General features: G+C 40.6%; 53 protein-coding genes (2 of these 53 cut by a window edge). 50 read left to right on the top strand and 3 right to left on the bottom strand.

Features of this window, described 5'->3' with window-relative positions:
• The 3 genes from pnp to AMR95_RS04155 form a co-directional block, all read left to right on the top strand.
• Positions 1-268, top strand: partial view of a polyribonucleotide nucleotidyltransferase gene (gene pnp / locus AMR95_RS04165; RefSeq protein WP_024424134.1) — the 3' portion only. 1,850 nt of this gene lie to the left of the window's left edge; 268 of the gene's 2,118 nt are visible here — the last part of the coding sequence; the start codon falls outside the window, past its left edge; its stop codon occupies positions 266-268.
• 124 nt (positions 269-392) lie between these two features.
• Complete coding sequence (locus AMR95_RS04160; RefSeq protein WP_039178663.1) at positions 393-1,346, top strand: polysaccharide deacetylase family protein; 954 nt, start codon at positions 393-395, stop codon at positions 1,344-1,346.
• A 33-nt stretch (positions 1,347-1,379) separates the two neighbouring features.
• Entirely contained in the window at positions 1,380-2,612 is a 1,233-nt protein-coding gene (locus tag AMR95_RS04155) for a M16 family metallopeptidase (protein WP_041084832.1), read from the top strand.
• 51 nt (positions 2,613-2,663) lie between these two features.
• Here AMR95_RS04155 and AMR95_RS04150 read toward each other — a convergent pair whose 3' ends face one another.
• Positions 2,664-2,927 (bottom strand): acyl carrier protein, encoded by a 264-nt coding sequence (locus AMR95_RS04150; protein WP_058837688.1) that lies wholly within the window; start codon positions 2,925-2,927, stop codon positions 2,664-2,666.
• A gap of 169 nt (positions 2,928-3,096) precedes the next feature.
• Here AMR95_RS04150 and AMR95_RS04145 point away from each other — a divergent pair, with 169 nt between their 5' ends.
• From AMR95_RS04145 to AMR95_RS04135, 3 genes are all read left to right on the top strand, one after another.
• A complete protein-coding gene (locus AMR95_RS04145; protein WP_231746864.1) occupies positions 3,097-4,017 on the top strand; it encodes an aminoglycoside phosphotransferase family protein in 921 nt (306 codons plus the stop codon).
• 173 nt (positions 4,018-4,190) lie between these two features.
• Positions 4,191-5,960, top strand: coding sequence for an ABC transporter ATP-binding protein (locus AMR95_RS04140; RefSeq protein ID WP_197412118.1), 1,770 nt, complete (start codon positions 4,191-4,193; stop codon positions 5,958-5,960).
• Positions 5,957-7,675, top strand: coding sequence for an ABC transporter ATP-binding protein (locus tag AMR95_RS04135; RefSeq protein WP_058837685.1), 1,719 nt, complete (start codon positions 5,957-5,959; stop codon positions 7,673-7,675). The genes AMR95_RS04140 and AMR95_RS04135 overlap by 4 nt, the downstream gene beginning before the upstream one ends.
• Here AMR95_RS04135 and AMR95_RS04130 read toward each other — a convergent pair.
• Positions 7,662-7,922 (bottom strand): acyl carrier protein, encoded by a 261-nt coding sequence (locus AMR95_RS04130; protein ID WP_041084830.1) that lies wholly within the window; start codon positions 7,920-7,922, stop codon positions 7,662-7,664. The two genes, AMR95_RS04135 and AMR95_RS04130, sit on opposite strands and share 14 nt — an antisense overlap.
• Positions 7,923-8,023: 101 nt before the next feature.
• On the opposite strand from AMR95_RS04130, the gene AMR95_RS04125 reads away from it, so the two are divergent.
• The 4 genes from AMR95_RS04125 to AMR95_RS04110 are packed head-to-tail and all read left to right on the top strand — an operon-like array spanning position 8,024 to position 11,980.
• Complete coding sequence (locus tag AMR95_RS04125; protein ID WP_058837684.1) at positions 8,024-9,037, top strand: hypothetical protein; 1,014 nt, start codon at positions 8,024-8,026, stop codon at positions 9,035-9,037.
• 19 nt (positions 9,038-9,056) lie between these two features.
• The gene (locus tag AMR95_RS04120; RefSeq protein WP_058837683.1) at positions 9,057-9,635 is read left to right on the top strand and encodes a CYTH domain-containing protein; all 579 of its coding nucleotides are present in this window, start codon (positions 9,057-9,059) and stop codon (positions 9,633-9,635) included.
• A gap of 6 nt (positions 9,636-9,641) precedes the next feature.
• On the top strand, positions 9,642-10,787 hold the full coding sequence (locus AMR95_RS04115; RefSeq protein ID WP_058837682.1) for a nucleotidyltransferase family protein: 1,146 nt from the start codon (positions 9,642-9,644) through the stop codon (positions 10,785-10,787).
• Between the two features lie 23 nt (positions 10,788-10,810).
• The gene (locus AMR95_RS04110; protein WP_058837681.1) at positions 10,811-11,980 is read left to right on the top strand and encodes a hypothetical protein; all 1,170 of its coding nucleotides are present in this window, start codon (positions 10,811-10,813) and stop codon (positions 11,978-11,980) included.
• Here the strand turns inward: AMR95_RS04110 and AMR95_RS04105 are convergent.
• Positions 11,977-13,059: a serine hydrolase domain-containing protein gene (locus AMR95_RS04105; RefSeq protein WP_058837680.1), complete on the bottom strand. Its 1,083-nt coding sequence runs from the start codon at positions 13,057-13,059 to the stop codon at positions 11,977-11,979. The genes AMR95_RS04110 and AMR95_RS04105 overlap by 4 nt on opposite strands.
• 109 nt (positions 13,060-13,168) lie before the next feature.
• Here AMR95_RS04105 and AMR95_RS04100 point away from each other — a divergent pair, with 109 nt between their 5' ends.
• The 40 genes from AMR95_RS04100 to AMR95_RS03905 form a co-directional block, all read left to right on the top strand.
• Positions 13,169-14,398 carry a methionine adenosyltransferase gene (locus tag AMR95_RS04100; RefSeq protein ID WP_052468186.1) on the top strand — a complete coding sequence of 410 codons (1,230 nt, stop codon included), beginning with the start codon at positions 13,169-13,171 and terminating at the stop codon, positions 14,396-14,398.
• 5 nt (positions 14,399-14,403) lie between these two features.
• Entirely contained in the window at positions 14,404-15,438 is a 1,035-nt protein-coding gene (locus AMR95_RS04095; RefSeq protein WP_058837679.1) for a hypothetical protein, read from the top strand.
• A gap of 13 nt (positions 15,439-15,451) precedes the next feature.
• Entirely contained in the window at positions 15,452-16,003 is a 552-nt protein-coding gene (locus tag AMR95_RS04090; RefSeq protein WP_058837678.1) for an AAA family ATPase, read from the top strand.
• 4 nt (positions 16,004-16,007) lie between these two features.
• Positions 16,008-16,997: a phosphotransferase enzyme family protein gene (locus tag AMR95_RS04085; RefSeq protein WP_058837677.1), complete on the top strand. Its 990-nt coding sequence runs from the start codon at positions 16,008-16,010 to the stop codon at positions 16,995-16,997.
• On the top strand, positions 16,994-17,722 hold the full coding sequence (locus AMR95_RS04080; protein WP_041084822.1) for an SDR family NAD(P)-dependent oxidoreductase: 729 nt from the start codon (positions 16,994-16,996) through the stop codon (positions 17,720-17,722). The genes AMR95_RS04085 and AMR95_RS04080 overlap by 4 nt, the downstream gene beginning before the upstream one ends.
• A gap of 14 nt (positions 17,723-17,736) precedes the next feature.
• Complete coding sequence (locus tag AMR95_RS04075) at positions 17,737-18,510, top strand: SDR family NAD(P)-dependent oxidoreductase (protein WP_058837676.1); 774 nt, start codon at positions 17,737-17,739, stop codon at positions 18,508-18,510.
• Between the two features lie 15 nt (positions 18,511-18,525).
• Positions 18,526-19,332 (top strand): histidinol-phosphatase, encoded by an 807-nt coding sequence (locus AMR95_RS04070; RefSeq protein WP_058837675.1) that lies wholly within the window; start codon positions 18,526-18,528, stop codon positions 19,330-19,332.
• A gap of 24 nt (positions 19,333-19,356) precedes the next feature.
• Positions 19,357-20,439, top strand: coding sequence for an inositol-3-phosphate synthase (locus AMR95_RS04065; RefSeq protein WP_231746863.1), 1,083 nt, complete (start codon positions 19,357-19,359; stop codon positions 20,437-20,439).
• 3 nt (positions 20,440-20,442) lie between these two features.
• Positions 20,443-21,294: an HAD hydrolase family protein gene (locus AMR95_RS04060; RefSeq protein WP_058837673.1), complete on the top strand. Its 852-nt coding sequence runs from the start codon at positions 20,443-20,445 to the stop codon at positions 21,292-21,294.
• Positions 21,295-22,431 carry an aminoacyl--tRNA ligase-related protein gene (locus AMR95_RS04055; RefSeq protein WP_058837672.1) on the top strand — a complete coding sequence of 379 codons (1,137 nt, stop codon included), beginning with the start codon at positions 21,295-21,297 and terminating at the stop codon, positions 22,429-22,431.
• Positions 22,418-23,548 carry a nucleotidyltransferase family protein gene (locus AMR95_RS04050; protein ID WP_058837671.1) on the top strand — a complete coding sequence of 377 codons (1,131 nt, stop codon included), beginning with the start codon at positions 22,418-22,420 and terminating at the stop codon, positions 23,546-23,548. Before AMR95_RS04055 ends, AMR95_RS04050 begins: the two co-directional genes overlap by 14 nt.
• A gap of 4 nt (positions 23,549-23,552) precedes the next feature.
• Entirely contained in the window at positions 23,553-24,809 is a 1,257-nt protein-coding gene (locus AMR95_RS04045) for an ATP-grasp domain-containing protein (RefSeq protein ID WP_058837670.1), read from the top strand.
• Complete coding sequence (locus AMR95_RS04040) at positions 24,796-26,106, top strand: hypothetical protein (protein ID WP_058837669.1); 1,311 nt, start codon at positions 24,796-24,798, stop codon at positions 26,104-26,106. The genes AMR95_RS04045 and AMR95_RS04040 overlap by 14 nt, the downstream gene beginning before the upstream one ends.
• On the top strand, positions 26,072-27,265 hold the full coding sequence (locus tag AMR95_RS04035; RefSeq protein ID WP_058837668.1) for an acyl-CoA dehydrogenase family protein: 1,194 nt from the start codon (positions 26,072-26,074) through the stop codon (positions 27,263-27,265). The genes AMR95_RS04040 and AMR95_RS04035 overlap by 35 nt, the downstream gene beginning before the upstream one ends.
• A gap of 25 nt (positions 27,266-27,290) precedes the next feature.
• Positions 27,291-28,286, top strand: a complete 996-nt coding sequence (locus AMR95_RS04030; RefSeq protein ID WP_058837667.1) for a hypothetical protein — start codon at positions 27,291-27,293, stop codon at positions 28,284-28,286.
• On the top strand, positions 28,255-28,809 hold the full coding sequence (locus AMR95_RS04025; protein ID WP_058837666.1) for a hypothetical protein: 555 nt from the start codon (positions 28,255-28,257) through the stop codon (positions 28,807-28,809). Before AMR95_RS04030 ends, AMR95_RS04025 begins: the two co-directional genes overlap by 32 nt.
• A 12-nt stretch (positions 28,810-28,821) precedes the next feature.
• Positions 28,822-30,789 carry an asparagine synthase (glutamine-hydrolyzing) gene (asnB, locus tag AMR95_RS04020; RefSeq protein WP_082672202.1) on the top strand — a complete coding sequence of 656 codons (1,968 nt, stop codon included), beginning with the start codon at positions 28,822-28,824 and terminating at the stop codon, positions 30,787-30,789.
• A 62-nt stretch (positions 30,790-30,851) separates the two neighbouring features.
• Positions 30,852-31,124, top strand: coding sequence for a YlmC/YmxH family sporulation protein (locus AMR95_RS04015; protein WP_008344726.1), 273 nt, complete (start codon positions 30,852-30,854; stop codon positions 31,122-31,124).
• 123 nt (positions 31,125-31,247) lie between these two features.
• Positions 31,248-32,150 (top strand): dipicolinic acid synthetase subunit A, encoded by a 903-nt coding sequence (gene dpaA / locus AMR95_RS04010; RefSeq protein WP_047202196.1) that lies wholly within the window; start codon positions 31,248-31,250, stop codon positions 32,148-32,150.
• Complete coding sequence (dpaB, locus tag AMR95_RS04005; RefSeq protein WP_058837664.1) at positions 32,147-32,740, top strand: dipicolinate synthase subunit B; 594 nt, start codon at positions 32,147-32,149, stop codon at positions 32,738-32,740. Before dpaA ends, dpaB begins: the two co-directional genes overlap by 4 nt.
• Positions 32,741-32,879: 139 nt before the next feature.
• Entirely contained in the window at positions 32,880-33,899 is a 1,020-nt protein-coding gene (gene asd / locus AMR95_RS04000; RefSeq protein ID WP_058837663.1) for an aspartate-semialdehyde dehydrogenase, read from the top strand.
• A gap of 92 nt (positions 33,900-33,991) precedes the next feature.
• Positions 33,992-35,206 carry an aspartate kinase gene (dapG, locus tag AMR95_RS03995; RefSeq protein WP_034662253.1) on the top strand — a complete coding sequence of 405 codons (1,215 nt, stop codon included), beginning with the start codon at positions 33,992-33,994 and terminating at the stop codon, positions 35,204-35,206.
• Between the two features lie 30 nt (positions 35,207-35,236).
• Positions 35,237-36,103, top strand: a complete 867-nt coding sequence (gene dapA, locus AMR95_RS03990) for a 4-hydroxy-tetrahydrodipicolinate synthase (protein ID WP_039178685.1) — start codon at positions 35,237-35,239, stop codon at positions 36,101-36,103.
• Positions 36,104-36,274: 171 nt separating this feature from the next.
• The gene (gene rnjB / locus AMR95_RS03985) at positions 36,275-37,942 is read left to right on the top strand and encodes a ribonuclease J2 (RefSeq protein WP_012010007.1); all 1,668 of its coding nucleotides are present in this window, start codon (positions 36,275-36,277) and stop codon (positions 37,940-37,942) included.
• Between the two features lie 324 nt (positions 37,943-38,266).
• Positions 38,267-38,995 carry a ClpP family protease gene (locus AMR95_RS03980; protein ID WP_024424124.1) on the top strand — a complete coding sequence of 243 codons (729 nt, stop codon included), beginning with the start codon at positions 38,267-38,269 and terminating at the stop codon, positions 38,993-38,995.
• Positions 38,992-39,228: a YlzJ-like family protein gene (locus AMR95_RS03975; RefSeq protein ID WP_008344712.1), complete on the top strand. Its 237-nt coding sequence runs from the start codon at positions 38,992-38,994 to the stop codon at positions 39,226-39,228. Before AMR95_RS03980 ends, AMR95_RS03975 begins: the two co-directional genes overlap by 4 nt.
• 110 nt (positions 39,229-39,338) lie before the next feature.
• A complete protein-coding gene (locus AMR95_RS03970) occupies positions 39,339-41,711 on the top strand; it encodes an FtsK/SpoIIIE family DNA translocase (RefSeq protein WP_039178690.1) in 2,373 nt (790 codons plus the stop codon).
• 164 nt (positions 41,712-41,875) lie between these two features.
• Positions 41,876-42,601: a GntR family transcriptional regulator gene (locus AMR95_RS03965; protein WP_039178693.1), complete on the top strand. Its 726-nt coding sequence runs from the start codon at positions 41,876-41,878 to the stop codon at positions 42,599-42,601.
• Between the two features lie 101 nt (positions 42,602-42,702).
• Positions 42,703-43,932, top strand: a complete 1,230-nt coding sequence (locus AMR95_RS03960; protein ID WP_058837662.1) for an MFS transporter — start codon at positions 42,703-42,705, stop codon at positions 43,930-43,932.
• A gap of 311 nt (positions 43,933-44,243) precedes the next feature.
• Complete coding sequence (locus AMR95_RS03955) at positions 44,244-47,360, top strand: MMPL family transporter (protein WP_058837661.1); 3,117 nt, start codon at positions 44,244-44,246, stop codon at positions 47,358-47,360.
• Between the two features lie 145 nt (positions 47,361-47,505).
• Complete coding sequence (gene yfmF / locus AMR95_RS03950; RefSeq protein ID WP_058837660.1) at positions 47,506-48,786, top strand: EF-P 5-aminopentanol modification-associated protein YfmF; 1,281 nt, start codon at positions 47,506-47,508, stop codon at positions 48,784-48,786.
• Positions 48,783-50,075: an EF-P 5-aminopentanol modification-associated protein YfmH gene (gene yfmH, locus AMR95_RS03945; protein ID WP_039178701.1), complete on the top strand. Its 1,293-nt coding sequence runs from the start codon at positions 48,783-48,785 to the stop codon at positions 50,073-50,075. Before yfmF ends, yfmH begins: the two co-directional genes overlap by 4 nt.
• Before the next feature lie 149 nt (positions 50,076-50,224).
• Complete coding sequence (locus AMR95_RS03940) at positions 50,225-50,701, top strand: MarR family winged helix-turn-helix transcriptional regulator (RefSeq protein WP_041084797.1); 477 nt, start codon at positions 50,225-50,227, stop codon at positions 50,699-50,701.
• A complete protein-coding gene (locus tag AMR95_RS03935) occupies positions 50,679-53,798 on the top strand; it encodes an MMPL family transporter (protein WP_058837659.1) in 3,120 nt (1,039 codons plus the stop codon). Before AMR95_RS03940 ends, AMR95_RS03935 begins: the two co-directional genes overlap by 23 nt.
• Positions 53,799-53,829: 31 nt before the next feature.
• Positions 53,830-54,558 (top strand): elongation factor P 5-aminopentanone reductase, encoded by a 729-nt coding sequence (ymfI, locus tag AMR95_RS03930; RefSeq protein WP_039178709.1) that lies wholly within the window; start codon positions 53,830-53,832, stop codon positions 54,556-54,558.
• Positions 54,559-54,631: 73 nt separating this feature from the next.
• A complete protein-coding gene (locus AMR95_RS03925) occupies positions 54,632-54,889 on the top strand; it encodes a DUF3243 domain-containing protein (protein ID WP_024424114.1) in 258 nt (85 codons plus the stop codon).
• Positions 54,890-55,020: 131 nt separating this feature from the next.
• Positions 55,021-55,812, top strand: coding sequence for a DUF3388 domain-containing protein (locus AMR95_RS03920; RefSeq protein WP_003211480.1), 792 nt, complete (start codon positions 55,021-55,023; stop codon positions 55,810-55,812).
• Between the two features lie 23 nt (positions 55,813-55,835).
• Positions 55,836-56,735 (top strand): helix-turn-helix domain-containing protein, encoded by a 900-nt coding sequence (locus tag AMR95_RS03915; protein WP_058837658.1) that lies wholly within the window; start codon positions 55,836-55,838, stop codon positions 56,733-56,735.
• Between the two features lie 75 nt (positions 56,736-56,810).
• Positions 56,811-57,392, top strand: a complete 582-nt coding sequence (pgsA, locus tag AMR95_RS03910) for a CDP-diacylglycerol--glycerol-3-phosphate 3-phosphatidyltransferase (RefSeq protein WP_047202208.1) — start codon at positions 56,811-56,813, stop codon at positions 57,390-57,392.
• Positions 57,393-57,408: 16 nt separating this feature from the next.
• Positions 57,409-57,671, top strand: partial view of a competence/damage-inducible protein A gene (locus AMR95_RS03905; RefSeq protein ID WP_058837657.1) — the 5' portion only. 988 nt of this gene lie beyond the right edge of the window; the window shows 263 of its 1,251 coding nt (coding positions 1-263); its start codon is at positions 57,409-57,411; the stop codon falls past the right edge of the window.

The raw sequence follows: 57,671 nt of genomic DNA, 5'->3' as shown, positions 1-57,671 counted from the left end.
GAGAGAAGTTGAAGTAGGACAGCTTTACCTAGGTAAAGTCAAACGCATTGAAAAATTCGGTGCCTTCCTTGAAATCTTCAGTGGAAAAGATGGACTTGTTCATATTTCTGAGCTTGCGCTTGAGCGTGTGGGCAAAGTAGAAGATGTTGTGAAACTTGGCGATGAATTACTTGTCAAAGTCACTGAAATCGATAAACAAGGCCGTGTGAACCTTTCTCGGAAAGCTGTTTTACGTGAAGAAAAGGAAAAAGAAGAAAAGCAGTCTTAATGAGATCAAATAAAATGTGTTAGAAGCCAGGTATCCGTGCCAGGCTTCTTTCTTTTCTTGCGCTAACAATAGTTCTAGCTTGTTTCTCCCCATCATAATTTGTGGTAAAGGGGAGGGACAACCATTGAAAAAAACGTTACCATTCATTGTGTTTGTATTTTTACTGCTCGTGTCATATCAAACGATGAAGCAGCCGGCTGCTGTTACATATATTGAATCAATGAAAGAGCATGCCGAGGTAGCATCTGTTTCAAAAGATATTTTATATCAGGAGATTGAATCGAAGTCTTCTGACTATGAAGTAAAGGCGCAAAATGCTAAGATTGATAAAGTGTGGAAAAAGATACCTGGCTTAAATGGACAGACAGTTGATATCGATGCTTCTTATGAAAAAATGAAGAAACAGGGGTCATTCGATGAAAAGCTGCTTGTTTTGAATGAAACCAAACCATCTATTCATTTACATGAACTTGGTGCTGAGCCCATTTATAAAGGCCATCCAGATAAAAAAATGAATGCATTCCTCATCAACGTAGCTTGGGGTGACGAGCATTTAATCAACATGTTAAAGACGCTGGAAAAGCATCAAGTCAAGGCGACCTTTTTCTTAGAAGGCAAATGGGTGAAAAAAAGCACAGAACTTGCTAAAAAAATCGTGGCAGATGGTCATGAAATTGGAAATCATTCATACAATCACCCAGATATGCGCACACTGACAAGAGAACGAGCATTAGAGCAGATAACGAAAACAAATCGCCAAATTGAAGAATCCCTTGGGAAGAAACCAAAATGGTTTGCGCCTCCAAGCGGCAGCTTTAAAGAAGAAACAGTTAAGCTTGCCAAACAAGAAGGCATGGAAACCATTATGTGGACAGTAGACACCATCGACTGGCAAAAACCATCACCGGCTATTTTACAAAAGCGGGTGCTTGGGAAAATTCACAATGGGGCGATGATATTAATGCATCCAACAGATGCAACGGCGAAAAGTCTTGACGCACTTATCACTCAAATCAAGGAAAGAGGATATGAATTAGGGACGGTTTCTGACCTCCTAAGTGAAAAAAGACATCCGTGATGCGATCTGTTTGTTGAATAGGAGGAGCAAAACTTGGTCAAAACGTATACTTGCCAAAACGGAGTAAGAATTGTACTCGAAAACAATCCCACTGTAAGGTCTGTCGCAATTGGCGTCTGGATTGGAACAGGCTCTAGACATGAGACACCTGAAATTAATGGGATCTCACACTTTTTAGAGCATATGTTCTTTAAAGGGACAAAGACAAGATCTGCACGTGATATCGCAGAATCCTTTGACCGCATTGGTGGTCAAGTGAATGCCTTTACATCAAAAGAATATACTTGCTACTATGCAAAGGTGCTTGATTCACATGCTGGCTACGCCCTCGATGTATTAAGCGACATGTTCTTTCACTCTGCTTTTGATGAAGAAGAGCTGAAAAAAGAAAAAAATGTGGTGTATGAAGAAATTAAAATGTATGAGGATACACCTGATGACATCGTTCATGATTTATTAAGCAAAGCCATTTATGGTGAACATTCATTAGGATATCCGATTTTAGGAACAGAGGAAACACTTTCTACCTTTAACGGAGACTCACTTAGAAAATATATGGATGAATTCTACACGCCGGACCGCGTTGTGATCTCTGTTGCAGGGAACGTAGATGAGACCTTTATTCGTGAGGTTGAAAAGCTATTCGGCTCTTATGAAGGAAAAGGGAAAAAGCAGCCTGTAGAAGCCCCAGCATTTCATTATGACAAGCTCACACGCAAAAAGGAAACGGAACAAGCGCACCTATGTCTGGGTTTTAATGGCCTTCCAGCGGGAGATAAAGGCATCTATGACTTAATCGTCTTAAATAATGTTCTTGGCGGAAGCATGAGCAGCCGGTTATTCCAAGATGTAAGAGAGGACAAAGGACTTGCTTATTCCGTCTTTAGCTATCACAGTTCATTTGCAGATAATGGAATGCTGACGATTTATGGCGGAACTGGAGCGAAGCAGTTAAACCTGCTCTCTGAGACCATCTTACAAACATTAGACGTCTTAAAGCGTGAGGGAATCACACAGAAAGAATTAGAGAACTCTAAAGAGCAAATGAAAGGCAACCTTATGCTGAGCCTTGAAAGCACAAACAGCAAAATGAGCCGAAACGGTAAAAACGAACTGCTCCTTGGCAAACATCGGACACTCGATGAAATTATTGACGAAATCAACAGCGTCACATTAGACGGCGTGAATAACTTATCTAAACGCATCTTTACAGAAGATTATGCGCTCTCGCTTATTAGTCCGACGGGTGATGTACCTTCTGCTTAAACAAAAAAGGCATGTCTTTTAAAGAGATGCCTTTTTTTCATGCAAAAAAGATTAATCAGCTAACTTATTTTGCAGCTGATGAACAATTTTATTGATTGTCGAAAAGTGCTCTGTCAGTAATTCCTCATCTGCAAATTGAATATCAAAAACCTCTTCTAATTCCAATATGAGTGAAACTGCTTTAATCGAATCGAGACCGTGATTTGTTAATTCTTCATCTGCACCAATAGAAACCTTGCTGCTATCATCCAAAGAACGCAGAACCAAATCTTTTACTTGACTTGAAAGTGAAAGGACATCCTTCGTTTCTTTCATCTGCAACGCTCCCTTTTACAAATTTTCTATCATTTACATAAATTAACTATATTAGAATGGAAAAACATTGTAAAGCAGTTTCGACATAAATAGGAATTGTTAATCATTCTATTCAAATGAAATATTTGGTAGAGTGAGAAGAAAAGAGACTGGAAGGATGAATGAATCCATGAATAAAACAGACCTTTTGCAGCACATTCCTTTATTAAAAGAAGCGGTCAGCATAGACCAGATTGATAAAGGGTATTCACGAGATGAAAAATGGGTCATGACTACCGTATCAGGTGAAAAATATGTCCTTCGATTCACAGAACAAGACCAGTATGACAAAATAAAGACGCAGTTTGAGCTGCTATCCGAATTAAGACGTCATGGTGTTCAGTGTGCTGATCCAGTGGACATCGGTGTTCTAGAAGCAAAACAGCAAGTGTACTATATTTTATCGTTTATAGAAGGCCAGGAAGCAAAAGAAATCATGGGTCAGTTAACTGAAGAAAAGCAGTATGCTCTCGGGGTAAGTGCAGGTCAGGATTTGCGAAATATGCATAAATATCCGGCACCTTCACACATCGAACCTTGGGAAGATCGTGTCATTAAAAAGCATCATCGATATTTAACTGCTTACCGGGAAAGCGGCATCTCCCTTGAAGGGGATGAAAAAGTGGCTCAGTTTATAGCCAAGCACATAGATATTGTGAAAGGCAGACCTAATCAATTTCAGCACGATGATTTTCATTTAGGGAACATTATAGTAAACGATAATAAATATGCAGGTGTCATTGATTTTAACAATTTTGATTGGGGAGATCCCATTCACGATTTTTATAAAGTAGCTCTTTTCAGCAGAGAAACAAGTGAAGCCTTTTCGGCAGGTCAAATTAATGGATATTTTGATGGGAACATCCCAGATAATTTTTGGCTGCTTTACTCTGTTTATGTCGCAATGAGTATCTTCTCATCGATTATGTGGGTCATTAAATTCGATCCGGGTCAAATGGATGAGATGATTGAAAGACTAGAAAATGTGCTAAAAGATCATCATTATTTTGATCAAATAGAGCCTCAGTGGTATGCGCGTATCACTAGATAACAGTGAAATATAGGACGATTAGGCGGTGATGGAAGTCACTGTCTTTTTTGTTATAATGATACAAATTACACATTGTCATGACTAAAAACATTTTATATAATCCAAACAAGGATCGAAAAAGATGTAAAAAAATTCCGTTTTTTGTTGAAAAAGAGCAAAAGGCTGGTGGTGGATTGAAACAAATCGACAAGGGTTCAAAGCAGTTATGGCGTGTATATTTATGGACACTTTCATTCTTAAAGCCTTATACAGGTAAAGTGATTCTAGTTATTATGAGTGGTTTCGTTATTACCTTGAGCGAGCTCATAATACCTAAATTTATTCAATATTTTATTGAGACCATTTTGCCAGCAAAAGACTTTTCAAAAATGAATGGTTTATTGTTAGGACTGACTGGCTTAATTGTACTTGGTATTATACTGACAGCCGCACGAAATTTATGGCAAAGAAAATTAATTGAACAAGCCTCAAGAGATTCACAATTTGCTGCCTTCCAGCAAATCCGTCAACTTGGTTTCTCATACTACGAACAACATTCTGTTAGTGAAACACTCTCCTTTGTTAACACACAGACACGAGCTGTACAAGAAATTTACAGACGATACTTCCCACAATTTATCAATCAGATATTATTTATCGCCATCTCACTTTTCTTTATGATAAACATTTCTATTTTTCTCACACTCATCATCATTCCAAGTTTTATTCTCTACTATGTCTTTGGACCATGGCTTGAAAAAAAGGCAACTATCTACGGTAGACAAAGTGCAGAAGGTTTTCGCACGCTGCAAACAAAATTATACGAAAGTCTTGCTTCGATGGAAGAGCTTAGAATTTTAGGCTATATGAAATGGGATATGGAACGAATTCAACGACTGCATGAAAAAGTGCGCCAAAATCATGAGAAAAATGTGTTTTTCGCCTATTTACGAGGAAGCAACCGCAGGCTGACTTATTATATTGGTGCTCTTGCCACTTTTGGTATTGGTATCCACCTTGTAAAGACTGGACAGCTGACGACAGGTGGTTTTGTGGCATATATCCTATATTATTTTTCAGCGATGCATATGCTTACTTCCATTGTCACACTTTTAACAGAACAACGGATATTAACCTTTCAAATTGAACCTTTATATCATTTTATGAAAAAAACACCTGATATTAGAGAGCCTCAGCAGCCGGTGCACCTTGATCATGTAGAAGGCGATATCGAGTTTCATGACGTCAGTTTTCATTATCCAAATCATCCTCCTTTATTAAAAGGGATGAATCTACATATTCGGAAGGGTGAAAAAGTAGCGCTTGTCGGTACGAGCGGCGGAGGGAAAACATCACTTCTTAAGCTAATTGGACGCTTTTATGATCCCTCAGCCGGGATGATTACACTGAATGGAGTAGATTTGCGCCATTTACCTACTAGTCAAATAAGAGGTGCGATGGGATTTGTTTTTCAAGAAACGTTCTTATTCAATATGAGTGTAAAGGACAATATTCGTTTTGGAGATACAAGTCTTTCAGATCAACAGATCATTGAAGCCGCAAAAAAAGCAGACTGTGATTCATTTATAAGAGAATTAGAAAATGGATACGACACCATACTCGGGGAAAGGGGATTAAAACTTTCCGGCGGGCAAAAACAAAAAATAGCGATTGCCAGGCTATTTGCTAAAAATCCAAGTGTTGTATTACTCGACGAAGCCACAGCATCTCTTGACAATGTCAGTGAGCAAAAAGTCCAGCAGGCATTACACCAAACATTTAAGGATTCTACTGTCATTGCAGTTGCACACCGTTTATCAACAGTCAGACATTTTGACAGAATTATTTTTATAAAAGATGGTCGTGTGTTAGAGACTGGATCTTTTTATGAATTGATGAGGAAAAAAGGGCATTTTTACCAATTAGCGTCTGACCGATCAGAAAAGGAGGCAGGTGTAACATGAGAAAAAATTGGCTGTTTCTTTTAATCACAAGGCAAAAATGGATGCTCCTCCTTGCTCTTTTACTCGTTTTGATTGAAGCAGCAGCTAATTTAGCCATGATAGGACTGCAAAAGTGGCTCATTGATGATGTTCTTTTGCATAGTGGTATCAGTCCACATTTTTCCCAGATCTTGATGCTGTTTGCCATTATATTTCTTGTGTATGTTGTGATGTTTGTGGCAAGCCCGTATGTGATGCATAAAAACTATCTGACCATCCACCATTCATTGCAGAAAATGATGCTAGATCAGCTTCAGCAAGTATCCATGAGATCATATAAAACTCACCCAGTTAGTTTTTATTTACACAAGCTTAATCAAGATGTAAAGACAGTTGCTGTCACGGCTGCTTTACATATACCGAAAATTGTCCAAACGATTTTTATGGCCGTTGTTTTATCTATCGTTTTACTATCTGTGAGTTATGTCTTATTTTTCTTGCTTCTCTTTGCAAGCACTTGTTATTTCATTATCGGTAAAAAAATGGCGAAAACGGCAACAAACATAGCAAAAGATGTGCAGGAGAGAAAATCAGACCTATTCGTGCATGTAGAAGAAGGAATTTCCTCTACAAGGGAAGTTGTCGCATTTGATCGACGTAAGTGGGAAATTGGTTTGTATGAAAAGCTGTTTAACAAAATGATGGATCGTGTCATGAAGGAAGGAAAGTTTCAAAATAAGCTTCTTTTTTTAACAGAACCATTGAAATGGTTTGGGATACTATCAGTGCTAGTGTTTGGCATATATCAAGTAGCAGCAGGAAACATGTCCATCGGTTTATTTGTCGTCATTTACCAATATGCATCTCAATTAATGAAGAGTTATCAAGAGTTATTCCAGTATGTATTTGAATTTTTCCAACAGCGTGCATCTGTTCATCGAATCGCAGAAGTGCTGCAAATGGAAAACGAAGAAAAAGGAACAAAACAAATAGATGCTGTAGAAGACGTGGTGTTTGAAGATGTTTGCTTTTCTTATGAACAAACCTCTAAAGGCGCTTTAGACGGCTTGAAGCTTCATATTCCAAAGGGAAAGAAAGTGGCGATTGTTGGAGCGAGCGGAAGCGGGAAATCGACAATCTCAAAGCTCACACTTGGACTTTACCAGCCAGATAGCGGGGGAATTTTAGTGAATGGGATTGATCTATCAGAGATAAATCCATCTCATTTATTAAGGCGAATAGCCGTTGTTCCGCAAGAACCTTATTTTTTCCCAGACACTATACGCCTGAATTTAATCATGGGATTAAATGATGTGACCGAAGAACAACTTGAACAGGCGTGTGAAGTTGCACAAATTCTTTCCTTCATCAAAGGGCTTGAAAAAGGTTTTGACACAGTCATTGGAGAGAGGGGAATTTCCCTATCAGGAGGACAAAGACAGCGTTTAGCAATCGCCAGAGCGCTTTTAAAACAGGCTGATTTACTTATATTAGATGAGGCGACCTCCGCGCTTGATCGGCAGACTGAAAGGAAAGTTCAAAAAGGGATAGATGATGCCAAAGGGGGCGGCACCTTGCTTGTGATAGCGCACAGATTATCAACCATACAAAATGCAGATATGATCTATGTACTTGAAGGTGGTGCTGTTCAAAGCTGCGGTACTCATGAGGAGCTGATGGAAGCCTCCTCGCATTACCGCTCTTTATTTATGGCCCAGGTGATTACAGCGTCTTAGTCAGTTTGTTTTTAACCAAAGTAAAGAGTCGATCTAAGGTGCGGAAGTGGTCGGGATGTAATTCTTCATCTTCAAAAGCAATATGAAAGGTGTCCTCTAATGAAATAACAAAAGAGACGATTTGGACAGAATTTAATCCTAAAGCTTTTAAACTATCATCCCGGCTTGGCTGCTCATTGAGAGACAACTTATTCATGACAAGCTGGACAATTTTTTCTTCAACTTCAGTTAGTTTCAGTTCATTCATGTCGCGGCTCCTTTCTAAGAGATTGATATATGTTACATTTTGGTTGATGAAGGAAAAAAATGCAATTGTTTTTATAAATCTATCATAAGGGGTGGCATTCATTGTCATATGTAAGCTATCAAAAAAATGATGTTCTTGTCGTATTAGGTGCAGATGAATCAATTCAGAATTTAGTCATAAGTAAAGTACATCCCTATATTGATTGCAGCAAATTAACAGAAAGACATGAAGGAGACGTTTGGACAATTTTAACCAGTGAATATGCACAAGAAATTCAAAAAGAAATACCGCTTGAAGAAGTCTTTTACCAAACGAAGATGGAACCCCGCTGCCGCTACCTGTATCACGGAGAGAAAAAAGTCATTGTGATAGATGAACCAAAAGATGTCAGATGGGCAGCCCAGCATGCTCTACGGTTAATTAGAGTTTTGCTCCGCCTTTTGTGTTATCAGGATGGACTCATCTATTTGCATGGGGGCATGATGGAGATGAACCAAAAGGGAATTGCCCTAGTAGGCGGATCAAGGGCAGGGAAAACGTCCACCATCTTATCCTTATTATCATTAACCGATGCCCGGTATATCACAAACGATGATATAGGTGTTTCATATACGAACACCGAGTACACGGGAACTGGCTGGCCTAGATCTATGAGCATTCGGAAAGATTCGTTTGAAGCCATTGAAAAGCTTGGTACCCCATACAGACTCCAAACATCAAGTCACCCTTTTAACGAGGATGATAAAAGCTATCATTTTGTATATCCAGAGGAGCTAGAAAAATGGTTTGCACGTGAAGTCAAAACAATGGGAAAAATCGATGTGATTGTGTTTCCTGAATTTTTACCTCACGGGCAAACTGGTGCAGAACTATCGAAAATGACATCGCATGAAGCAGCGGAACGTCTGAACGAGCATGCAGTCATTAATCCTGGAAGACATAATGAATTCTTATTACCGTTTTTCACATTGCCGACACCCGAAGAGCTAGAACCATTTCTTAACGCACTAGCGGAAAAGGTGCCTTGTTATTCATTAAAGCAGGCATTTACTTCTTTAGAGAAAGGTACTGTCCTCATTCAAGAGCTTCTTGAACAATCCGACATTGTCGTGTAAGACTTTTTGGAGGTGAGTCATGGTTGAGCAGGAATATAAATATTTGTTGTCACAAACAGATTTTCAGCACATATACGACATGTTCATTCAAAGTTATAGCCCTACTTATATACTTAATTTCAATTACTATTACGACACCCCAGATTTTCTATTAAAACGATTTGGTTATACCGTACGTATCCGTCAAATCAGCGGGAAACTAACACTTGAAATCAAACGCCCCAGTCAAACATCTGGCTATAAAAGAGTAAGAGAAGAAACGTCATTACCTATTGAGGAGTTACCGCGAAAACTAGATATACAAGACATCATGACGTCTTTACCGATTACAGGTACTCAACAGCCAGAAATGTTAGGGCTATTGGTCACTGAGCGAACAACCTTTCACATTGAGGAAGGCATCAAAGTGGATTTGGATCAAAGCAGCTATCTTGGCATCACAGATTATGAACTGGAAATTGAATATGACAGTGAAAAAGCATATGAGGCAGATCAATTGTTTCATACACTAACTGATGATTTGGACATGCCAGTCAATCGAAAAGGAAAGCGCTCTCGATTTATCACTAGATTTCAATCGTTTTACGGGAAGGAGTAGTCAAACATGCGAGCTGTTTTGGATCAATCCACTCTCTCAAATGAGCAGAGACTGTTATTACTTAGCTCACGTATTCAATTAAATGAACAAGAAGAAGAGTCTATTAGAGCTCTATTGAAAGATGGCATTGATATGCCTAAATTAATTGGACTGGCATCAAGACATAAGGTGCTTCAGCTGATGACACCTCATTTAATTCGCCTTGATGATGAAAAGAGCATTACGACAACATACAAATTTTTGCTTCACTATCACTATATAGGGAATCGTCAAAAAAATGTGGAGAGATTCAAAGAATTCAAGCGTCTGTTACAAACATTCCGAAATGCAAAGCTGAAAGCGGTCCCCCTTAAAGGCGCCATTTTAACCCCGCTTGTGTACAAAGATTATGGACTGCGAATGATGTCAGACCTTGATTTCTTAATTCATCCAGATGACCGGAAAAGTGCCTCATCATTGCTCAAGAAAGAAGGGTTTATCATCGGGAAATATGACTGGGCTGCCGATCAGGAAATACCGATTGAAAGAGAAGAAGAAATGATGTGGAGAATGAATGCCGGGAATCTTTATTCACATATTAAACGGAGCGGAGAAGATTTTTTGAAGGTACACCGAGTCGATTTCTCTTATGATGTTGAGCTGAAAAAAAACTACGAAGCAACAAATGCCTTGCTGGATGCTGCTGAAGAAAAGCACTTTTTTCAAACAGATGTCCATTTGCTCCAGCCATTAGATTTTCTTATCCATCTTGCTTTCCATCTATATAAGGAGGCAACAAATGTACAGTATGTCTACTTACATGCAGATCTTAATTTGATCAAGTTTTGTGATGTAAGGGAGTACGTCATGTTTGTTGAAGAGCAAAATCAGCTTGATTGGCATGCTTTGCAAGTAAGAGCGAAGGAATTAGGGGCCGAGAAAGCACTTTTTTACACGTTTACGTTTTTAGATTTATTGTATCAAACGAACTATATCGATCAATTGAAGCAGCTAGACATGAGTGACCACTCCTTCTTAGAAGCTTATGGAGAGAATGATTTCGGTTCTTTGAAAATATGGAAAAAATCTTTTATTGAGCGTTTTTTCAGCTTAGATAATCGCGATGAACTTGAAGAGGAACCAGCCATACAGCTATTTCCTGAAAGGCAATAGCAAATTGAAGAGGAGGATTCTATATGGATATAAAAGCGTTTTTTGAAAAGCCTAAGAACGATTTTCCTTTTGAAAAGTCATTTGTGTTTGCAGGTATTCATTTTCATATTCTATCAATGGAATTGCAGGCGATTGAAGATATTGAACATTATATCCCAAAAGAATTGGATCGCCGCGAGGGGGATATCCCTTCACAGATTGAGATACGGTTTATCATTGATCCGGAGCTTGAACAGTCTGTTCGCAGTGCTTGCTTTCAAAAGGGCGAAACCATTATTGCAAAAAGGAAGTTTACTTACAAACGATTAAAATTAGACGATCAAGTATTATTTGCCTCACATGAAGGTGACGAGCCGCACAGTGTGGCGGTCAATAAGGGGCGTTATGCTGTGATTGGAAAAAACAATAATGAATCTGCAATACGCTGTCCACTGCGAATCGTCCGAGAAATTGCCCTTAGAACACTAGAAAACCAAGGTGGATGCTTTACACATGCAGCAGCTGTTTCTTTTGAAGATGGCCAAAAAGGAGCGCTCATTATCGGCGATAAAGGTGCCGGGAAGTCAACCACTATGTGGCAGTTTTTGCATCACGGAGGAGCAGATTTTATCACAAACGATCGTTCCATTTCAGTGCTTGAAGATCAGGAACTGACTGTGTATGGATGGCCGATGTGCTTGGCGCTTGGAGTCGGAACCGTCCAAGCCACAACAAATATACAGGAACTGAAAAACAAAAAATTCAGCCGGTCTCAAGATGAAAGAATATGGGATGAAGCCATATCAACAGAAGAAGAGGCAAAAGAAAAATGGGCGAGCGGCTGTAAATTTGAAATTACACCGAAAGAAGCTGCTGAAATGACAGGAACAACGATTCGGAGCTCTACGAAAGTAGATATGGTGATTTTCCCTTCACTTAAAATAGGTTCGGGTGAGATTAGGCTTGTGCCGGTAAAAAAAGATGATCAAAGAGCAAAAGAAATCATGACAGCAAATATAAGAGAACCAGAAGATCCCGACTATTTAAAAGGCTGGCTCGGACTTCGACATGTGTCAGATACCTTTCTGAGGCAAAAGGCATCTGAGCTTATCCATCACTTGTTTAACATGCCATGCTTTTATTTAGAGGGTGATCCGCGTTACCTGCAGGATGCAATTCCAGATCTGTTAAACAAAAAAGTCAGTTCGATTTAAAGAGACGATTGTCTAAACATTCGTTTGAGCCGGTCTTCACGTTTTTTCATTTGCTCGTGATCTGCTGGCAGCAAAATTTGAAAGAGCATTTCGGCAATTGGCCGTGCAAGCCTTTCGTCAGAGTTCATGAGAATGCAAACTCCTAATTTTTTCTTTGGAATGAATCCAATATAGGAGGTGAACCCTTTAATTTCTCCGCTATGTTCAGCTAAGGTGAAACCGTTAAAAGGTCTCAAAAACCATGAAAGACCAGCACCTCTGCTGAAATCTTCTTCAACCATAACGGGGCTTTGCATTTCTTTTAGCGAATGCTGATGAAGCAGGCTGTTTTCACCGTATTGAGCTTGAATGAATTGAATCAGATCATCTGCTGTGGAGATTAGTCCGCTTGAACCGTCCTCCCAAGATGGTGTTTCAGCACTTGGATAGGTTACGTCAGACAGCCCTGAGGAAGAAACTGTATATCCTTTGGCTGTGGATGCTGCTTCAATAAATCCAGTTTGCTTCAAATCGAGCGGTTTTAGTATGTGGGTATGCACTAATTCTCTATATGGCATAAGACTCACCTTTTCTAGCACTTTACTTAATATAGAGTAGCCAAGACTGGAATAATTGATGATAGACCAAGGCGGTGTGAGAATAGTGAGTATTTCAATACACTGAGCTAGAGTCATCTCTCGTAAATGAACGGCTTTGTCGAGTGCTTTGGGCAGGCCAGAGATATGAGAGCCAATCATTCGGAAAGTGAGTGGAATTGGTTCAGGCAAGTGACTTTTTATGGAAGAAAGCAATGGTTCGTAAGTATGAATGGTTTCATCGAGTTGAATGAATCCTTCCTCTCGCAATTTCATCATCACCATTGCAGTAAAAGGCTTAGTCACAGAACCAATTCGAAAGGTTGTGTCTTTTGTAACAGGGGTGCTGTTTTCAATATCAGCGAGGCCCTCATACCACGACCAAATGTGCTCATCTTCATGAGAAATACAGATGGAACAGCCGGGAATTTGATGTTGTTCCAATAATTTCTTAATGTCGGTGGTTGTATCTTGCAGACGCTGCAGGATCGATTCATTGATCAAAATAGACACCTCTTTCATACAGAATATATATATATTACCAAATGTTTCATGTTGTTTTAAGATGAACGATCAATATTTTTATATTTTAAAAGAGAGCGGGCGATAGAAAATGAAAACAATTCAAAAAACCATTCTTGATATTTTAAAAGGTGATGGACAAGATATAGAACAAATTCCATATGAGCTTGTGGAACGTAAAGGTGTAGGACATCCAGATACGATGTGTGACGCCATAGCAGAAAGAGCTTCTCAATACTATTCTCAATATTGCATGGAGCATTTCGGCAGGGTGGCACACCACTGGTTTGACAAAGTCATGCTTCTTGGCGGAGATGCGGATGTCACGTATGGGAAAGGGACAATGGTCAAACCGTATCAAGTTGTGTTTGCTGGAAAAGGGGCATACGCATACGGGGATGAGCCCATTCCTCTTAAAAAGATTCTTTTCGATGCGGCAAAGGATGTGTTATCAGAGGTGACAACAGGATTTGACCCTGAAGAACATCTTGTCATCGACTGCCGAATCGTTGATCATCAGGGGGCAGGCCGCAAAAATTCACGATATCGTCCGATGGTTGAAACGGACATGATTGAAATCGGTGATCCAAAGCTTGTGTCAAACGACTGTAACTTACTGCATGCACATGCCCCATTAAGCCGTCTTGAGAAACTGGTTCTTTATACAGAGCGTTATGTGAATGGCCCAGAATTTAAAAAGGTCAATCCAGATACCGGCTGGGATGTAAAAATATTTGGAAGCAGACGTCATGAAGATTTTAAACTTATTGTGAACATGCCATTTCTAGCTAAAGATATTCATAGTCTTGAGGAGTATTTTGCCCGCAAAAAAGAATGCCAAGATCAAATCGCTCGCTATATTCATGAAACGTTAGGCCTCACGCCTGATCTCATGCTGAACGCAACAGATCGCAATGGCCGTCCGTACTTAACAGCGCTAGGTTCTGTAGCAGATACCGGCGATGTAGGAGTTGTTGGAAGAGGAAATAGATTAAATGGACTGATCACCCCAATGCGGTCTATGAGTATTGAAGCGCCAGCTGGGAAAAACCCGCTAGATCATACAGGGAAATTATATGGGGTGCTCGCACAAAGGCTGGCAGATCAAATTTTTGAAACGATTCAAAAGCCAACAGAAGTGCATATCTTTACTTCAAAAGAGGCACCGCTCCACAACCCTGATGAAATTGCCGTCCGTATTCAGCAGTGGGATGGAAATGAAGTTGATAGAAAAAGAATTGAAGACCTTGTCATGAATGCGGTTCATTCCATGGGCGATGTGACAACAGATTTAATTTTTAAAGGCGTGACAATGTGGTAAAAAGGATGAAAAAAAGAGTCATTGAAGCCGTTCAAGCATGTATTCATACAAAAGAACCTATGGCAGTGACCATTCATCCATATGAAATTGAAAAACAACAACAATTGAATCAACATCATCTTCTGTTGATGCTAAAGCCTGAATTAACTAGTATCAATAAAGGTGTACAGCTTGATTTAATACTAGATGAACTTCTCCAACGATTAGATGATCGTGAGATAGAAATAGGGGCCGTGCGCGTTATATCATCCTTATATTTGAAGGAAAAGAAAATTATTGAAAATCAATATGGGATGCTAAATAAAATTTCTAAAAACGGTCTGAGTGAAGTGTCAGATGCAGCAAAAAAGATGCTCGCCATGAAATACCCAGAGTTTAAAAAGAAGGAACATTTCATATATGGAGGCCATCAATTTTTACAAAAGTACAAAGAGCTTACGCCGTATGGTTTAGAGCTGTTAACCCGAAACGTCAAGGTAGACAAGCTGGGTGCGGGCACATACGCCATAGAGGCCGAGGTGGATGGAGAAAAGATGCTTCTGCTCAATTCATTCCACCCTTGTCAAATAGAATGGTTCACTGCACCTGCAAAGTCTATTATCGTCATTGAATGTTTTTCAAAGCAGCCTATGAGGAAGTTAAGAGAAGATTTTATCGGTGCAACGGATCCTAAAGAGGCAAAAGCGGGTTCTTTTAAACACATGCTGCTGTCGGAGCAAAAACGGTTTGGGTTATCTAACGTGTGTACCCGGTTTAATGGCATTCACCTGTCACCGGGTCCTGTAGAAGCAATGGCGGGAATGATTCAATATTTTAGTACACCTGAAACAAGATTGACTCCCGCACATACACTTTTTGGCCAGCTGTTAAAGGAAAATGGCTTTTCGCCGGAAGCATTAGATCAATTATGTAAAGATGTGTCCATTCATTCAAGCGAAACACCTGTATTTGAATTAACAGAAAACCTGAATTGGGATGAAGCACTTGATCTGCTAGTAAAAGTGAGAAACGACATTCAAAAGCATGAACGTGTTCTGTAACGGAGGGAACAACTTGAACAATAAAGGAGCTAGCCAGCGAATTTGGATTGTCGGTCCACCTGGATCTGGAAAAACAACCCTTGCACATCAATTGAAGCAGGAGTTAACGTTACCTCACTATGAACTCGATGCCCTATTCTGGCAAGCGAATTGGAAAAAAACAGATAAGACGGTATTTATCGATAGCGTCCATGAAATTGTCAAAGAAAAGAAATGGGTCGTTGATGGTCAATATTCATCTGTTCACCACATATTGGCTGAATATGCTGATACGATCATTTGGCTTGATGTCAAGAGAAGACAGACATTCCCCCGCCTTATGAAAAGGACATTCAAACGGCTCGTCACAAGAGAGAAACTTTGGAATGGAAATAAGGAGCGAATGGGTAATGCGCTTCAATTTTTCTCATATGCCTTTCAAGTCTATCCAGAGGTGATTCATCAAAACGAAAAGCTTTTTCACAAATTAAAAGAAGAATCTCATGTGAAATGCCTGCGCATAGACAAGCGGGACGAGGCAGACCAGGTGCTTATGAAAATCCAAAACCTTGAGAAAAAGGGGTGAGGACATGACGACATTAGATGATGCTTATAATGTCCTGAAATATTGGTTTTCTGAAAAGCCGATTCGTTTAACACCTTTAAACGGAAGAAGCCCTAATGAAGGGTGGCTTGTAGAAACGATCCAAAACCGCTTTGTCTTGAAAAAATGTGCAAGAAATCATGATGCGGAGTGGCTTCAGTATTTAGAGGATTTAACAGATGCTCTGCTTGATCATCATTTCCCGATCCAGCCTATGATGGAGGCAGAAGACCATCGTAAGACCATTTTATTCAAAGAACATTTTTGGCAGCTGCGGCCCTATTTTGAAGGAAGACCATATGAAATGGGAAATCGTTCAGATGAACAAGAAGCCATTCGGGTATTAAAACAGCTTCATTCATTAAAGAACTTACCGAAAGGGCCTGTGAATCCAAACTGCGAATTGAAGAACTGGATTGCTTCTCCGGACGAAACGCTCGGCAAGACGGCTTACGCACTAAAAAAGGTTGTTTCTTCTAAAAAGGCTGCTGCTTTGCTCAAAGTGTATGAACGGGAATTAATGAATATCATCACGCTGTTAAACCCTAGTATATACGAAGCATTACCTCATGCTGTGACACATGGTGACTTTCATTCTGGCAACCTGTTAATTCGTAACAAAAAGCTTGCCATGGTTCTTGACTTTGATACAGCAGGCTTTAGACCACGAATATATGATGCAGCCATATCTGCATTTTTATTAACGAGAATCAAAAGAGGAACGTTTCAACTAGATATTGTGAAAACGATTCAATTTTTAAAGGCATATGCAGATGACTTATCCGAATATGAATGGCGTTCTATATCTGCGTTTATCAGACTTTTATATATTCCAACAGAGCGGTATTTAATACTGCTGCATACCTATACACCTCACCTATTAAACTGGTATATTGATTGGTCTTTCGAAGCACTAGAATCTGCATCGAACCAGCTGAAGGAAGATTGGTATCTCCAAAAGGAGATGAGAATATGAAGGTCGCTGTTGTCACTGGTGGAAATAGGGGCATAGGTAAAGAAGTGTGCAGACAGCTTGCGCAGTGTGGAATGCTTGTTATTTTAACTGCACGGCAGTTTGAAAGTGCCAAAATAGCTGCGTCTGAAATGGCTGAGCATGTTGTGCCATTTCAGCTCGATGTAACAAATGAAGAATCAGTTGAACGTTTCTCGCAATTTATGAAAGATTCGTTTGGCAGAGTGGATGTGCTCATTAATAATGCCGGTGTCTTTCATGACAACATAAAGGATCACACATTTCCATCTTTTCTAGATCTTCCGGTATCGACTCTTCAAGAAACGATGAATGTGAATGTGTATGGTGCAGTCAGAATGACCAAGGCCGTTTTCCCTTACATGAAACAGGGAGGATATGGACGGATCGTCAATGTATCTAGCGGTATGGGAAGGCTTTCGGCGATCTACGCTTCAGACGATGTCAGGCGTGACGGAAAAAGCGGTCCTTACTACCGGATGTCAAAAGCGGCACTGCATGTTCTCACAAAAGTCACCGCTTTAGAAGGGGCACCCTATTCTATTCTTGCGAATGCAGTGTGTCCTGGCTGGGTACAAACGGACATGGGGACATCAGAGGCTGTTAAAACCACACAGGAAGGTGCATCAGGAATCGTGTGGGCGGCACAGCTGCCCCGAGATGGACCAACAGGAGAATTGTTGAGAGACGGGCAAAGACTTCAGTGGTAAGAGGAGGCAGCTACATGCGAGGTATGAAAGGAAAGACGGTTATTGTGACAGGCGGAGCTCAAGGGATTGGATATGCGGTCGCAGAACGAGCCGCACAAGAAGGCGCACAAGTCGCCATTGCTGATCACCATGTAAATTACGGAATGTCAGCAGAAGAACAGCTCAAAGCAAATGGGTATGATGTTTTGTTTATAGAGGCTGATATTGCTGATGAAGCATCAATTGTTTCAATGATCGAAAAAACGGCCATTCATTTCGGAAAAATAGACATGCTGGTGAATTGTGCAGCCGTTTTTATCATGCGGGGTCTTGAAGCAACCGTTGAAGAATGGCGGCGCATCATGGATTTGAATATTATGGGACAAGCACTTTGTGTGAAACACACTGCGCCATACATGGAGAAAATAGGAAAAGGATCGGTTGTAAATATTGCCTCCATTTCTGGCCACATTGCCCAGCCGAAATATTTAACATATAACGCGACAAAAGCAGCAGTTGTCAACATGACGCGGTGCATGGCAATGGATTTGGCGGATGTAGGTATTCGTGTAAATGCAGTGAATCCAGGTACGGTATGGAACAAAAATAACGAGCGGTTCCATTTGGAAGAGCTTGGATTAACAAGAGAGCAAGCAAATCAGCATCCTGATATTGGCGGGATGCACATGTTGAAACGAACCGCTGATCCAGAAGAGATCGCATCTGCTGTCATCTTCCTTCTTTCAGATGAAGCGAGTTTTATTACAGGAGAAAATTTGATGGTTGACGGCGGCTATACTGCCATGTAGAGGAGTAAAAATTGCATGAAATTTGATCTGCACACACATCATCAACGCTGTGGTCATGCGGAGGGGAACATCAGAGAATATGTCGATGAAGCTGTGAAATTAGGTCTGGACTTTATCGGGATTTCGGATCACTCTCCCTTCTTTGGTGAAGAGGCTGACCACTTTAAACCATGGGTAGCGATGGCTAAAAGTGAATTTCAATCATATATAGAGGAAGTCCTGCAGTTGAAAAGGGAATATGACGGAAAAATTCACGTGCTGTTAGGTGTTGAATCTGACTATTTTCCAGAACACGAAGCCCTTTACCGAGACGTGTATCGACATTATCCATTTGATTATATCATTGGCTCGGTTCATGTCAGTAATGGATACGACCTATTTAACCGGAAACGGTGGGAACGAATCACAGAGCAGCAAGCCATCATTGAAAAAGAAACATATTACCAGTTGATTAAAATGTCTGCTGAGAGTCAAATGTTCGACGTTTTAGGCCATATTGATGCCTTAAAAGGTTTTTATCCAGAGATTGCTCATCTCAAAACAGAAGCTGTCGATGATGCACTAAAAGCAATTGCGGAGAGTGGTTCTGTCATTGAAGTGAATACCTCTGGCAAAACAAAAGACTGCGGCGGCTGGTATCCATCAATGGATCTATTGGAGCGAGCCAAATTTTATGGTGTGGATGTCACGTTTGGCTCAGATGCCCATCAGCCAGCCCGCGTAGCAGATGATTGGCTGAAAGTAAAACAGGTGCTGAAGGAATTAGGTTATCGGGAATGGTATATCTTTCAATCTCGTCAAAAGCGAAAATTGGCTCTATAAATTCTAAAAAAAGGGGTTATGAAAATGACAAAAGTTCGCGTAGCAATTGCAGGAGTAGGATCATGCGCTTCAAGTATCGTTCAATTTGTAGAATTGGCAAAGGAAAAGATGGATACGCTCTCCGGTGTTATGCATGATGTCATTGGAGGTTATCACTTGTCTGATGTAGAATTTGTTGCAGCTTTTGAAGTAGATCAAAATAAAGTAGGAAAAGACTTATCAGAGGCTATTTTTACTAAACCAACGGCTGCAGTAAAACATATTGATGTTCCGTTTTTCCAAGTACCCGTTGAAGCAGGTCCTTTGTGTGATGGTCTTGAAGGAGATTTGTCCAACTGCATACAGCCGCATGAACACTCATTAAAAATGAACACACATGATGTGACGCAAAGATTAAAGGACGTTCAGGCAGATGTACTAGTCTGCTTCTTACCGACAGGTTCCTTTGAAGCAGTTCGAGTATACGCAGAGGCATGTGCACATGCGCAAACTGCCTTTATTAATGCGACACCTGAACCAGTGGCAAATGATCCTGAATTTGTCAAAATGTTTGAAGAGTCGAATACCCCGCTCCTTGGTGATGACTTAAGAAGTCATTTAGGTGCCACAACACTGCATACAGCGTTAATTGAGCTGTTAAAATCCCGAGGGATTGATATTACCAATACGTACCAATTGAATGTTGGAGGCAATACAGACTTTTTAAACCTTGCCAACCCAATGAGATCAACGAGTAAGCAAAAATCGAAGCGGAAAGCATTATTTGCCTCTGGTATTGATGCCAGTGAAGTGGCAGCAGGTCCAAATGGCTATGTCAGCTACTTAGGAGATCATAAAGTCTGCTTCCTGCGATTGGAAGGAAATTCCGTTTTGGATTCAGACATTTCGCTTGAAATTCGTTTACAAGTAGAAGATTCTCCGAATTCAGCTGGTGTTATCGCTAACGCAATGCGTGTAGCAAAAGCAGCTAAAGACATAAATCACAGCGGTGTCATACATGACGTTTGCCCATTCTTATTCAAAAGCCCTCCAATTGGACAAGTAGATTCAGAATCATTGCGTCTATTCAATGAATATGTAGCAAATGCTCAGCTGAAAAAGGTGTGATCAGTGGAAGCAGAACTAAATCTTTGCGAGATAAAATTTGCCGCTTTTGACTTGGATGGAACATTAATTGATGACAGAGGCAGGCTTATTGGTGATGTCCATGGCGCAGTGAACATGCTGCGCCAAAGAGGCATTATTTCAATGATTGTCACAGGCAGAACGTATGATTCTTTCTTCTCTCTGAACTTAGATCCATCTTTACTCGATTTATTTCATCATGATGTGTTGTTGAATGATGGAAATGTGATTTGCCACCATCAAAAGAAAACATTTGACGTTATACAATATCTAGATGCTGCTATATGCCGGCAGGTCATCTCATCACTTGATGGTCAAGCTGAATTTGTCATGGAATCACACGGGAAGCATGTGGCATCCAGTAAAAGCGCTAAGTTGAAATATTGCATGCTTTACACATTTCCACGAGAAAAAATAGAGGTTGGTCATCAGAAAGAATTCAGATTTGACCGTGTGACAAAGCTATTTATTTTACCGAAACAAAAAATAGATATCGCTCATCTATTAAGAGATTGTCATTGTGATGTTGCGGATGCCCAGTTTTTAAATGCACAAGTGATTTCCCCGAAAGGAATTTGTAAGGCAGATATGCTTGAACGTCATTTATTAGATTGTTTTGGAGAAAGTGATTTACATCGTGTGATTGCTTTTGGCAATGGTCACAATGACAGACTGCTGCTGAAGAAGGCGAGGTGGGGGCTAGCAGTTCAAGATAGCCATCCATCGGCGATTGAGTTATGTGATGTACATCTGGGGGAGTCTATTTATGAATATCTTGATAAAGTTTTACAACCATTAGAAGCACCAAAAGTGATCAATGAAAAGGGAGGTATTTAGTTGAAAACCCTTCAGCTGCCTTTACCAGATGCACTAGAAGATACAATGATACCGGATTTTGTGGAAAGAGTTTCTTTTCTATCTGCTCACATTTTGCACGTTGATCTTCTTGAAGAGGAATCTGTTATAGAAGTAACAGTCGATCATACGGGAGATGCAGAGGCAATATCAGCTGCGTTTTTAAAGTTATCGTCAAATGTAGCTCAACTGCGGAGGTTTCGTGAAAAGGAAATGAAATCAAATATTCATTTGACCAATGAGCCTGTTCATTCGAAACTAAGCGAGGATGATCAAAAGAGAACCTTCTATGATGAAATTGAAATGGAACTCTCACATTATTTTGATCAATTATTTTTAAATATGGGAGCTTCACTTGGAGCCAAAATAAGAAGATACCCTTCTACGATGAGTAAAGAATTAATGGAAAAATGTAAGTACCATACGAATTTTCCGCAAAATATTTATTCTGTTTTTGAAATACCTCATGATTACCAAATTATTGATGACATTCGAGAAAAGCATCATGGTTTTCTGCCTGAACACTTCCAGCAAGCAGGCCGTTTTTTACAGCCGTGTATTTGTTATCACTGCTATGAGGAATGGGAAGGAAAGACCTATCTAGACAATCAAATGATGACAGCAGCGGGGCAGTGTTTTAGACATGAAATTTCTTGGAAAGTCGATCCTCTTCGGAAACTAGAATTTAGTATGCGTGAAATAGTCTTTATCGGTGATAACGAATACATCAACGAAACAAGAAAAACACTTCTTGAACGCACATGGCAATGTTTTCATCAGCTTGGCCTTAGCGGAAAAGTCACGACCGCAAATGACCCCTTTTTCTTTTATGATGATATGGATAAAGCGAATTATCAATTAATGGCGAATAGCAAATATGAGTTAGTAGCTGTGACGGAAAAGAAAGACGTTTCGATCGCTTCTTTTAACGACTGTGGAGAGATGCTTTGTGAAAGGTTCCAGATCAAGGGAGAAGATGGTATGCCACTTTATTCAGGTTGTGCTGCATTTGGTATCGATCGATGGGTGCAAGTCTTTTTACAAACGTACGGTCGAAATCGAAAGAATTGGCCAAATGAGATGCTTCATATAAAGGAGGGTCACTATGCTGCAAAGTAATCTGACTCAAGAAGAGCACACAGCCCTCATTTTATCTGATCCTTTTTTAAAAGACAGCCAGATAAAAGAGATGCAGGAGCTTCTGTATCAGCAGCAAGACTGGAATGTCATTCTCGGAATGCTGCATGTTCATCGAACAGCCGGTATTGCATGGAAAAATATTAAACGTTATGCCATTCATTTAAGAAAAGATTTTAAAGCAACTTATTTTTTAAAGTCATTAGAAATTATGTATAAAGGGCAATTAGAAACGGCACGAGACAATATTACGTTAAATGATCAGTTATTCAAAGCACTTGATCAGAAAGGAATTGAGTATGCCATTGTAAAAGGAAGTGTGATTGGCCAGTGGGCATACGGCGATGTAGGGCTTCGCTTATTTGGAGACAACGATCTCTTTATCTCACAAGATCAGCTGCAAGAAACCGGACATGTATTAAAAGAATTAGGCTATATTCAAGGTTCTTGGAACTATGAAACGGAGACAGTCACACCTGCGAAACGAAAAGACATTCTTTACCTCATCATGAACTCACATCAAACCTACACCTATATGAAACCTACACCAGAATGCCGCTTTATTGATTGTCATAAAATCGATGTTCAGTTTTCAGTTGACCTCATGACAGGAAACCGGACAGATTCAATTGTCCAAGAAATGCTGTCTAGACGAATTCAAACGTCTGTTGATGAGCATCTTGTATGGTCATTAAAAGAAGAGGATATGCTGATTTTCTTATGTATTCATTTTTACAAAGAGGCGATTTATTTAAATGAAGTGGAGTCAATGAAAGACTTGCTGCTTTATAAGTTGCTTGATATATATGGCATGTTTATGAAAGAAGACCTATTGGATGTGGAGTTGTTTGTCCGTCGAACGAAAGCGTATGGCTTTGAAAAGATGGTCTATTTTGCTTTGCATTATGTGAATGAAGTCTTTCCTCATACGATTTCTGATCTTGTCATGGATGCACTTCAGCCTGAATCACTTGCTTATTTGTCTGAAGTGCTGGATGCAAATGATGTCGTTCATACCTGGAATCAGCCTATTCGCAAACGATTTTTTCACATTAACCGGTCTTTAGAAATACAAAAGCATTCTGTTCATAAGGAGTAGTGTGATGAAAGATCCGGCAGCGCTATTTGATTTTAAGGGAAGAAACGACGTCATATGGTTTGGGAATATGAATCAAGAACAAAGCTGGGATCAAACAAAGGCTTTACCTGTTATGACAGACCATGTTCAAAATGAACTAGTTCTCCAACAAGAACAACAACTGCTTTTGATTGCTTCTAAGGATCATCATGTCATTATGCATCACCAGCCAGAACCTGCTTTTTTAGCCTATTTGGAAAAGCAAGGTGTCAAGCTTCCGCATATGGTTCAAAAAGAAGATGCCTTGAAATTAAAGGGACTCATTGTACCCTATCTTTTAGATGAATCGGTTGAACAAGCATCATCGCTTGAAAAAAGAAAGATTTATGGTTCAAATCCAACACTTGTAAAACGATTCAATCATAAGGTTTCGACTAGAAAATGGGCAGAAAAACATCAGTTTACTGTCACGTGTGGTGCTGTTTGTCAAAATGCTGACGAGTTAAAACAGACGTATGAAGAATTAAGAGCGAATCATTTCTCAAAAATGGTTCTGAAAATACCTTATGGATCATCTGGTAAGGGACTTCGTATTTTAAAAAACGAGAGAGAATTTAAGCAGCTAGTGACCTTTATTGAAAGAAGAAAAATCCAAACAGACCTTCTCTTAGAGGGGTGGCATCCGATTAAGCGATCTTTAAATGCCCAATTGCTCATTCAAGAGGAAGGATCACACTTACTTTCAATTACAGAACAGAAAATCAATGAGGACGGCATCTACTTAGGGACCGATTTTGCGCCTATTTATGAACAGGACAAAAAACGTGAATATGAAGTAAGCATGCATCGAATCATAGATCTACTATATGAAGAAGGGTATCGAGGTGTGGTTGGCGTTGATTCGATCATTGATATAAATGAACAGCTTATACCGATCATTGAAATAAATGCCCGGTTCACGCAAGTTACTTATTTACTCCCAATCATTTGTCGTTTTTTTTCAACCTACGAATATATTGAAAGCCGCTTTAAAAGATTCTCATGCAGTGCCGACCTGCCGTTTGAAGATGTGTTAACGGAGGTGACCGAAGCACTCGATCCGGGAGAAGATGGTGGGTTTTTTATTTATACTTTCGGTAAAACGAGAGCGGATGATATGTGGCATTATCGCCTGTTTATATTGTTTTACCATATGAAGAAGGATAAGCAGATTCATATGCTGACAAAGTTTGATGATATGGAATTTTCAGCAGAAAGGGGGAGAGAATTTGCCGAAAAATGACTCTACGCTCTTAGAGAAAGCGAATGGTTATGGGACGCCGATGTATGTATACGATGGAGATGCGTTGAAAGATCACTATGATCACATTACAGGATGGCTCCATCAATCAGCAGAGGTGTTCTTTTCATTTAAGTCCAATGGAAATGTCTCGATTGCGTCATTGTTACGGTCTTTTGGAGCTGGTATAGAAGTGGCTTCTGCAGGAGAGCTCCTTATGGCTGTAAATGCAGGTTATTCGCCGGAGCATATCATTTTTTCTGGTCCTGGTAAACAGAAGCAAGAGATCGATATTGCGATTCAGCACGAGATCTATTGTATTATTGCCGAATCGAAAGAAGAGCTCATCTATATCGCTGAGTCTGCAAAGCATCAAAACAAACGAGCATCCGTCGGCATTCGGATTAATCCTGAATCCATTGAGTCACGAGCAAAAATCAAAATGGGCGGAGTTCCAAGTCCATTTGGGATAGATGAATCCAAACTGAAAGACGTATTTGACCTATTTCAGAAGTATGATCATTCGCTTGTTTTTAAAGGGATTCATATGTATTTGGGAACCCAAGTTCTTGATGAAACATCGCTTTTATCATCGTTTGAATACACGCTTAATACAGCTGTTCGAATCAAGAAAGAATATGGACTAACATGCCAGATGGTTGATTTAGGCGGCGGGTTTGGAATTCCGTATTTTCAGCATGAGACACCTCTTCATGCTGAACGGTTATTTCAAAACGTAGCGGAATTGATTCGAGCGTACGAAGCTGAGCTGGAATTTCCGAGGTTTATTATTGAGATGGGGAGATTTCTTTTAGCGGAATGTGGTGTTTATTTAACCACTATACAATATGTAAAAGAATCAAAAGAGCAGACGTTTTTAGTTGCAGATGGAGGAATGCATCATCATCAAGCGATGACGTTTAGAGGCAGGCTGCTCCGCAATAATTATCCGATGCGGCTCATTAAACATTCCAGTAAACCTTCGGCTGTAGTGAAACAATCGATTGTGGGTCCACTTTGTACTCCGGAAGACTTAATTGGTCGGCAGGTGGAGCTTCCGCAAGGCGATGTAGGTGATCTTCTTTGTATTGAGAAATCTGGGGCATATGGACTTTGCTACAGCCCTACCTTATTTTTAGGTCATTCTTCTCCGCTAGAGCTGCTTTTGTTTGAAGGAAACGATTATGTCATTCGAGAGAGAGGGACTCCGGATGACCTTTTATTGAAACAAAATAGATTATTCTTTAGACAAAGGATGGATGAATATGACACTGACGGAGCTTCGTCAAGAAACGATTGATCGTCTTGTTTTGCAATTTTCGGAAAGGGCGGGTCAGCTTGATGACGAATTTCAGTTCCCGCATCAGAATCTAGACGAGCTGATTGATTGTGGATTACATGTCGCCAATATGCCGAAACAAGACGGGGGTCTTGGGTATGGATTTGAAGAAACGGTGACTCTTTTGTCACACATATCTAAAGGGTGCGCGTCGACAGGACTCATTATGGCGATGCATTACTATTCGCTCGGCGCATTTTCTGAAGTGCTTACAAGTGAGCAGCAGGCGGTAGTTTTTGACGATATTCTGCATTCAGGAGAACTAATCGCTTCTGTTAGCGATCCGAATGTGATTTTTATTTATCAGCGTAAGCAAATGGACGGAATTCCGACCATTACTGCAGAAAAAACAGATGGCGGGTATCTTGTGAGTGGAACTAAATTTACAGTGACTGGTGCACCGCGCATTAAATATTTACCGATTTATTGTCAGTATGCGCCGTCGTCATGTACATCTCAATATGGAATGACGGCGCTCTTAATGACATTACCGAGTGAAGGTGCTGCGATTGAGGAATCGTGGAATTATTCGGGCCTGAGGGCATCGATGAGTCATCACATTCATTTTGACCAAGTATTTATACCCGATCATCAGCTCATCGGGAGAGAAGGCTACGCAATAGAAGATACTGAAAATTTAATCTATTGGTTTCGTCTAGCTGTTACAGCTGTTTATTATGGCATTGCAAAAGCAGCATATGAACATGCCCTCGATGTGATATATAAAAGAAATGATCGAATTTCCAAGAAAAAAACAGCCTTTTTACCAGGCCAGCAATTTCGTATTGCAGATATGAAAATAAAATTAGATGTTGCACATTCTCAGCTTATGGCTTGCGCTCAGCAAGCAGATCAAGAAAAGAAACAAAATCATTACTCAAGTGATTTGTATACGAAGACGCTGATTACAAAACATTTTGTGACGCAAGCAGCAGAAGAAATCGTACAGCTAGCTTCTCAGGTCGAGGGTTTTTCTTCGTTACAGCAAGGCTCTTTGCTCGAGCGTTTAAGCCGAGATGTGAAAGCGGCAAAATTTCATCCGCCTTCTGAAGATTTATTAAAAGAAGTGATTGCGAAAAAAGAGCTGGGCATTATCCCGTTAAAAAATCGCTGGGTATGATGGCAAGAAAAAGGAGGAGACATATGTGGCTACTGCAGCACCTATTTACCGGAACAATTATTTAAACTGTTCTCAATTAACGATTGCAGCCATGCTTCTTAGAAAAGGGATTGAAATTGATAGGGTTTGGAGGCAGGCAGGCCTTGTTTATAGACCTCAAGATCTAGGGTTTGTTTTGATCGGTTCCTTTAAACATTTTCGCGAGGATATTCTCCATCATAATGGCATTCATTTAGAAGAAATTTTTTACACGGAAGAGGAATTAGACCTCTATATCAACCGTGTGTTTAAACAGCATCCAAGCGGAGGGACTGTTTCTGTTTCCTTAGATATATTTGAATTACCGTACTGTCCATTTTACGAAAGAGAGCATGGGTATCACACATTGGAAGTACTTGAGGTGAATGATGATCATGCAGTGGTCAGTGACCATGCTTACTCCTATCACGGCACTTTGAGTAAAGACCACTTGCTGAAAGCTGCCCGCTCTGTATATGAACATACACCTCGAACTGAAAATCGTTATAAGTGGATCAAACATGTGGAACTTCAGAAAGAACCAGATGTGCTGGTGATATTAAAGGAGCATGCTGCCATCTTAGAAGGAGCACCGCCGCATTTTGATTTGCCTGGAGCTGTCACAGGGCTAGGCGCTATTTCAGTCATTCAAAGGGATTATATTGATAGTATCAAAGACAATGAAAATGGAAATTTATTAGACAATGTTTACTTTGAAGGATTAAAGGATGTGGCTAACTCCAGAAAACATATGGTGACATTCTTATCTTCGTATGAAAATGAGTTTTTACATCCCCTTATTCAAGCTTTTGAAGATGCTTATCAAAGCTGGACAGTGCTCGCCAATTTTACGGCTAGAGTAGGCCTCAGTAAAAACCCTCGCAGTATGATAGAAAGGACGGCAAATCGGTTTCAAAAAACATTAGAAGTGGAGACCAGCCTGCTCACAGAACTAAAAGAGGTGATTCAAAATGAAGACCTATCAAACTCTCTCTCTTCATGATTATGTCAATAACAGAGGCATCACATATCAAAATGAATATGAAAAAGGCCAATTAACAATTGGCGGAGCTTCTTTGCCGGCTGAGTTAATCATGAACGTGCAAGAACCTTTTGTCGAAGGAATTCCTTTTCGGTTCATATATCAAGATCAAGGAGACAATATTGAATTAGAGGGACAGTCTCTTCATTTTCCGCCACTTGAAGCAGAAGCGCTTCACGTCATTGGCTGTTCTTCAAATGGCAATCTTTACGAAGAGATTTCATTATTAAGAGAGGGGAACGTTGTCTGTGAGTCTCGGCTTTCATTAACGGATGTGATTGAACGTGAACCTGCCTTTCATGATCGAGCGGCATATGCATTTGATTATATTCATACGGTATCCGGCATTAATCATCATATGACATCAAACCTATGGCTTGATTCGCTCACCTTTTCGCAAAAAGTCGTTTTTGATGAAATTCGCTTTCAAGATAATCCATTTATGCATATTTTCGCAATGACGATTCAGCAGTCAGATCATTAATGGAAGGGAGCCATGTCTATGTGCGGCATTGCAGGCTATTGTCATTTTAACCAAGCACCACTTGATCCTCACATCTTACTGGAGATGAAAAACGCACTTGCTGTGCGTGGACCTGATGATAGTGGTATATATCAAGATGACTCAGTTGGTTTGGTTCATACACGGCTTTCCATTATCGATATTCAATCTGGACCTCAGCCAATAACAAATGAAGATGATTCTATCTGTGTGATTCTAAATGGAGAGATTTATAATTTCAAAGAATTAAGAGAAGACTTATGGAATAAAGGCCACTTGTTTCGTACAGAGACAGATACAGAAGTACTGGTTCATGGCTATGAAGAATACGGAATTTCCTTTGTTGAGCAATTAAACGGAATGTTTGCAGCTGCGATATGGGATAAAAAGAAGAAAGCACTTTATTTGTTTAGAGACCGGTCTGGGATTAAACCGCTGTATGTTTCAGAATGCCGGGGAGGGCTTATTTTCGGGTCGGAAATGAAGGCTCTTTTTCAGCATCCAGACATACAAACTGCGATTGAGCCGGAGGCTGTTATTAGTTATTTATCCTTCCGTTATGCGATCGGCGAGCAAACTTTTTTTAAAGGAATTCAAAAATTACCACCAGGTGTCATCTTGAAAATAGATCAAACAGGCATAACAAAAGAGACCTACTGGCAATATCCGCTCCCAGCTGATGGGATCGATCGGGGAGAACGTTATTATCAAAAGGAATTGTTTGAATTAATTCAAGATAGTGTGCAAAAACAGATGATGTCTGATGTACCTGTGGGAGCTTTTTTGAGCGGTGGAGTGGATTCGACTTCGATTGTCGCTTTCATGTCCAAATACAAAAACGAGAATATTCATTGTTTTTCGACCAGCTTTGAAGAGGAAGGCTTTTCTGAAGAGAGCTATGCCAAGCTGGCGGCAGATCAATACAATGTCAAGCTTCACTCACATCGAATGAGTGAAGAAGAGTACTTTCAATTACTGCCTGAAGTTGTGAAGCGAAGGGATCATCCTCTTTCTATTCCTCATGAAGTCGCTTTTTACCATATGTCACGGGAAGCAAAAAAGCATGTGACGGTGGTTTTATGTGGTGAAGGAGCGGATGAATTGTTTGCAGGTTATGGACGTGTCTTTAGGAGTCCAGCAGATTGGCGGAAAATTTTATGGCTTCAAAAAAACCGAAAAATGTCCTCCATCCTTTCAAAGGTATTATTTGAACCATCTTTTCAGCACGAGGTACATCAAATGATCCATCTTGATGGTGAGATGGATCATTACAAAAGAAGGTATGCGTGGTTTACTGCTGGCGAAAAAGAGCAGCTTTTAAGTCGTCACGCTGATTCAATTGATCCCCCTGACTCACACATGAACCAGTTTATTGCCCATTGTTTTCAAAAGATGGAGGGAGCGTCGTATGAAAATAAACTGCTTTATTTATTTCAGCAGATTCATTTACCCAATCTGTTAGACCGGCTGGATATGATGACGATGTCACATGGACTAGAAGCACGTGTTCCATTTCTTGATCATCGCATCATCCAATTTGTCAATGACATGCCCTTCAAGTATAAGCTTCCTTATAAGGGACTGCCTAGCAGGCTGCAAGCATTTTTTCAGTCGAGTCTCAAAACAAGTGAAGTACAAGACATTCCGAAATATATGTTAAAAAAGACAATGGAGCAAACAGTGGATAAGCGTATATTATATAGAAGAAAAATGGGTTTTCCGGTTCCAGTGTATCATTGGATGAGTAAAAGGAAGAAAGAAATCGAAGAGAAGCTTCTTGACCAACAAAGCTTTGCAACAGAACTCTTTCAAAGAAAACCACTAGAGCAATTTTTACGAAATGATCCGAATCAGAAAAACAAAAATGGAGCGGATCAAAAAGTTTGGATGCTTTACAACTTGGAATTGTGGCATGATCACTATATGAAAGGGACCCAGCTTTCTCTCCAAACGAGTCATTAAAGAGATCCGGTCTATTCCTCTTGCCTGCTGCATATATGATATGGAAGGGAAGTGATGCGATTTTGAGGCTGAGTGAACTGTCAGGAAAAGAGATCGTCGATATTAAAAGAGCGGAGCGGCTTGGCGTGCTTGGGCAAACCGACCTTGAAATCAATGAACAGGACGGTCAAATTACAGCACTCATTATACCTTCCGTGAAGTGGTTTGGCTTTCGAAAACAAGGAAATGACATCCGCGTCCCGTGGAATCACATTCAAAAAATAGGATCAGATATGATCATTCTCGATGTGCCTGAAGAACTTCAGCCGCACGGAGAAAAAGAGCACCCGTCATAAACGGGTGCTCTTTTTCTTTTCTCTCTCTGATTCGTTCACAGGCTGAATCCTCTCCTCATATGCTGAAAGGGAGATTCAGAAAATATTACAGACTTTTTTAAATAAAGAAGGTGAACGGTCAGTATGTTGAGCGGTTTAACGGTTGCGGTGATCGGGGGAGATGCAAGGCAGCTTGAAATTATTCGCAAGTTGTCACAGCAGCATGCCAAAGTGTTTTTGGTCGGATTTGATCAGCTGGATCATGGATTTATCGGTGCTGAAAAGCTGAAAATGTCTGAACTTCCATTCGAACAAGTAGACAGTATGATCCTGCCAGTATCAGGGGCAACGGATGAAGGCGCTGTTGCTACAGTTTTTTCAAACGAGCAGGTCTTGCTGGAAGCTAAATATTTAGAAAGAACCCCTGCCCATTGTACCTTGTACTCAGGTATTTCAAATACGTACTTAGACAATCTGGCAAAGCAGGTGAACCGGAAGCTTGTGAAGCTGTTTGAGCGAGATGATATTGCCATATATAACTCTATTCCAACAGTTGAAGGAATTATCATGATGGCCATTCAGCAAACGGACTATACGATTCACGGGTCACATGTCGCTGTTCTCGGACTTGGAAGAACAGGACTCACCATTGCGCGCACATTTCGGGCACTAGGGGCAGACGTAAAAGTAGGGGCGGCAGACACAGCACATTTAGCGCGTGCCTTTGAGATGGGGCTTGATCCATTTTCAATGGACCAGTTAAAAGAGGAAGTAACGGATGTTGATATTATCATCAATACCATTCCAAGTCTTGTATTAGATTCATCTGTCATCGTCAGCATGACACCAAAGACACTCATTTTGGATATCGCCTCCCGCCCAGGCGGAACAGACTTTGACTTTGCACAAAAGCACGGAGTGAAGGCACTTCTTGCACCAGGACTCCCGGGGATTGTTGCACCAAAGACAGCAGGACAAATCATTGCAAAAGTGCTTTCCGGGCTTTTATGTGAACTTGCGGAGGAAAAAAGGGGGATGGAATCATGACAACATTAAAAGGGAAAAGAATCGGCTTTGGTTTAACAGGTTCCCACTGTACGTATGAAGCCGTTTTTCCGCAAATCGAAGCGCTTGTAAAAGAAGGGGCAGAGGTGCGTCCAGTAGTGTCGTACACGGTGCAGAGCACGAATACGAGATTTGGAGAGGGAGCCGAGTGGATCGAGCGGATTGAGAAGCTGACTGGATTTAAGGCGATTGACTCAATCGTGAAAGCAGAGCCGCTTGGACCTAAGCTGCCGCTTGATTGTATGGTCATAGCGCCTTTAACTGGAAACTCAATGGCGAAATTTGCAAATGCCATGACAGACAGTCCTGTTTTAATGGCTGCTAAAGCGACCATTCGAAATCATCGACCTGTCGTTTTAGGTATCTCAACAAATGATGCGTTAGGCTTAAATGGTACAAATCTGATGAGACTGATGTCGACAAAGAATATTTTCTTTATTCCGTTTGGCCAAGATGATCCATTCAAAAAACCGACCTCTATGGTCGCAAATATGGATCTGCTATCTCAAACAGTAGAAGAGGCACTCCAGCATAGACAAATTCAGCCGATTTTAATTGGACCAAACGAATAATAGATTCACTAGAAAATCATTAAAGATTCAAAAAAGATGCTTCAAGCCTTGCTTTTCTATGGTAAAATAAAATGTAAAAAGTCATAGGATGGCCATCCGAAAGAAAAGAATCATGGATGGGTCGGAAGGAGTTTTACTGATGGGAAGAGGATTGCATGTAGCTGTAGTTGGAGCGACTGGAGCTGTCGGTCAACAAATGTTAAAAACACTAGCTGACAGAGATTTTGAAATGGATACACTTACTCTACTATCCTCAAAACGTTCTGCTGGAACAAAAGTGACATTCAGAGGCCAAGAGTACACTGTTCAGGAAGCAACACCTGAAAGTTTTGAAGGAGTGAATATTGCATTATTCAGTGCTGGAGGAAATGTTTCTAAAGCGCTGGCTCCTGAAGCAGTCAAACGAGGTGCGATTGTTGTAGACAACACTAGTGCTTTTCGTATGGACGAAAACATCCCTCTTGTCGTACCAGAGGTAAACGAAAAAGATTTGCATGTTCATCAAGGGATCATTGCAAACCCTAACTGTTCAACGATTCAAATGGTAGCGGCATTAGAACCGCTTCGTCAGGCGTATGGAATGAAAAAAGTCATTGTCTCTACGTATCAAGCAGTATCAGGTGCGGGACATGAGGCCATTGACGAACTATACAGCCAATCACAAGCCATTTTAAATAAAGAAGATGTAACACCAGAAGTTATGCCTTATCAAATTGCATTTAATGCGATTCCGCAAATTGATAAATTCCAAGACAATGGTTATACATTCGAAGAAATGAAAATGATCAACGAAACGAAAAAAATCATGCATATGCCAGAGCTCGAAGTAGCGGCAACATGCGTGAGACTTCCAATTGAAACGGGACATTCAGAATCTGTCTACGTCGAACTAGAATCAAATGATGCAACAGTGGAAGACCTCAAATCAATTCTAAAAGATGCACCAGGAATTACGCTGCAAGATGATCCGTCTCAGCAAATTTATCCAATGCCTGCAGATGCTGTTGGGAAAAACGACGTATTTGTCGGCCGCATTCGGAAAGATTTGGACCGTCCAAACGGGTTCCATATGTGGATTGTATCTGATAACCTGCTTAAAGGTGCTGCATGGAACTCAGTTCAAATTGCAGAAAGCTTAAAAGCATTAAAATTAGTTTAACATTCAATGGATGATGAGGACGAACAGAAGAGAGTTAGGCATCTTTCGCCTGCTCTCTTCTGTTACGTCAGAATGAACTTGGAGTGAAAACAGTGAAAATAATTGTCCAAAAATTTGGCGGTACATCTGTCAAAGATGATCAAGGTAGAAAAAGGGCACTCGCACATATCTTATCTGCAAAAGAGAAAGGCTATAAATCGGTTGTCGTCGTTTCTGCAATGGGACGAAAAGGCGATCCCTATGCGACAGATACGCTGCTTGGTCTGCTTTATGGCAGCGCGCAGCATATGACAAATCGAGAAAAGGATTTGCTTGTTTCCTGCGGAGAGAATATATCAGCTGTTGTGTTTTCAAGTATGCTGAATGAAAACGGTCTAAAGGCTGTAGCGATGACAGGAGCTCAGGCGGGCTTTGTAACAGATAAGGAGCATACAAGTGCGAAAATTATTGACATGAAGTGCGAACGTCTGGAGGCAGCACTGTCTGAACATGATGTTGTCGTTGTTGCTGGATTCCAGGGAGCCGCGAAAAATGGAGACGTGACAACAATCGGACGAGGTGGCAGTGATACGTCCGCCGCTGCTTTAGGCGCTGCATTGCAGGCAGACTTTATTGATATTTTTACAGATGTAGAAGGTGTTATGACAGCAGATCCCCGCATTGTTGAAAATGCAAAACCGCTGAGAGTCGTGACATATACGGAAATTTGCAACCTCGCATATCAAGGGGCAAAAGTCATTCACCCGAGAGCTGTCGAAATTGCGATGCAAGCAAAAGTACCAATGAGGGTCCGTTCAACATACTCTGATGATGAGGGCACACTCGTTACATCACACTACTCAGATAAAATGAGCCATGATGTGTACGACCGCCTCATTACGGGTATTGCACATGTCAATGATGTGACGCAAATCAAAGTTCCTGCAAAAGAAGGTCAGTACAGCGTACAAACAGAGGTCTTCAAAGCAATGGCAAACGCACAAATCAGTGTCGACTTCTTCAACATCACACCGAGTGAAATTGTGTATACGGTGACAGGTGCAATGACTGAAAAGGCAACGTCGATCCTAAAAGATCTTGGCTATACGCCAATTGTGACAACAAATTGTGCGAAAGTATCAGCTGTTGGCGCAGGCATTATGGGTGTACCAGGTGTCACATCTAAAATTGTATCGGCACTATCCGAGCAAAACATTCCGATTTTACAATCAGCTGACAGTCATACGACCATTTGGGTGTTAGTGAACGAAGAAAACATGAGAGCGGCCGTCAATGCCCTGCATGAAGTGTTTGAACTTTCAAGATAAATGTGATTGAATCATGATGAGGTGAAAAAAATGAATTTCGGAAATATCGCAACAGCTATGATTACACCTTTTGATAAAAAGGGCAACATTGATTTCCAAAAGCTATCAATTCTCATTGATTATTTATTAAAAAACGGCAGTGACTCCTTAGTCGTTGCAGGGACAACAGGCGAATCGCCAACTTTATCGAATGAAGAAAAAGTCGCTCTTTTTCAGCAATCGGTCAAATTAGCAAATGGTCGTTGTAAAATCATTGCAGGAACAGGCAGTAATAATACAAATGCGTCTATCAAACTAACGAAAAAAGCAGAAGAAGCGGGCGTTGATGCAGTGATGCTTGTCGTACCTTATTACAACAAGCCATCACAGGAAGGCATGTATGCACACTTTAAAGCCATTGCCGAGTCTACATCTCTTCCTGTCATGCTTTACAATGTACCAGGAAGAACGGTCGCTTCATTAGCACCAGAAACAACGATTAAGCTTGCGCAAATACCTAACATTGTTGCCATCAAAGAAGCAAGCGGCGATCTTGATGCCATGACAAAAATCATTGCTGAGACGCCAGAAGATTTCGATGTATATTCAGGGGACGACAGCTTAACACTTCCGGCTGTATCTGTTGGTGCAAAAGGAGTTGTCTCTGTTGCGTCTCATATCGTAGGGCTGGATATGCAGCAAATGCTGAAAAGCTATGCTTCAGGCCAAACAGCGAATGCAGCATTGATCCATCAAAAGCTGCTTCCAATCATGAAACAGCTTTTCTCAGCGCCAAATCCAACACCTGTCAAAACAGCTCTTCAGCTGAAAGGACTAGACGTCGGATCTGTTCGTCTTCCGCTTTTGCCTTTGTCAGAAGAAGAGAGACTGGATTTAAGCAGCGTTTTAAACAGCTGATCAAAACAAAAGATTTCGTAAGCGGTCATTCTCAGATGTCCCTGAGTATGACCGTTTTTTATACATAAACACTTTCTTAAAATGTGACTTCATCTTGTTTTCTAAAATTAGATTCAGTTATAATAGCATTAAGCGATGATGGACGGGCTTGAGACTAGGAGGATAAGAATTTTGAAAAAGAAAAATACAGAGAACGTAAGAATTATTGCACTCGGAGGCGTTGGAGAAATCGGAAAAAACCTATATGTCATTGAGATTGACTCTGACATATATGTAGTAGATGCAGGTTTAATGCATCCAGAAAATGAAATGCTGGGCATTGACGTCGTCATTCCTGATATCTCTTACTTAACAGAACGTGCTGATCGGGTGAAAGCAATTTTTCTTACCCACGGACATGATGAAGCAATCGGAGGCGTATTCCATTGCTTGAGCAAATTGTCTGTACCAGTCTACGGAACGAAGCTGACCCTTGCGTTACTTCGAGAAAAATTAAAGCAGTATGGCTTCAATCAAAAAGCTGATTTGCGTGAGGTACATGCAAAATCAGTCATTACTTTTGAAACAACAAAAGTATCATTCTTTAGAACGAATCACAGTATCCCTGATTCAGTTGGGATCAGCTTCAAAACCTCTCTTGGTTCAATCGTATGCACAGGTGATTTTAAATTTGATCAAACCCCAGCGCTTAACCAAGCCTGTGACATCGGAGAGATTGCGAAAATTGGAAACAATGGCGTTTTAGCACTGCTTTCAGACAGTGCAAATGCTGAAAAACCAGGCTATACACCTTCTGAGGCGCTCGTCCAAGACGAAATCTCAAATGCGATGTACAATGCTGAAAATCGTGTGATTGTTGCTGTGTCTTCATCTAATATTAACCGCGTGCAGCAGATCATTAATGCAACCAATCAAAATGGCCGTAAGCTTGCCGTTGCAGGGAAGAATATGATGACAACCCTTCAGCTGGCGATCAAGCTTGGTTATGTGACAGCAGACGAAGAATTATTTGTACCCGTTCAAGAAGTGAAGAAAATGGCGAAAAACGATGTGGTCATCCTGACTGCTGGAAGCCACGGAGAGCCGCTTGCTGCTTTAACAAAAATGGCAAAGCAAAATCACAAACAGCTTCATATTGAAAAAGATGACACTGTTGTGATTGCATCTACACCACTTCCTGGACAAGAACTCACATACTCTAAAACAGTGGATTTCCTAACAAGAAGCGGAGCACAAGTCATTTTTGCACAAAAACGTGTGCATGTATCTGGACATGGCTGCCAAGAAGAGTTAAAGCTGATGCTGAACTTACTAAAACCGAAGTATTTAATTCCGGTGAATGGCGAATATCGTATGCAAAAAGCACATTCTCGTATTGCCGAAGAAGTAGGTATGAAACGTAGCGACATTTTCTTGATTGATAAAGGAGATGTGGTTGAGTTTAGAGGACAGAACGTCAAAATCGGTGAAAAAGTTCACCAAGGGAACATTTTAATCGATGGTCTTGGCGTTGGTGATATCGGAAACATCGTGTTACGCGATAGACGCCTGTTGTCTCAAGACGGCATCTTGATCGTTGTCATTACGCTCGATAAACAAAAGAAACAATTAATTTCTGGACCTGAAATCATCACAAGAGGATTTGTCTATGTAAGAGAATCCGAAGAGCTGATTGTGAAAGCAACAGAAATGGTCAAAGGGATTGTCAAAGAGCAAACGGAAAACTCAATTGTTGAATGGTCAACATTGAAACAATCCATGCGCGATGTACTCAATCAATTCCTATATGAAAAAACAAAACGTAAGCCGATGATCATTCCAATTATTATGGAAGTGTGATGAGAAAAGCCCAAAGAGTATAAGCTCTTTGGGCTTTAGATTATTGACAAAGTGCTAAAATGAACTTTATTTTAGCACTTTGTCTTCTTTTTAGCGTGATAGAAAACCTTTGCAGTCTAGAAAGGACGAGCACCGGAGCGGAGCGAATTTGACATTCGTGAGCACCGAAGCGCAGGACTGACAACGAATGCGAGGGTTTGTCTACACGCTAAGCCCAAGGAGCATAAGCTCTTTGGGCTTTTTTGATGTAGCGTGAGGAATGCGGATGGAATATGGGCTATTTGTTCATAATAGGAGAAGAGTTTGAGGAAAGGATGGAGACAAATGGACGAAAAGAATGAACAGCAGCCTGAGCGAAAGCCAGAAGAAAAAGACAGCATTATGAGCAAAATACAGCAGCTTGGTGAAACAGCCGTTCCGCAGCTGCCGCAAGATACAAATATCCATTGCCTCACCATTATTGGACAAATTGAAGGCCATATGCAGCTTCCACCGCAAAATAAAACAACCAAATACGAACATGTCATTCCACAAATCGTAGCCGTTGAACAAAACCCGAAAATAGAGGGCCTTCTGATCATCTTAAATACAGTAGGAGGAGATGTTGAAGCGGGACTCGCAATTGCAGAAATGCTTGCTTCTTTATCAAAACCAACTGTCTCGATTGTGCTTGGCGGCGGCCACTCTATAGGTGTCCCGATCGCTGTATCGTGTGACTATTCGTATATTGCCGAAACAGCTACGATGACCATTCATCCTGTGCGTTTAACAGGTCTTGTCATTGGTGTTCCGCAAACCTTTGAATACTTAGATAAAATGCAGGAAAGAGTCATTAACTTTGTCACAAGCCACTCCAACATTACAGAAGAGAAGTTTAAAGAGCTCATGTTCTCAAAAGGCAATTTGACAAGAGACATTGGAACAAATGTCGTTGGTCATGAGGCAGCGGAATACGGACTCATGAATGAAGTCGGCGGTGTAGGACAAGCGATTAAAAAGTTGAATGAACTTATCGGAGACAGGGCATCTCAAAACGAGGGGCTGATCCAATGATTTTATATACGCCTATGCCATATGAAGCCATTTACGCTGAGGAACAGGGAGAACGTAAACTCCAGCAGGTAAACATTCAAGGTGTGCCAGTGATGGTTGAAATGAAAGAAGATGAAGCAGAAATCGTTCAAGTCATGAGCACCAATCCTATGGATTTTCTCAATCAAGAGCTTGCACCAGGCAAGCGATTGAAGTTACATTTAGGCACCAATCAAACCGACTCATATGAATGATTCTATGCTATAATAAAGGGAAAACTTACAACAAGATGCAGCCAAAACCAGGCTGCTTTCTTTCTGATCTTTCGGTAGGTTATATTTTCTTTCGTAGTAAGGTGATGAGTATGGCTAAAAAGAGAAAACGGAAAACGAGAAAAAAACAAAATAAACAGCTAAAACTGAAATATGAATTAAATGGGTTAGTCTGTATTGCCATAGCGATCATTGCCATTTTACAGCTGGGCGTTGTTGGACAAACCTTTGTACATTTATTCCGATTTTTTGCAGGTGAATGGTTTATTCTCTGCCTTATCGGATTATTTCTTTTTGGTGTGACGATTTTCTGGAAAAAACAAATCCCAGATATTTTGACAAGAAGAAAAGCAGGTCTCTACTGCATCATTGCGAGTATCTTGCTTTTGTCACATGTGAAGCTTTTTCAGCATCTTTCATCTGCTGGCGTCATTGGCTCTCAAAGTGTAATTAGAAATACATTTGAGCTTTTCTTGATGGATATGAAAGGTGAAACAGGGTCACCTGATTTAGGAGGCGGCATGATCGGAGCTGTATTGTTTGCTGCTTCTTATTTCTTATTTGCGCAAGCAGGCTCGCAAATCATGGCAATTGTCCTGATGCTGATTGGAATTGTTCTGATTACAAACCGATCCCTGCAGGAAATGGTGAAAAAAGTGACGATTCCTGTATCACAATTTATGGTGAAGCAGTGGAAGGCGTTTGTTGAAGATATGAAAGGAATCAGGCAGGCGAAAAAAAGCGCGTCCTCTCAGAAAACAGGTGAAAAGAAAAAACGTTCACGCATTCAAGAACAGGACGAGGATGATCTGATCTTGATCGAAGAGGAAACGCCGTCTTCTGAGAATAGCCAGCCGATTATTTCAAGCTTTGCAGACAGGGATGACATTCTCACCCCGCCCGTTCAAAAGAAGCAGGCGGCAAAAGAGACAGAGCCTCTTCAAGAGTCTGTGCAAAGTGCACCAGTTCAATCAGATACAGCTGATGAACCAAAAGAGGCACCGCCGATGACATTTACAGAACTTGAAAACAAAGATTACGAATTGCCGTCACTTGATATTTTGGCAGAGCCGCAGCATTCAGGTCAGCAAACAGATAAGAAAAATATATATGAAAATGCAAGAAAGCTTGAAAAAACATTTCAAAGCTTTGGTGTGAAAGCAAAAGTCACACAGGTTCATTTAGGTCCAGCTGTGACCAAATATGAAGTATATCCAGATGTTGGCGTGAAGGTCAGCAAAATCGTCAATCTAAGTGATGATTTAGCACTCGCCCTTGCAGCAAAGGACATTCGAATTGAGGCGCCGATTCCTGGTAAATCAGCCATCGGGATTGAAGTTCCGAATGCAGAAATCGCTATGGTTTCATTAAAAGAGGTATTAGAATCGAAGCAAAATGACCGTCCAAATGCTAAGCTCCTTATTGGCTTAGGACGCAATATCTCGGGTGAAGCCGTGCTTGCCGAAATGAACAAAATGCCGCATTTACTTGTAGCAGGTTCGACTGGAAGCGGAAAAAGTGTGTGTATCAATGGCATTATCACAAGTATTCTCATGAGAGCAAAGCCTCATGAAGTGAAAATGATGATGATTGATCCCAAAATGGTTGAATTAAATGTGTATAACGGCATTCCGCACCTTTTGGCACCTGTCGTAACAGACCCTAAGAAAGCTTCTCAAGCACTTAAAAAAGTAGTCAGCGAAATGGAACGCCGCTATGAATTGTTTTCTCATACTGGGACAAGAAATATTGAAGGATACAATGATTACATTAAACGAATGAATCAAACAGAAGATGCCAAACAGCCAGAGCTTCCTTATATTGTTGTCATTGTAGACGAGCTTGCAGATTTAATGATGGTCGCTTCATCTGATGTGGAAGATTCCATTACAAGACTTTCTCAAATGGCTCGTGCTGCGGGAATTCATTTGATTATCGCCACACAAAGACCTTCTGTTGATGTCATTACTGGTGTCATTAAAGCCAACATCCCGTCCCGCATTGCCTTTAGCGTATCCTCCCAAACAGATTCACGGACGATCCTTGATATGGGGGGCGCAGAAAAGTTGCTGGGCAGAGGGGACATGCTGTTTTTACCTGTTGGTGCAAACAAGCCGGTTCGTGTGCAAGGCGCCTTTTTATCAGATGAAGAAGTGGAACATGTTGTTGATCATGTGATCACACAGCAAAAAGCCCAATACCAAGAGGAAATGATTCCAAGCGAAGAAACGCAGGATCAGCTTGCAGCTGTGGAAGATGATCTATATGATGAAGCAGTTGAACTGATCATTGGCATGCAGACGGCTTCTGTCTCTATGCTGCAAAGAAGGTTCCGCATCGGTTATACCCGGGCAGCACGTCTCATTGACGCAATGGAAGAGCGAGGCGTTGTAGGCCCATATGAAGGAAGTAAACCAAGAGAGGTTCTTCTCTCAAAAGAACAATATGACGAGCTCTCTTCATAAGTTGAAGAGAGCTTTCGTGAAAATCAGTAAACGATAGTATGATTATGTTAACTGGATGTCAGACTATTTATTTATTTGCAAAAACATGATATAGTTATGTTCAACTTATCTCGGAATAGAGATTTCTCATCTTATCATTTGCATTGATTAGACGGAGGGAAAACATGTCGACCAAAACAGACAATCGCCATTTATATTTGAAAGTGATTGACCGTATTAAAGAAGATATTCAAACAGGTGTATATGCCGAAAAAGAAAAGCTGCCTTCTGAGTTTGAGCTCTCAAAGCTTTTAGGTGTGAGCAGAGCGACACTGCGTGAAGCCCTTCGTATATTAGAAGAAGAAAAGTATTTAATAAGAAGGCATGGTGTGGGGACTTTCGTCAACTCAAGACCACTTTTTTCGACAGGCATAGAACAGCTGACAAGTGTCACGAAAATGATTGAGCAGGTCAATATGACGCCTGGTACCATCTTTTTATCCTCGCAAGAAGGGGAGCCAACAGAAAATGATGTCATTCGTTTTCAGTGTGATGAATCTGATGGGATTTTTTCAATGGAACGCGTTCGAACGGCAGATGGACAGCCAGTTGTTTATTGTTTAGATAAAATTCCAGTCAAACACCTTCCCGCTTCTTTTACACATGAAGAAGAGTCTCTTTTTGAGCTGTTTGGAAGAGAACCGCACAGTGGGATTAAATATGCAGTTGCAGACATTGAACCAATTGGGTACCACGATCAGGTCTCACCGATTCTAGATTGTGACCCTGAAACGGCGTTATTATTACTCAAACAAATGCACTATGATCAGGATGATCAGCCGGTCTTATACTCCCTCAATTATTTTCGAGCGGATAAATTCAGCTTTCATGTCATACGCAAACGATTTTAAAAAGCAGTCGCTTCCATAGGCGGCTGCTTTTTGTTTGCCATACATAATACTCGTCAAACTTGCCACACTAATACGTAACAGTATATAGAATTGGGTGAATGATGTTGGGCGAGAAAACAGTCAGTAAAAAGAATATCATTGCGTTATCATCAGTCCCTCTAATCATGACACTAGGGAACTCGATGTTAATACCTGTATTGCCAGAGATAGAAAAGAAACTCTCGATCACTTCCTTTCAAGTCTCTCTCATTATTACGGTATATTCGGTTGTAGCAATCTTATGTATTCCAATCGCCGGTTATTTATCAGACCGGATTGGGCGGAAAAAGGTACTGCTGCCGTGTCTTTTAATCGCCGGACTTGGAGGGGCTGTGGCAGCAGTCGCCTCAACAATCATGAAAGAACCGTATATGTGGATCCTTCTTGGCAGGGTCCTTCAAGGTGTCGGTTCAGCTGGAGCGGCACCTGTTGTTATGCCATTTATAGGAGATTTGTTTCATGATGATGAAGAGGTCAGTGCGGGACTTGGCGCCATTGAAACCTCTAACACAGCGGGAAAGGTCCTAAGCCCGATTATTGGGGCATTTCTTGCTTCATGGTTTTGGTATGTGCCGTTTTGGTTCATTCCGTTCTTTTCGGCCATCAGCTTTTTCATGGTACTGTTCATGGTAGAGTCGGCAAAAAAAGAGGAGGACCCGCCTTCATTTAAAGAATTTTTAAAATCAACAAAGACCATTTTTAAGCATGAAGGACGCTGGCTTTATGCCATTTTTGCTATTGGCGGTTTTATTATGTTTCTTCTTTTTGGTGTGCTTTTTTACTTATCCGATAATCTAGAGGCGGCTTATCAAATAAAAGGTGTCAAAAAAGGGTTCCTGCTGAGTATTCCGCTCCTTTTTCTATCAATCAGTTCCTTCGTTGCTGGAAAAACGATTGGAAAAGAAAAAGGAAAAATGAGGATCTTTTTAATCGCAGGTATGGCTTTGTTATCACTTTCTTATATTTTTTTATGGTGGAATCACAGCTTTTACGTATTGTTTATATGTTTAAGCATTGGCGGTGTTGGTATCGGTATTGTGCTGCCTGCACTTGATGCGCTGATTACAGAAGGAATTGAAAAAGAACAATGCGGTACCATTACGTCATTTTATAGCAGTATGCGTTTTATCGGTGTTGCTTTAGGACCTCCGATTTTTGCCTATCTTATGGATAAAGGGGACTCCATTGTTTTTATTCTCTCGACCATTTGCAGTCTCATTTCACTATTTTTGGTCCTCTTTTTCATCCAGCCAGATGAAGAGGATGAGAGTGAACAATTGAAAACAGTTTAAATATAGAAAAAAGACGGCATTTTGCCATCTTTTTTCTTTTTTATAAATTGACATGTAAAATTTTGATAGTTAAACTAATGTATAGTAATATCTTTTAAATTATCCCAAATTGGAGGTGTTCAAAAACATTCATTTTCTGTCTTTCTTTAGGCAGAAATTGAGCTCGCGTGCTGATGATGGAGATGTGTTTCTTCAACACGTAAGGACAATTGAATAGGTCATCCTGCCATTTGAAGGAGACGCAGTCAGCACTTCAGACACGCTCAAATACAGCAAATTGATTGATGAACTAGAAGGAGCTTGAAGCAGCTATGTTGCAAATAATTAAAGCAAGATGGATTGTATTAGTGGTGTGGATGATAACAGCTGTGATTCTGTTTATTACTGCGCCCGATTTAGAGGAATTAACAAGAGAAAAAGGGCAATTAAAGGTTCCGGAGGGGACACCAACAGCTGAGGCACTTCACCTATTGGATAAGCTGTCAGATAAGAACGGGAAAAAAGATACAGGTGTGCTTGTATTCTCTGAACAACATCTGTTCCCTGCGAAAGAGCAGGAATTAAAAAAGGCTTTAGCTGCACTCATGACACATGCCCCAGAACTCCACATTGACGGAATTACTTCATATTTTCATGTAGATCCGGACATTCAAAAACAACTTTTATCAAAGGATAAAAGTACACTTCTTGTTCCATTCAAATTCGACCACTACGAAACAAAAGCTGTGAAGATTAAAGAACAAATTGAGGAAGTTTTAAAGCCCTATCATGTCTCATATGAAATAACGGGTCAAAAATTTGTGGATTCAGATGTCATTAAAAGTTCTCAACAAGGTCTGAAGAAAACTGAACTTATCACGATGATTTTTATTTTCTTTATTTTAATAATTGTTTTCAGATCGATATTGGCACCTGTTGTTCCGCTCATTACGATAGGCATTTCTTACGCTGTCAGCCGGTGTATTGTGGCTTTTCTTGTAGAATATACACAATTTCCTCTATCTAATTTTACTCAGATTTTTATGGTAGCCATTATGTTCGGTATCGGAACGGATTATTGCATCCTGCTGTTAAGCCGTTTTAAAGAGGAGATCGGTCAAGGCCGTGATGTCAAAGAGTCGATTATCGTCACGTATCAATGTGCAGGGAAGACGGTATTTTTCAGCGGCTTAGCCGTGTTAGTCGGCTTCTCAAGTATTGGATTTGCTAAATTCCAATTGTATCAATCAGCCGTTAGTGTTGCCGTTGGAGTGGGCATTCTGCTGATTGCCCTTGTCACCATCGTTCCCTTTTTTATGTCTGTTTTCGGAAAATCTCTATTCTGGCCATCTAAAAGAGAAAACATTCGGCACCCACAAAGTAAAATGTGGGAATGGGCTGGGCGTTTTTCATTTAAAAGGCCGCTGATCAGCTTAGGTTTAGTCGCTCTTATTACAGTGCCTCCTATTCTGATGTACGACGGCACCCTATCTTATAACAGTTTAAATGAAATCGGGAATAAGTATGAGTCGGTGTCTGCATTTAATAAGATATCAGAGCAATTTGGCTTTGGTGAAGCGCTGCCGCTGAATGTGCTTGTTGAAAGTGACAATAAGCTAGATAATCAAAAAAAGATTGTGATCATTGAAAAACTGACCCGTAAACTAAATGACATTGACGAAGTCAAAGCAGTCCGCAGTGTCACGCGTCCTGTTGGAGACGGGCTGAGCCAGCTTTATGTCACCTCTCAAGCGAAAGAGCTGGGAGGAGAACTTGGCAAAGGACATGAAGGAATCGGGAAAATTTCTGATGGCTTGACAGAAACAAATCTGGCCCTTCTCAAACAAAAACCAAAAATTGAAGAATCCGCTCAAGGCATTGACAAGCTGATTGATGGAACGAAAGCAATCAAAAGCGGTATCGGAGAAGTCAGGGAATCCCTTATCTCTTTAGAAGATGGGGTGAGGCGCAGTAAAGATGGCGTCGGTACGATTCGAAGTGAAATCAAAGAAGCGAAAAAAGAATTAGAGCAAGAATATCGCAGCAGCGAAACGATGATTCAAGAGCTAGAGCAAGTGGTGAATACACTGGAACGCCATGCGAAATCGAATCAGCAGCTGATGACAACCATTAAGAAAGTAAAGAAATCTTATGAAAATCTATCATTTGAAGCACTAGAAAATCGTCTTCCAGAAGTAAAAGACATGGAAGAATATAAAGAAATCAAGAAAGTATTCAAAGAAACAAAAGGAATGCTTGATCAAGCAGGGGATCAAATGAGTGTATATGAAGAGGAAGCCTCTCACTTTAAGCAAAAGATCAAGCAGGCAGATCAAGTGATTCAAACCTTATCAAGCAAGCAAAAAGAAGTAAAACGCCAAGTGCAAGCGCTCATGGATGGGCTTGATCAAATTTATGACGGTCTTGACCAAACAAATGAGGGCCAAAAACAATTGATTATAGAAATGCCGAAAATTGAAGATGGTGCAGATCAGCTGACAGACGGCCAAAAAGCCATCAAAAAAGGATTTAGCCAGCTTTCATCAAAACTTACATTATTAACAGATGGATTAGATGAAAGTATTGAAGGGCTTGAGCAGGTCAAAAGCGGCTTCACCGAGGCTGACGGCTACTTAAAGCAGCTTCAGCAAGCGCCAGATGAAGAAATAACGGGCTGGTTTATTCCAGAAGAAGTGCTGAAACGCCAAGAATTTAAGCAAATCTTCCATACGTATATGTCTCCAGATCGTAAATTAACGACTTTTGAAGTCATCCTAAATGTGAATCCATACAGCAATGAAGCGATGAAAGGTGTCGCAAAAATTGAGGAAACCCTTGATCAATATTTACCTGTAAGTGGACTCAAAAATGCCAAATACGGTGTATCTGGTATCTCAAGTTTAAATGTGGACTTAAAAGAAACGTCTGACGGTGATTTTATTCGAACTGTCATCTTCATGTTAATTGGTATTTTTATTATTTTAATTATTTTATTACGGTCAATCGTCATGCCGGTATACTTAACACTTTCACTGATTTTAACGTATTTTACATCGATCGGGTTAACAGAATGGATCTTTAAAACATTTTTTGGATACGATGGTGTCAGTTGGGCTGTCCCATTTTTCAGCTTTGTTATTCTTGTGACGCTCGGGATCGATTATTCCATCTTCCTCATGGATCGTTTTAATGAATGGAAGGGAGAGCATGTACAAGCATCGATGATATCAGCGATGAGAAATATGGGTTCTGTCATTATTTCTGCAGTGGCCATTTTAGCAGGTACGTTCGCCGCTATGCTGCCATCGGGAGTATTATCACTTGTTGAAATTGCAACGGTCGTACTTATTGGACTTTTATTATATGCTTTTGTTGTATTACCGCTCTTTATTCCGGTCATGGTTCGTATTTTCGGTAAATGGAATTGGTGGCCGTTTAGAATGAAATAACAACTGGCGTCTCTGCTATAAGCAGAGGCGTTTTTATTTCCTATCCTTTCCTCTGATTGATATAATGTCTATTAAATGGCTGTTTCACGTATATATCAGCTATGTTCTAATACATAATAAATAGGATGAACAAAGGAGGTTTCTCATGACGTACTTACAAGAGAAGACACTGGACACACCTGGTCTTCATACTCATATTGTCAAAACAGAAAAATTTAAAACCGTGACAATCCTTTTTAAAATGCTTGCACCGTTATCCAAAGATGACGTTACTATGCGTTCTCTTTTCCCGCATGTGCTGCTAAGAGGAACAGAAAAAATGCCGAAAACAGGTGCATTGCGTGCTTATTTTGATGAGCTCTATGGAGCAACCGTTTCGGCAGACATGGCGAAAAAAGGTGAGAATCACATCATTACCTTCCGCTTGGAAATGGCGAATGAAAAATATTTAAAGGATCAAACCCCTTTACTAGAAAAAGGGATTGCCTTACTATCTGACCTATTATTCCACCCATATGTTGAAGAAGGGGTGTTTAGTCAATTATATGTAGATCAAGAAAAACGCACGTTAAAACAGCGAATTCAGGCAGTCTATGATGATAAAATGCGTTATTCGAATTTAAGACTCGTGCAGGAAATGTGTAAAGGTGAACCATATGCACTGCACGTCAATGGTGAAATGGAAGACATCGACGCAATCACCGCTCACTCGCTCTTTGAAGCTTATGAGCATGCGCTTCAATCAAACCAGCTTGATCTTTATGTAGTAGGAGATGTTGACGAACAAGACATCAGCCGAATGGTCTCCCAATACTTTAAAACAAGTGAAAGAGAACCGATCAAACAACAGACTGAATCAGCAAGACCTCAAAATGAACCAAAAGAAGTCATTGATGAAGAGGACGTAAAACAAGGCAAACTGAACATCGGCTTTCGCACACATACAACGATTGCAGATAAAGATTATCCGGCGCTGCATTTGTTTAATGGTATATTCGGCGGTTTCTCGCATTCTAAGCTATTCATCAATGTTCGTGAAAAAGCAAGTCTTGCGTACTACGCTGTGTCTAGACTTGAGAGCTTTAAAGGCTTGATGATGGTCATGTCAGGGATTGAAGTTGGCAACTACCAGCAGGCAGTAGACATCATCAAAGAACAATTTGAAGCGATGCAAAAAGGTGATTTTTCTGATGAAGCAATTGATCAAACAAAAGCAGTCGTCAAAAACCAGCTGCTTGAAACGATCGATACATCTTATGGGACAGCAGAATATTTGTATCAGCATGCCGTTGTGCCAACTGGGGAAACCCTTGATTCCTTTTTGGAAGCATTAGACCAAGTGACAAAAGAGGACATCATCAAAGTGGGTCAGAAAATCGAGTGGGATACGACCTATTTTCTTAAAGGAACGGAGGGTGCTTCATGACAGTGAAAACAATTCAATTCGATCAGCTACAAGAAACGGTCTATCACGAAAAAATGGAAAGCGGACTTGACGTCTATGTGCTGCCAAAGCAAGGGTTTAACAAAACCTATGCGACCTTTACAACAAAATATGGCTCAGTTGATAATGAATTTGTGCCGCTTGGCAAAGAAGACATGATTCGAGTGCCTGATGGAATTGCCCATTTCTTAGAGCATAAGCTGTTTGAAAAAGAAGATGGAGACGTGTTTCATACCTTTAGTAAACAAGGAGCATCCGCAAACGCTTTTACTACGTTTACGAGAACGGCTTATTTATTCTCAAGCACCTCAAATGTCGAACAAAACCTTGAGACGCTCATTGATTTTGTTCAAGAGCCTTATTTTACTGAAAAAACAGTCGAAAAAGAAAAGGGTATTATTGGCCAAGAAATTAACATGTATGATGACAATCCGGACTGGCGTTTATTCTTTGGTCTGATTGAAAATTTATATCAAGAGCATCCTGTGAGAATAGATATTGCTGGAACAGTAGAGAGCATTGCCCCTATTACAAAAGATCATTTGTATGAATGCTATGAAACGTTCTATCACCCGAGCAATATGCTTCTTTTCGTTGTAGGTCCCGTTGATCCGAAGCAAATTTTAGATCAAGTCAGAGCGAATCAGGCGAAAAAGCCATTTACAGATCAGCCGGAGATCAAACGAAAAGACATCAATGAGCCTGAAGGTGTATACCGGAAAGAATACGAACTACCAATGAACGTACAAGGCTCTAAATGTATGTTCGGGTTGAAAACAAAAAATCCGCATAAAAAAGGAAATCAACTGCTAAAGCATGAGCTTGGGATGAACCTCATTTTAGAGACGCTGTTTGGCAAAAGCTCATTACAATATGAACAGATGTATGAAAAAGGCTTAATTGATGAAACATTCAGCTACGATTATACAGAAGAAGGCGGCTTTGGCTTCACTTCAGTTGGCGGGGATACAAATGATCCTGATCAACTTGCAAAAGTATTAAAAGAAACCCTTCTTCAAGCAAAAAGCCTCATGACAGAGGAGAAAATTGAGCTTGCACGCAAGAAAAAAATCGGCAGCTTTTTAAAAGCCATGAATTCTCCAGAATACATTGCGAACCAATTTACTCGATATGCATTCTTAGACATGAGCTTATTTGATGTCGTCACAGTGCTGGAACAAATTCAATTAGCTGATATTCAGCAAATTTTAGATGAAGAAATTGATGAAGAACGGATGTCCGTTTTCAAAGTCGTCCCAAAAACAAAATAAATGTAAAAAGACAAACTCATATCGGCAGAGTTTGTCTTTTTTATGTTCATTGAAAAAACCGCTATTTGCGAGGATATTCATTGACAATTGTTTTGTTCGTTAGTTAAACTCTTTAATAGTTAAACACTTAAACTAAAAAGGAGCAGCGTATGGAACAAAATAAAATTGCCCAGCTCATCCAGAGGTATGCAGATGTCTATCTCATGATGGAGAAAAAAGTATCGAGTATGATCACAGAAAAGCTTGATAAAGAGCTGACGCTTGATCAATATTACTCCCTTCGATACATCAATTTACATCCGGGGTGTACATCAACGGACCTGGCTTATGTATGTAATGTAAACAAAAGTGCTGTAACATCCATGACCAATCGTCTTTTCACGAAAAACTATATTTTTCGTGAACATGATCAAGCTGACAGAAGAAATGTTCACCTGTATGTCACGCCAGAGGGCAAAGATGTAGTCAGCCGAATGGAAAAGCAGCTTCAAGACCTAGTTCGATCTTATTTTGAAAAGCTTGAAGAAAAAGAAATGGAATCATTTATTCAAACATATGAAAAGATCTATCAAGTGATCATCGAAGAGGAGGCACAAAGTACTAATGAGAGCAATCATAAAGGGTAGATGGCTGATCACGATCCTGTGGGTCGTATTAGCGGCAGTGTTACTCATCACCGCTCCTAATATGGCGCAATTAACAAAAGAAAAGGGGCAAATTTCTGTACCAGACGGCTATCCGTCCTCATATGCCAATCAGTTATTAAAGAAAATGTCTGAAAACGGGGATACAGAAAAATCAATCGTCATTGTCTTTCAAGAAAAGAATATTGTAAAAGAAAGAGAAACCTCTTTAAAAAAGGCAATGGACATTTTAGAAAAGGATCAAGATCTCCACATAGAGGACATCACTTCTTACTTTGAAGCCAATAAAGATATTAAAAAACAAATGCTCTCCAAAGATCAAACGACACTTCTTGTTCCAGTTACATATGACTCAAACAAAATCAAAGCATCCGATTTTAAAGAAAGAGTCAATGAAAAGCTGAAAAGCTTAAACCTGAAATTTGAAATGACAGGGCAGCCGTTAATTGATGATGATGTTATCACAAGTTCGCAGGAAGGCTTGAAGAAAACAGAATTCATTACGATTGGGTTTATTCTCGTCGTCCTTGTTCTTGTTTTTAGATCAGCTGTGGCGCCTTTCGTTCCGTTAGTCGCAGTGGCACTGTCTTACTTGGTGAGCCAATCGATCGTGGCTTATTTGGTAAAATATGTAGACTTTCCGCTCTCGACCTTTACTCAGATCTTTATGGTCGCGATCATGTTTGGAATTGGAACGGACTACTGCATACTGCTTCTCAGCCGCTTTAAGGAAGAGATCGCACATGGTAAAGATAAAATTGAGGCGATTCTCATTACGTATAAAACAGCAGGAAAGACCGTCTTATTCAGCGGAATTGCGGTTCTAATCGGTTTTACATGTATTGGTCTGGCGCAATTCCAGCTTTATAAATCAGCTGTTGCAGTAGCAGTCGGGGTTGCTGTGCTCATTGTGGCCCTTCTCACGATTGTACCGTTCTTTATGGCGGTTTTAGGAAAGGTGTTGTTTTGGCCGATTAAAGGCGATATTGCTCACCCGCAGTCAAAAATGTGGGAAACAGCAGGCCGCTTTTCATTTAAGAAACCGCTTTTCAGCTTATTAATCGTAGGAATCATTACACTTCCGCCAATTCTGATGTATAAAGGAACCCTTTCTTATAACAGCTTAGATGAAATTGGTAACAAATACGAATCGGTCAACGCATTCAATACCATTTCTGACAAGTTTGGACCGGGTGAAGCACTTCCGGCAACAGTGGTCGTGAAATCAGCTGATGTTTTAGACAACAATGAAGGGCTGATTGCCATCGAAAAACTCAGCCGTGCAATTGAACAAACAGATGGTGTCAGCAAAGTCAGAAGTGCTACCCGTCCTGTCGGTAAAGGGCTGAGTGATCTGTACGTGAAATCACAAGCCAAGGAACTGAACACAGGGCTTGATAAAAGCAATGAAGGATTGAAAAAAATTCAGGATGCCCTCACAACAATGAGTCAATCCATTGAGGATCAAACGCCGCAAATCAAATCATCAGGAAAAGGGATTAACCAGCTGATTTCTGGTACAGAATCAGTGCAAACAGGCATTCAAAATGTTGAAAAACATTTAAGGGATTTGCAAGACGGAATTGATCAAAACAAAAAAGGTGTAGCAGCCATTAAAAATGAAATCAAAGGTGCGAAAAAGGAATTAACGGCTCAAGTCGCACAAGTGAATCAGCAAGTTTCGCTGTATAAAAGCATTTCTAAAGAACTAAAGGCGGCGTTAGCGCAAGTGGATACATCATCCTCTGCCGCAGCAGATGTAAAAGCGTTAATCAAACAAGCAAATACACAATTTAGTACACTTGAAAAGCAAATCCCGCAGGTAAAAGAAAATCAATCGTATCAAGCGATCAAAGCTTCGTACAATGAACTTTCTGCGACCTTGCAAGAAGGGGCGAAACAGGCAGACAGCTATGCCAAACAAGCGAAAGAAGCTAGAAAGCAGCTTGAAGCAGCTGATGCCTTTATCGCAAAAGCTTCAGAGCAGCAAAAAGTCTTGACGAGTCAAATCGATGAACTCATTGCTGGCTTAGATGCAGTTGAAACTGGACTGGAGCAAACGTCTAAAGGCCAAGGACAATTAGCTGATAATATGCCAAAGCTTGCAAATGGAGCGGGCGACATCATTAATGGTCAAAAGCAAATGAAAGAAAAGATTGGCGGCTTTGGGGATGATCTGACAAAGCTGACAGATGGCCTGAACAAAAGTGTTAATGGACTGGAGAGAATTTCGAGCGGCTTAATGGGTGCAGGTGACTACTTAGATGAACTGAAAAATGCACCAGATCAAGACATGGCCGGCTGGTTTATTCCAAAAGACGTCTTAAAAAATAAAGCGTTCAAGCAAGTATTTGATTCATACATGTCAGATGATCGCAAGATGACAAAAATTGATGTCATTTTAGAAAAAAATCCATATGGAAATGAAGCTCTGTCAACAATAAAACAAGTGGAAGCTTCTGTTGAGCGGGCACTTCCTGAAACAAACCTAAAAGATGCGTCATTTGGCGTCTCAGGTGTATCAAGTATGAACGCTGATCTGAAACAGCTGTCAGACCAAGATTTCAATAAGACGGTGCTTTATATGATGATTGGTATTTTCCTTATTTTGGTGATTTTGTTCCGTTCGCTTGTTATGCCGCTGTACTTGGTAGGTTCACTCATATTGACTTACTTTACAGCAATCGGTATAACAGAATTTATTTTCACCCATTTCTTCGGATATCCAGGCATTAACTGGGCTGTACCATTCTTTGGATTTGTCATATTAATGGCGCTCGGAGTCGATTATTCGATTTTCTTAATGGAGCGATTCAATGAATACAAAACAAAAGACATCCAGTTTGCCATGACCGAATCAATGAAAAATATGGGGTCTGTCATTATGTCTGCTGCTGTTATTCTGGCAGGAACATTTGCCGCAATGCTTCCATCAGGTGTGCTGTCTCTCTTGCAGATTGCGACACTTGTCCTCACAGGACTTTTATTGTACGCACTCGTTGTGCTACCATTGTTCGTACCTGTAATGGTGAAATTGTTCGGATCAGCCAACTGGTTCCCATTTAAACGAAAAGAATAGGTATCCCATATAGAAAGAAGGAATCAATGTGATGAGTCGTTGGGCGCTGATAACAGGTGCCAGTGGCGGGATTGGGCAGGCAGCAGCCAAAAAGCTTGCCCAAGAAGGCTGCAACCTAATGCTTCATTATCATAAAAATGAACAGGCAGCTATGCGCCTCGCCGCTCATTTGGATGAGGCATATCACATTCAGACGCATGTCGTTCAAGCAGATTTAGCTATAACGGGCGGAGCAGATGAGCTTGTCAGCCGCCTGCCGCTCTGTCCAGATATACTTGTTTTAAATAGCGGCAGGAGCCATGTCGGATTGGTGACAGACACAGAAAAAGATGTATTAGCCAGTATGGTGCAGCTTCATGTCACAAGTCCATATGAGCTTACCCAATCCCTTTTACCTGCCATGATCCAAAAGAAAGCAGGCCATATCATTGCGGTCAGCTCGATATGGGGAGAAACGGGAGCATCGTGTGAAGTGCTGTACAGCATGGTCAAAGGTGCGCAAAATGCGTTTATAAAAGGATTAGCAAAAGAGCTTGCCCCAAGTGGAATTAGAGCAAATGCTGTCTCACCAGGTGCTGTCAAAACAGACATGATGAGTAGTTTTACGCAGGAAGACATCGCAATGCTGGAAGAAGAAATCCCGCTTGGCCGGCTTGCATCGCCTGAGGAAGTTGCGGATGTCATTTGGTTTCTCGCCTCAAAACAGTCAAGTTATATCACAGGTCAAATTTTATCTGTTAATGGCGGCTGGTACTGTTAAAAAACGTGTATAATTCGTCTCTCCATGACAAAAGCTATGGCTGTAATTCATCTTTTCGAATGGAGGAATCGACATGTCTGTACTTGAGAACTGGGACCATTGGAAAAACTTTTTAGGTGATCGCTTAAATCATGCGCAGGATAAAGGTTTAGAAGATGAGACCATCAATAACCTTGCATATGAAATTGGCGGATATCTAGCTAACGAAGTTGAGGCAAAGAACGAGCAGGAAAGAGTACTTGCTGACCTTTGGAGCGTTGCATCAGAAGATGAGCAGCGTGCCATTGCAAATATGATGGTCAAGTTAGTTGAAAATAATAGCTCGCACTAAACAAAAAGAGGGGTCGTTTGTGCCTCTCTTTTTATTTTAACCGTTTCACAACATTGTGCTTTCTAAAAATGTGAAAATGCTTTATGATAAAGGAAGGTAAAAATTTGCCACAATGAAGGGGGTAATATCATTTGGCAAAGCTCGAATGGTATTTTGAATATGAGATACAGGTAAACCGTCCCGGACTTTTAGGAGACATTTCTTCTCTAATGGGGATGCTTTCAATTAATATTGTGACAATCAATGGTGTTGATGTATCAAGACGCGGAATGCTTTTACGCTGTGACCACACAGATCAAATTAAGCGACTTGAATCAATTTTAAATACAATGGAAACGATAAAAGTAACGAAATTAAGACAGCCAAAGCTTCGTGACCGCTTAGCTGTTCGTCATGGAAGATACATACAGCGTGATGCGGATGACAAAAAGACGTTCCGTTTTGAAAGAGACGAGCTCGGTCTTCTTGTTGATTTTATGGCTGAACTCTTTAAAAAAGAAGGACATAAATTGATTGGGATTCGCGGTATGCCGCGTGTCGGAAAAACAGAATCAATTGTGGCTTCAAGTGTTTGTGCAAGCAAGAGATGGCTATTTGTATCGTCTACTCTTTTGAAACAGACGATCCGAAGTCAGCTGATCGCAGATGAATACAGCCCAGATAACGTCTTTATTATTGATGGAATTGTGTCGACAAGAAGAGGTTCTGAGAAGCATTTGCAGCTTTTAAGGGAAATTATGAGACTGCCGGCAACAAAGGTGGTCGAGCATCCAGACATCTTTATTCAAAATTCAGAATATACAATGGATGATTTCGACTATATCATTGAATTGCGTAATAGCGCAGACGAAGAGATTACATATGAACACGCTGAAGAACCACAAGTGTTTGATCATTCTGGTTTTTCTGGCTTCGATTTTTAATATGGTAATGGTAGGTGTTTGTTTTGACTGAATTGGGAAAACGGCTCGTTGAGGCCAGAGAGGAAAAAGGGATGTCGCTGGAGGATCTTCAGACGGTTACCAAGATCCAAAAGCGCTATTTGCTAGCAATCGAACAAGGAAACTATGATATTATTCCAGGTAAATTTTACGTCAGAGCGTTTATTAAACAATATGCCGAAGCCGTTGGACTGAATCCTGAACAATTGTTCGAAGAGTTTCGTAAAGATGTTCCAAGCACGTACAATGATGAAGTATCTGATAAATTATCGAATATTAAGCCGCAAAGAGAGCTGCCAAAGCCTGCCTCGAAAGTGCTTGAACTATTGCCGACAATTTTAATTATTGGAGGCATCATTGTGGTCATCGCCATCATTTATGTGATCGTGCAGGCGGTCAATCATGATAGCGGACAGAAGAATAATCAGGCGGCCCCTCAGCAATCAGAATCTAAATATGAAGTATCTGAGGATTCATCTCTTGCAAAAGATCAAAAGAAAAAAGAAAAAGCTTCGTCAGATGATAAAGAAAAATCATCTAAAAAAGATGATTCATCAAAAGACGATGAAACGGTCTCTTTAAAGGCGACGAATACAGAAGGCTCAACGACAACGTATGAAGTATCAGGTGCTGACGAAATGGAGTTAACCATTTCTGCCTCGCAAGCTTCATGGCTGCGCGTAAGAGACGAATCTGGAAAAGTGCTGAAGATGGGTGAACTAAAAGATGGCGAATCGTTTAAAACAGACCTTTCTGATCTTTCTCAGGTCGATATCCGTCTAGGCAATGCGTCTGGAATTGATATCAAGGTAAATGACGAGACACTTAAGTACGAATTAGACCCTAAGAACACCATGACACAAAACATTGTGATTGTGAATAAAGGAAAGGAAAAGTCATCTTAAGCAAGTAGATGACTTTTCTTTTGTTCCTACTATTATATATACATAAAAAATTGCATTATTGGAGGATTGAATTTCATGTTTAACTTACCGAATAAAATAACCCTTTCTAGGATCGCCTTGATCCCTGTTTTTATGATCATTATGCTTGCACCGTTTGATTGGGGTGTCGCACGCTTTGGCGACGTCAGCATCGAAGTAACGCACCTTGTTGGAGCGATTCTGTTTATTGTCGCTTCAACAACTGACTGGATTGATGGCTACTACGCACGTAAACTTAATTTAGTGACGAACTTTGGTAAATTTTTAGATCCGCTTGCAGATAAATTGCTTGTTTCAGCTGCTTTAATTATACTTGTTCAATACAACCTCACACCGGCATGGATGGCGATTGTGATCATCAGCCGTGAATTTGCTGTAACAGGTCTAAGACTTGTATTAGCTGGAGGCGGTGAAGTAGTGGCAGCGAATATGCTTGGAAAAGTGAAGACATGGGCGCAAATCATTGCGATTTCAGCACTTTTACTGCATAACCTGCCGTTTGAACTTGTATCATTCCCGTTTGGTGATCTAGCGATGTGGGTAGCAGTGTTCTTCACTGTTGTCTCAGGCTGGGATTACTTTGCAAAAAACTGGGAAGCTTTAAAGAATTCTAACTAAAAAGGACGTGTACGCTTTGAAGTCAGAGAGAAAAGCAGAAATTATTGCAGTCGGTTCCGAACTCTTGCTAGGGCAAATTACGAATACGAATGCACAATTCATCAGCAAACAACTAGCTGAAATTGGTGTGAATGTTTATTACCACACAGCAGTTGGTGACAATCCAGAGCGTTTAAAACAGGCCATTCAGGTGGCGCAGGAAAGATCTAATTTTATTATCTTCTCAGGTGGTCTTGGACCAACCAAAGATGACTTAACAAAAGAAACAATTGCGAGTAC

Source organism: Bacillus sp. G1(2015b), assembly GCF_001482475.1.
GTDB lineage: Bacteria > Bacillota > Bacilli > Bacillales > Bacillaceae > Bacillus > Bacillus safensis.
The sequence above is the reverse complement of the archived record's forward strand: the minus strand, read 5'-3'. Positions and strand labels throughout refer to the sequence as shown.

Bases quoted from the DNA above. Each gene is read 5' to 3' on its own strand.
- AMR95_RS04070 (WP_058837675.1), top strand. From the start codon at position 18,526: ATGAAATTTGATCTGCACACACATCATCAACGCTGTGGTCATGCGGAG.
- AMR95_RS04050 (WP_058837671.1), top strand. From the start codon at position 22,418: ATGCTGCAAAGTAATCTGACTCAAGAAGAGCACACAGCCCTCATTTTA.
- yfmF (WP_058837660.1), top strand. From the start codon at position 47,506: ATGACGTACTTACAAGAGAAGACACTGGACACACCTGGTCTTCATACT.
- AMR95_RS04115 (WP_058837682.1), top strand. From the start codon at position 9,642: ATGCGAGCTGTTTTGGATCAATCCACTCTCTCAAATGAGCAGAGACTG.
- AMR95_RS04085 (WP_058837677.1), top strand. From the start codon at position 16,008: ATGACGACATTAGATGATGCTTATAATGTCCTGAAATATTGGTTTTCT.
- AMR95_RS04135 (WP_058837685.1), top strand. From the start codon at position 5,957: ATGAGAAAAAATTGGCTGTTTCTTTTAATCACAAGGCAAAAATGGATG.
- AMR95_RS04035 (WP_058837668.1), top strand. From the start codon at position 26,072: ATGACACTGACGGAGCTTCGTCAAGAAACGATTGATCGTCTTGTTTTG.
- AMR95_RS03955 (WP_058837661.1), top strand. From the start codon at position 44,244: ATGTTGCAAATAATTAAAGCAAGATGGATTGTATTAGTGGTGTGGATG.
- AMR95_RS04130 (WP_041084830.1), bottom strand. From the start codon at position 7,922: ATGAATGAACTGAAACTAACTGAAGTTGAAGAAAAAATTGTCCAGCTT.
- AMR95_RS04065 (WP_231746863.1), top strand. From the start codon at position 19,357: ATGACAAAAGTTCGCGTAGCAATTGCAGGAGTAGGATCATGCGCTTCA.
- dpaA (WP_047202196.1), top strand. From the start codon at position 31,248: ATGTTGAGCGGTTTAACGGTTGCGGTGATCGGGGGAGATGCAAGGCAG.
- AMR95_RS04120 (WP_058837683.1), top strand. From the start codon at position 9,057: ATGGTTGAGCAGGAATATAAATATTTGTTGTCACAAACAGATTTTCAG.
- AMR95_RS04145 (WP_231746864.1), top strand. From the start codon at position 3,097: ATGAATAAAACAGACCTTTTGCAGCACATTCCTTTATTAAAAGAAGCG.
- AMR95_RS03960 (WP_058837662.1), top strand. From the start codon at position 42,703: ATGTTGGGCGAGAAAACAGTCAGTAAAAAGAATATCATTGCGTTATCA.
- AMR95_RS03965 (WP_039178693.1), top strand. From the start codon at position 41,876: ATGTCGACCAAAACAGACAATCGCCATTTATATTTGAAAGTGATTGAC.
- AMR95_RS04080 (WP_041084822.1), top strand. From the start codon at position 16,994: ATGAAGGTCGCTGTTGTCACTGGTGGAAATAGGGGCATAGGTAAAGAA.
- asd (WP_058837663.1), top strand. From the start codon at position 32,880: ATGGGAAGAGGATTGCATGTAGCTGTAGTTGGAGCGACTGGAGCTGTC.
- ymfI (WP_039178709.1), top strand. From the start codon at position 53,830: ATGAGTCGTTGGGCGCTGATAACAGGTGCCAGTGGCGGGATTGGGCAG.
- AMR95_RS03975 (WP_008344712.1), top strand. From the start codon at position 38,992: ATGATTTTATATACGCCTATGCCATATGAAGCCATTTACGCTGAGGAA.
- dpaB (WP_058837664.1), top strand. From the start codon at position 32,147: ATGACAACATTAAAAGGGAAAAGAATCGGCTTTGGTTTAACAGGTTCC.
- AMR95_RS04075 (WP_058837676.1), top strand. From the start codon at position 17,737: ATGCGAGGTATGAAAGGAAAGACGGTTATTGTGACAGGCGGAGCTCAA.
- dapA (WP_039178685.1), top strand. From the start codon at position 35,237: ATGAATTTCGGAAATATCGCAACAGCTATGATTACACCTTTTGATAAA.
- pgsA (WP_047202208.1), top strand. From the start codon at position 56,811: ATGTTTAACTTACCGAATAAAATAACCCTTTCTAGGATCGCCTTGATC.
- AMR95_RS04100 (WP_052468186.1), top strand. From the start codon at position 13,169: ATGAAAACAATTCAAAAAACCATTCTTGATATTTTAAAAGGTGATGGA.
- AMR95_RS04095 (WP_058837679.1), top strand. From the start codon at position 14,404: ATGAAAAAAAGAGTCATTGAAGCCGTTCAAGCATGTATTCATACAAAA.
- AMR95_RS04045 (WP_058837670.1), top strand. From the start codon at position 23,553: ATGAAAGATCCGGCAGCGCTATTTGATTTTAAGGGAAGAAACGACGTC.
- AMR95_RS04025 (WP_058837666.1), top strand. From the start codon at position 28,255: ATGAAGACCTATCAAACTCTCTCTCTTCATGATTATGTCAATAACAGA.
- AMR95_RS03970 (WP_039178690.1), top strand. From the start codon at position 39,339: ATGGCTAAAAAGAGAAAACGGAAAACGAGAAAAAAACAAAATAAACAG.
- AMR95_RS03980 (WP_024424124.1), top strand. From the start codon at position 38,267: ATGGACGAAAAGAATGAACAGCAGCCTGAGCGAAAGCCAGAAGAAAAA.
- AMR95_RS04150 (WP_058837688.1), bottom strand. From the start codon at position 2,927: ATGAAAGAAACGAAGGATGTCCTTTCACTTTCAAGTCAAGTAAAAGAT.
- yfmH (WP_039178701.1), top strand. From the start codon at position 48,783: ATGACAGTGAAAACAATTCAATTCGATCAGCTACAAGAAACGGTCTAT.
- AMR95_RS04110 (WP_058837681.1), top strand. From the start codon at position 10,811: ATGGATATAAAAGCGTTTTTTGAAAAGCCTAAGAACGATTTTCCTTTT.
- AMR95_RS03940 (WP_041084797.1), top strand. From the start codon at position 50,225: ATGGAACAAAATAAAATTGCCCAGCTCATCCAGAGGTATGCAGATGTC.
- AMR95_RS03925 (WP_024424114.1), top strand. From the start codon at position 54,632: ATGTCTGTACTTGAGAACTGGGACCATTGGAAAAACTTTTTAGGTGAT.
- asnB (WP_082672202.1), top strand. From the start codon at position 28,822: ATGTCTATGTGCGGCATTGCAGGCTATTGTCATTTTAACCAAGCACCA.
- AMR95_RS03935 (WP_058837659.1), top strand. From the start codon at position 50,679: ATGAGAGCAATCATAAAGGGTAGATGGCTGATCACGATCCTGTGGGTC.